This window comes from Methylobacterium sp. Leaf112, assembly GCF_001423295.1.
GTDB lineage: Bacteria > Pseudomonadota > Alphaproteobacteria > Rhizobiales > Beijerinckiaceae > Methylobacterium.
On record NZ_LMNG01000031.1, the window covers coordinates 518,094 to 559,365 of the forward strand.

43 protein-coding genes and 3 pseudogenes (1 of these 46 running past the window's edge) are annotated in these 41,272 nt (G+C 70.4%); 25 read left to right on the forward strand and 21 right to left on the reverse strand.

The window, feature by feature from the left end:
• From hpnE to ygfZ, 10 genes and pseudogenes are all read right to left on the reverse strand, one after another.
• Window positions 1-702, reverse strand: the 5' portion of a protein-coding gene (gene hpnE, locus ASF52_RS18155) for a hydroxysqualene dehydroxylase HpnE (RefSeq protein WP_056174860.1). 603 nt of this gene lie to the left of the window's left edge; 702 of the gene's 1,305 nt are visible here — the first part of the coding sequence; the start codon lies at window positions 700-702; the stop codon falls past the left edge of the window.
• The gene (gene hpnD / locus ASF52_RS18160; protein WP_056174862.1) at window positions 702-1,550 is read right to left on the reverse strand and encodes a presqualene diphosphate synthase HpnD; all 849 of its coding nucleotides are present in this window, start codon (window positions 1,548-1,550) and stop codon (window positions 702-704) included. The genes hpnE and hpnD overlap by 1 nt, the downstream gene beginning before the upstream one ends.
• Complete coding sequence (hpnC, locus tag ASF52_RS18165) at window positions 1,547-2,446, reverse strand: squalene synthase HpnC (protein WP_056174864.1); 900 nt, start codon at window positions 2,444-2,446, stop codon at window positions 1,547-1,549. The genes hpnD and hpnC overlap by 4 nt, the downstream gene beginning before the upstream one ends.
• Window positions 2,443-3,468 (reverse strand): hopanoid-associated sugar epimerase, encoded by a 1,026-nt coding sequence (hpnA, locus tag ASF52_RS18170; RefSeq protein ID WP_056174866.1) that lies wholly within the window; start codon window positions 3,466-3,468, stop codon window positions 2,443-2,445. Before hpnA ends, hpnC begins: the two co-directional genes overlap by 4 nt.
• A 158-nt stretch (window positions 3,469-3,626) precedes the next feature.
• Window positions 3,627-5,521 (reverse strand): annotated as a pseudogene (gene dxs / locus ASF52_RS18175) (1-deoxy-D-xylulose-5-phosphate synthase).
• A 252-nt stretch (window positions 5,522-5,773) separates the two neighbouring features.
• On the reverse strand, window positions 5,774-6,079 hold the full coding sequence (locus ASF52_RS18180) for an exodeoxyribonuclease VII small subunit (RefSeq protein ID WP_056174868.1): 306 nt from the start codon (window positions 6,077-6,079) through the stop codon (window positions 5,774-5,776).
• A gap of 213 nt (window positions 6,080-6,292) precedes the next feature.
• Entirely contained in the window at window positions 6,293-6,805 is a 513-nt protein-coding gene (locus tag ASF52_RS18185) for a tyrosine phosphatase family protein (protein ID WP_056174870.1), read from the reverse strand.
• The gene (locus ASF52_RS18190; RefSeq protein ID WP_056175099.1) at window positions 6,805-7,380 is read right to left on the reverse strand and encodes an HD family hydrolase; all 576 of its coding nucleotides are present in this window, start codon (window positions 7,378-7,380) and stop codon (window positions 6,805-6,807) included. The genes ASF52_RS18185 and ASF52_RS18190 overlap by 1 nt, the downstream gene beginning before the upstream one ends.
• 23 nt (window positions 7,381-7,403) lie before the next feature.
• Window positions 7,404-8,048 (reverse strand): DNA-3-methyladenine glycosylase I, encoded by a 645-nt coding sequence (locus tag ASF52_RS18195; protein ID WP_056175102.1) that lies wholly within the window; start codon window positions 8,046-8,048, stop codon window positions 7,404-7,406.
• An 83-nt stretch (window positions 8,049-8,131) separates the two neighbouring features.
• On the reverse strand, window positions 8,132-8,995 hold the full coding sequence (gene ygfZ, locus ASF52_RS18200; protein WP_056174872.1) for a CAF17-like 4Fe-4S cluster assembly/insertion protein YgfZ: 864 nt from the start codon (window positions 8,993-8,995) through the stop codon (window positions 8,132-8,134).
• A gap of 88 nt (window positions 8,996-9,083) precedes the next feature.
• Between ygfZ and ASF52_RS18205 the strand changes: the two genes are divergently transcribed.
• Entirely contained in the window at window positions 9,084-10,424 is a 1,341-nt protein-coding gene (locus tag ASF52_RS18205) for a dihydroorotase (protein ID WP_056174873.1), read from the forward strand.
• A 134-nt stretch (window positions 10,425-10,558) separates the two neighbouring features.
• Here the strand turns inward: ASF52_RS18205 and ASF52_RS23770 are convergent, their stop codons facing one another.
• From ASF52_RS23770 to ASF52_RS18215, 3 genes and pseudogenes are all read right to left on the reverse strand, one after another.
• Entirely contained in the window at window positions 10,559-12,796 is a 2,238-nt protein-coding gene (locus ASF52_RS23770; protein ID WP_443136700.1) for a Pls/PosA family non-ribosomal peptide synthetase, read from the reverse strand.
• A pseudogene (locus ASF52_RS23775) lies at window positions 12,794-14,683 on the reverse strand (amino acid adenylation domain-containing protein); the annotation flags it as partial. The pseudogene ASF52_RS23775 and the gene ASF52_RS23770, both read right to left, overlap by 3 nt.
• 218 nt (window positions 14,684-14,901) lie before the next feature.
• The gene (locus ASF52_RS18215) at window positions 14,902-15,492 is read right to left on the reverse strand and encodes a histidine phosphatase family protein (RefSeq protein ID WP_056174875.1); all 591 of its coding nucleotides are present in this window, start codon (window positions 15,490-15,492) and stop codon (window positions 14,902-14,904) included.
• A 182-nt stretch (window positions 15,493-15,674) separates the two neighbouring features.
• On the opposite strand from ASF52_RS18215, the gene ASF52_RS18220 reads away from it, so the two are divergent.
• The 4 genes from ASF52_RS18220 to ASF52_RS18235 all read left to right on the forward strand — a co-directional run bounded on the left by ASF52_RS18220 (window position 15,675) and on the right by ASF52_RS18235 (window position 17,737).
• On the forward strand, window positions 15,675-16,625 hold the full coding sequence (locus ASF52_RS18220) for a polyphosphate kinase 2 family protein (RefSeq protein WP_244473860.1): 951 nt from the start codon (window positions 15,675-15,677) through the stop codon (window positions 16,623-16,625).
• Window positions 16,626-16,707: 82 nt separating this feature from the next.
• Window positions 16,708-16,896: a 3-alpha domain-containing protein gene (locus tag ASF52_RS18225; protein WP_056174877.1), complete on the forward strand. Its 189-nt coding sequence runs from the start codon at window positions 16,708-16,710 to the stop codon at window positions 16,894-16,896.
• 86 nt (window positions 16,897-16,982) lie between these two features.
• The gene (locus ASF52_RS18230) at window positions 16,983-17,297 is read left to right on the forward strand and encodes a putative quinol monooxygenase (protein ID WP_056174880.1); all 315 of its coding nucleotides are present in this window, start codon (window positions 16,983-16,985) and stop codon (window positions 17,295-17,297) included.
• Window positions 17,285-17,737, forward strand: coding sequence for a MarR family winged helix-turn-helix transcriptional regulator (locus ASF52_RS18235; protein ID WP_056174883.1), 453 nt, complete (start codon window positions 17,285-17,287; stop codon window positions 17,735-17,737). The genes ASF52_RS18230 and ASF52_RS18235 overlap by 13 nt, the downstream gene beginning before the upstream one ends.
• Window positions 17,738-17,747: 10 nt before the next feature.
• On the opposite strand, the gene fabI is transcribed toward ASF52_RS18235, so the two are convergent.
• The 3 genes from fabI to ASF52_RS18250 all read right to left on the reverse strand — a co-directional run bounded on the left by fabI (window position 17,748) and on the right by ASF52_RS18250 (window position 20,398).
• Window positions 17,748-18,605: an enoyl-ACP reductase FabI gene (gene fabI / locus ASF52_RS18240; protein ID WP_056174885.1), complete on the reverse strand. Its 858-nt coding sequence runs from the start codon at window positions 18,603-18,605 to the stop codon at window positions 17,748-17,750.
• 181 nt (window positions 18,606-18,786) lie between these two features.
• Window positions 18,787-19,731, reverse strand: coding sequence for a DnaJ C-terminal domain-containing protein (locus ASF52_RS18245; RefSeq protein ID WP_056174887.1), 945 nt, complete (start codon window positions 19,729-19,731; stop codon window positions 18,787-18,789).
• 250 nt (window positions 19,732-19,981) lie between these two features.
• The gene (locus ASF52_RS18250) at window positions 19,982-20,398 is read right to left on the reverse strand and encodes an RT0821/Lpp0805 family surface protein (RefSeq protein ID WP_056175110.1); all 417 of its coding nucleotides are present in this window, start codon (window positions 20,396-20,398) and stop codon (window positions 19,982-19,984) included.
• 227 nt (window positions 20,399-20,625) lie between these two features.
• Here ASF52_RS18250 and pdxH point away from each other — a divergent pair, with 227 nt between their 5' ends.
• The 7 genes from pdxH to ASF52_RS18285 all read left to right on the forward strand — a co-directional run bounded on the left by pdxH (window position 20,626) and on the right by ASF52_RS18285 (window position 25,151).
• A complete protein-coding gene (gene pdxH / locus ASF52_RS18255; protein ID WP_082478893.1) occupies window positions 20,626-21,261 on the forward strand; it encodes a pyridoxamine 5'-phosphate oxidase in 636 nt (211 codons plus the stop codon).
• 189 nt (window positions 21,262-21,450) lie between these two features.
• A complete protein-coding gene (locus ASF52_RS18260) occupies window positions 21,451-22,173 on the forward strand; it encodes an SDR family NAD(P)-dependent oxidoreductase (RefSeq protein ID WP_056095925.1) in 723 nt (240 codons plus the stop codon).
• A complete protein-coding gene (locus ASF52_RS18265) occupies window positions 22,166-23,266 on the forward strand; it encodes a hypothetical protein (protein WP_056174890.1) in 1,101 nt (366 codons plus the stop codon). The genes ASF52_RS18260 and ASF52_RS18265 overlap by 8 nt, the downstream gene beginning before the upstream one ends.
• Window positions 23,267-23,276: 10 nt before the next feature.
• Window positions 23,277-23,771 carry an NUDIX hydrolase gene (locus ASF52_RS18270; RefSeq protein WP_056174891.1) on the forward strand — a complete coding sequence of 165 codons (495 nt, stop codon included), beginning with the start codon at window positions 23,277-23,279 and terminating at the stop codon, window positions 23,769-23,771.
• On the forward strand, window positions 23,768-24,229 hold the full coding sequence (locus ASF52_RS18275; RefSeq protein WP_056174893.1) for a TIGR02301 family protein: 462 nt from the start codon (window positions 23,768-23,770) through the stop codon (window positions 24,227-24,229). The genes ASF52_RS18270 and ASF52_RS18275 overlap by 4 nt, the downstream gene beginning before the upstream one ends.
• 157 nt (window positions 24,230-24,386) lie before the next feature.
• A complete protein-coding gene (locus tag ASF52_RS18280) occupies window positions 24,387-24,641 on the forward strand; it encodes a hypothetical protein (RefSeq protein ID WP_056174896.1) in 255 nt (84 codons plus the stop codon).
• 72 nt (window positions 24,642-24,713) lie between these two features.
• Window positions 24,714-25,151, forward strand: coding sequence for an EamA family transporter (locus ASF52_RS18285; RefSeq protein ID WP_056174898.1), 438 nt, complete (start codon window positions 24,714-24,716; stop codon window positions 25,149-25,151).
• A 56-nt stretch (window positions 25,152-25,207) separates the two neighbouring features.
• On the opposite strand, the gene ASF52_RS18290 is transcribed toward ASF52_RS18285, so the two are convergent.
• Window positions 25,208-25,864, reverse strand: a complete 657-nt coding sequence (locus tag ASF52_RS18290) for an alpha/beta hydrolase (protein ID WP_056174900.1) — start codon at window positions 25,862-25,864, stop codon at window positions 25,208-25,210.
• 296 nt (window positions 25,865-26,160) lie between these two features.
• Between ASF52_RS18290 and ASF52_RS18295 the strand changes: the two genes are divergently transcribed.
• The 7 genes from ASF52_RS18295 to ASF52_RS18320 all read left to right on the forward strand — a co-directional run bounded on the left by ASF52_RS18295 (window position 26,161) and on the right by ASF52_RS18320 (window position 33,022).
• On the forward strand, window positions 26,161-27,315 hold the full coding sequence (locus ASF52_RS18295) for a cysteine desulfurase family protein (RefSeq protein ID WP_056174902.1): 1,155 nt from the start codon (window positions 26,161-26,163) through the stop codon (window positions 27,313-27,315).
• 71 nt (window positions 27,316-27,386) lie between these two features.
• Window positions 27,387-28,856 carry a Fe-S cluster assembly protein SufB gene (gene sufB, locus ASF52_RS18300; protein ID WP_056174903.1) on the forward strand — a complete coding sequence of 490 codons (1,470 nt, stop codon included), beginning with the start codon at window positions 27,387-27,389 and terminating at the stop codon, window positions 28,854-28,856.
• Window positions 28,857-28,884: 28 nt separating this feature from the next.
• Window positions 28,885-29,142: a cytoplasmic protein gene (locus ASF52_RS22220; RefSeq protein ID WP_082478895.1), complete on the forward strand. Its 258-nt coding sequence runs from the start codon at window positions 28,885-28,887 to the stop codon at window positions 29,140-29,142.
• Window positions 29,139-29,891, forward strand: coding sequence for a Fe-S cluster assembly ATPase SufC (gene sufC, locus ASF52_RS18305; RefSeq protein WP_056174905.1), 753 nt, complete (start codon window positions 29,139-29,141; stop codon window positions 29,889-29,891). Before ASF52_RS22220 ends, sufC begins: the two co-directional genes overlap by 4 nt.
• A gap of 2 nt (window positions 29,892-29,893) precedes the next feature.
• Window positions 29,894-31,216 carry a Fe-S cluster assembly protein SufD gene (gene sufD / locus ASF52_RS18310; RefSeq protein ID WP_056174908.1) on the forward strand — a complete coding sequence of 441 codons (1,323 nt, stop codon included), beginning with the start codon at window positions 29,894-29,896 and terminating at the stop codon, window positions 31,214-31,216.
• 74 nt (window positions 31,217-31,290) lie between these two features.
• Window positions 31,291-32,535: a cysteine desulfurase gene (locus ASF52_RS18315; protein WP_056174910.1), complete on the forward strand. Its 1,245-nt coding sequence runs from the start codon at window positions 31,291-31,293 to the stop codon at window positions 32,533-32,535.
• 106 nt (window positions 32,536-32,641) lie between these two features.
• Window positions 32,642-33,022: an SUF system Fe-S cluster assembly protein gene (locus ASF52_RS18320; RefSeq protein WP_056095958.1), complete on the forward strand. Its 381-nt coding sequence runs from the start codon at window positions 32,642-32,644 to the stop codon at window positions 33,020-33,022.
• Window positions 33,023-33,028: 6 nt separating this feature from the next.
• On the opposite strand, the gene ASF52_RS23340 is transcribed toward ASF52_RS18320, so the two are convergent.
• Entirely contained in the window at window positions 33,029-33,343 is a 315-nt protein-coding gene (locus ASF52_RS23340) for a Uma2 family endonuclease (protein ID WP_244473861.1), read from the reverse strand.
• Window positions 33,344-33,770: 427 nt separating this feature from the next.
• Here ASF52_RS23340 and ASF52_RS18330 point away from each other — a divergent pair, with 427 nt between their 5' ends.
• Entirely contained in the window at window positions 33,771-34,163 is a 393-nt protein-coding gene (locus ASF52_RS18330) for a HesB/IscA family protein (RefSeq protein ID WP_056174912.1), read from the forward strand.
• A 55-nt stretch (window positions 34,164-34,218) separates the two neighbouring features.
• Here ASF52_RS18330 and ASF52_RS18335 read toward each other — a convergent pair whose 3' ends face one another.
• Window positions 34,219-35,274 carry a GGDEF domain-containing protein gene (locus tag ASF52_RS18335; RefSeq protein WP_056174914.1) on the reverse strand — a complete coding sequence of 352 codons (1,056 nt, stop codon included), beginning with the start codon at window positions 35,272-35,274 and terminating at the stop codon, window positions 34,219-34,221.
• Between the two features lie 206 nt (window positions 35,275-35,480).
• Window positions 35,481-37,010: a DEAD/DEAH box helicase gene (locus ASF52_RS18340; RefSeq protein WP_056174915.1), complete on the reverse strand. Its 1,530-nt coding sequence runs from the start codon at window positions 37,008-37,010 to the stop codon at window positions 35,481-35,483.
• 321 nt (window positions 37,011-37,331) lie between these two features.
• On the opposite strand from ASF52_RS18340, the gene ASF52_RS18345 reads away from it, so the two are divergent.
• The 4 genes from ASF52_RS18345 to ASF52_RS18360 all read left to right on the forward strand — a co-directional run bounded on the left by ASF52_RS18345 (window position 37,332) and on the right by ASF52_RS18360 (window position 40,057).
• Complete coding sequence (locus ASF52_RS18345; protein ID WP_056174917.1) at window positions 37,332-38,102, forward strand: aspartate/glutamate racemase family protein; 771 nt, start codon at window positions 37,332-37,334, stop codon at window positions 38,100-38,102.
• Between the two features lie 86 nt (window positions 38,103-38,188).
• The gene (locus ASF52_RS18350; protein WP_056174919.1) at window positions 38,189-38,806 is read left to right on the forward strand and encodes a hypothetical protein; all 618 of its coding nucleotides are present in this window, start codon (window positions 38,189-38,191) and stop codon (window positions 38,804-38,806) included.
• A complete protein-coding gene (locus ASF52_RS18355) occupies window positions 38,793-39,212 on the forward strand; it encodes a transcriptional regulator (protein ID WP_056174922.1) in 420 nt (139 codons plus the stop codon). Before ASF52_RS18350 ends, ASF52_RS18355 begins: the two co-directional genes overlap by 14 nt.
• Before the next feature lie 152 nt (window positions 39,213-39,364).
• Complete coding sequence (locus tag ASF52_RS18360) at window positions 39,365-40,057, forward strand: di-trans,poly-cis-decaprenylcistransferase (protein ID WP_056174925.1); 693 nt, start codon at window positions 39,365-39,367, stop codon at window positions 40,055-40,057.
• 30 nt (window positions 40,058-40,087) lie between these two features.
• Here the strand turns inward: ASF52_RS18360 and ASF52_RS18365 are convergent, their stop codons facing one another.
• The gene (locus ASF52_RS18365; RefSeq protein ID WP_156368958.1) at window positions 40,088-40,387 is read right to left on the reverse strand and encodes a hypothetical protein; all 300 of its coding nucleotides are present in this window, start codon (window positions 40,385-40,387) and stop codon (window positions 40,088-40,090) included.
• Between the two features lie 488 nt (window positions 40,388-40,875).
• Between ASF52_RS18365 and ASF52_RS18370 the strand changes: the two are divergent.
• Window positions 40,876-41,272, forward strand: a pseudogene (locus ASF52_RS18370) (hypothetical protein); the annotation flags it as partial.

Sequence of the window (41,272 nt, forward strand, 5' to 3'; positions counted from 1 at the left end):
GCGCAGGCGATGCCCGAACCGCATTTCGGCGCCGTACCGTGCCAGATAGGCCACAGCCGGATCGACGAACGCCGCCGAGAGCCCGGCCACCGCCACGAGGGGACGGCTCGCAGCACCTCCGGCCCCGAGGGTCTCGCGCAGGATCGTGGCGGCGAGGCCGACGTCGCTCTCCTTCGGCTCGGTGTTGAGGGCCGCGATGAGCACCGGGTGCCACAAGCGGTCGTAGAGCAGGCCCTCGCAGGCCATGGCCTCGCCGATGGTTCCGCCCTGGCCCGGCGCCTTGCCGGCGGCGGCCTTCAGGATGCGCAAGGGGGCGAGATAGTCCGATGCCTTGGTGCCCGGCACCCGGCGCGAAGCTGCAAGCACCCACCAGGGGATCCGGCCGGCGTTGGGGCGCAGGGTCCACCGCTCGCCGGTCTTCAGGTCGGCGAAGGGGAACTCGGCTTCGGCCGGCCCCGAGAGGGCATCGGCCGGGGTGCCGATGGTCTTCATGAAGCCCAGCGCCGAGGTGTTGCCCGACAGGAGCAGGTGGTTGCCGTTGTCGATGGTGAGACCGAGGGTCGGGTCGTAGTACGAGCGGCAACGGCCGCCGGCCTGCTTGGCCGCCTCGTGCACGATCACGCGGCGTCCGGCCTCCACCAGGGAGACGGCGGCCGAGAGCCCGGCGAGCCCGGCGCCGACGACGTGGACGGTACCGGCCATCAGACGATCCCGTGACGCAGGGCGACGGCGACGAGGGCGGCCTTGGCCGGCTTCACCCGGGCGCGGGGCTTGGCCCAACCGCGCGCCAGCACGGCGTCGAGGTAGAGCCGGTAGGCCGCCGCCATGAGACGGGGCGCCTTGGTGACCTTGCGCGGGCAGCGGGCAATGATCGCCCAGGTCTCGCGGTAATGCTCCTTCGCCTCCTCCGCGACGGCGGCACAGACTTCGCCGATGCGGGGATGGTCGATGGCCGCCTGCGGCGTCGGATCGGTCAGGCCGATGGCGAAAAGCTTCTCGCGGGGGAGGTAGAGGCGGCCGCGCTCGGCATCTTCGTCGATGTCGCGCAGGATGTTGGTGAGCTGGAGCGCGCGGCCCTCGTGATGGGCGAGCGCAATGCCTTCGGCCTCGGCCACACCGAAGATGCGTACGGAGAGACGGCCGACGGCACTGGCGACCCGGTCGCAGTAGAGGTCGAGGGTGGCTTCGTCGGGGGCGACGATGTCCTCGAACGCGTCCATGGCCATGCCGTCGATGACGGCGTGGAAATCCGCCCGCAACAGGCCGTAGCGCCGGATCGGAACCACGAGGTCCTGCACCCGGGGCACGGGCCGTCCGGCATAGAGGGCGTCGATGTCGGCGGCCCAACGGTCGAGCTCAGCCCGGCGAATCTCGGCGGGACCGCCGTCATCGGCGACATCGTCCACGGCGCGGCAGAACGCGTAGACGGCATACATCGCCTCGCGCCGTTCCTTCGGCAGGAGCCGCATGGCGGTGTAGAACGACGAGGATTTCGCCGGCAGGGCCTCGACGGGCGCCGTCTCGGGCAGGGGCGTGGCGGTGGCGCTCATGCGCGTGCCCCCAGCGCATGGCGACGCAGGGTCCGACCGCGCAGGGGGCGCCGCGCCAGGGTCGCGGCGATGCCGCCGAGCGCCGTCAGGGCGAACGCCGCCTTGCCGTGATGGACCTTCTCGGACAGGGGATCACGCTCCATCAGGCCCCGGCACAGCACGACCGCGAGGCGGTGGATCGCCGCGATCTCGAGGCTGAGGCGCAGGTCCGCGATGAGGTCGGGCAGCACGGCGCCCTCGTCCAGGAGCCCCATGGTGCGTGTCGCCAATTCGCGGATGACGGCGCGCAGCGCCGGCGAGGCCTTGGCGGCGCCCAGTGCCTCGACGGTCACGCCATGCTTCTCCAGGGTTTCGCGCGGGAGGTAGACCCGGTCGTTGCGGGTGTAGTCCTTCCCGCAATCCTGGAGGTGGTTGATGATCTGCAGCGCGGCGCAGATGGCGTCGGACGGCCCCCAGACCACGGACGGATCCTCGCCGTGCACGTCGAGGACGTAGCGTCCCACCGGCATGGCCGAGAGCCGGCAATAGGCGATGAGTTCGTCCCAATCGGCGTAGCGGGTCTTGCGCGCATCGAGGCGGAAGGCGTCGAGGAGTTCGAGCGCGTGGGTCGCCGGCAAGCCTCTCGCGAAAAGTTCGCGCTTGAGGGGCTCGGCCTCGGGGTCGGACGGACCCTTGCCCGTAAGGGCGTCGGCGAGCGCGTCGAGCAGCTCGATCTTACGCTCGGGCGTCAGCGTGGTGTGGTCCGCGACATCGTCGCCGGCCCGCACGAAATCGTAGAAGGCCAGGATCGCGCCCCGGTTCCTCGGGTGGATCAGGTGCGACGCGACGGGAAAGTTCTCGTCCTTGTGGCCCTTGCCGGAGCGGGCCTCCGTGGCGTTCTGCAGGGTGGCGCTCACTTGAGGCGTCCCTCCTGGCGGAACCACGCGATGGCGTCGGACAAGCCTTCGCGGTAGGGGCGGGCGGTGTAGCCGAGTTCGGCTCGCGCCTTCGCATCGGTGAAGAACATGCGGTAGCGCGACATCCTGATGCCGTCGATGGTGGCGAACGGCGCCTTGCCGGTGAAGCGGGCGATCTGCTCGGAGACGAACGCGATCGGGTAGACCACGGCGCGCGGCAGGTTCACCGTCGGCGCCTTGCGGCCGACCATGCCGGCGATGTCGGCGAGCATCTGCGAGAGCAGGACATTCTCGCCGCCGAGGATGTAGCGCTCGCCGACCCGTCCGCGCTGGAGCGCGAGCAGATGGCCGTAGGCGACATCGTCCACGTGGGCGAGGTTGAGGCCGGTGTCGACGAAGGCGGGCATGCGTCCGAGCGCCGCTTCCAAGATGATGCGGCCCGTGGGCGTCGGCTTCACGTCGCGGGGGCCGATGGGCGTCGACGGGTTGACGATGACCACGGGCAGGCCGTTGCGCGCCGCCATCTCCTCGACGACCCGTTCGGACACAACCTTGCTGCGCTTGTAGGCGCCGATGGCGGTGCCGGGCGTCAGGGGCCGGGTCTCGTCGGCGGGCGTGCCGTCGTCGTGCGGCTTGATGGTGGCGACGCTCGACGTGTAGACGATGCGCTCGATGCCGGCCCGCAGGGCCTCTTCCATGAGGATCACGGCGCCGTCGCGGTTGGTCGCGACGATCTCCTCGGGGTTCGGCGCCCACAGGCGGTAATCCGCCGCCGCGTGCACGAGGTATCGCTGGCCTTGCAAGGCGGCGGCGACGGCCGTCCGGTCGCGCATGTCGCCCTCGACCACCTCGACGTCGGTCCAGGTCAAATTGGTGCGCGGCGATGTGGCCCGCACCATGATCCGCACCCGAAATCCGGCCTTGCGGAACACGTCCACGAGGGCGGCGCCCAGGAAACCGCTCGCACCGGTGATGAGAACCGGGCCGGCATCGAAGGGGCCGGTGGGGGTCGCCTGTGGCATTTCTCTCGCGGGTTCAAAAGCAAAAGGGGCGCAGCGGGTTTGGGACCGCAGAACCCGGCGCTTTTGTCATCGAAATAGACCCCCGACAAGCGCAGTCGGGTCACACCCAGGCGCATCCGCACGGGGCTGGCCCGCGCGGATGCGCCTGATGGGACCAGTCAGGCGAGGCGCAGGCGGCTCGATCCGGCCTTCCGCTCGGGCAGGGTATCGCGGGCGGTGCGGGCGATGGATTCGGCGTCGAGGCCGGCCTCGCGGTACATGGCGTCGGGGGAGTTGTGGTCCTGGTAGGTGTCGGGCAGCGTCAGTCGCTCGGGCAGGGTATCGCGGGCGGTGCGGGCGATGGATTCGGCGTCGAGGCCGGCCTCGCGGTACATGGCGTCGGGGGAGTTGTGGTCCTGGTAGGTGTCGGGCAGCGTCAGGGTCCGCACCCGGACSCGGCCGGCATCCAGCGCGCCCTTCTCGGCCAGCAGATGCAGCACCATGGCGCCGAAGCCGCCCACCGAGCCCTCCTCCAGGGTGATCAGCACCTCGTGGCTCGCGGCGAGATCGAGGATCATGGCTTCGTCGAGRGGCTTGGCGAAGCGGGCATCCGCCACCGTCACGGCGATGCCCTCGGCCTCGAGGAGATCGGCGGCCTTGAGGGCCTCGGACAGACGRGTGCCGAGGCTCAGCAGCGCCACCCGCGCGCCCTCGGGCCGGCGCACCATCCGGCCCTTGCCGATGGCCAGCGCTTCGCCGCGCTCCGGCAGGTCGACGCCGACCCCCTCGCCGCGCGGGTAGCGCAAGGCGATCGGGCCGCTGTCATGGGCGTGGCAGGTCGCCACCATGTGCACGAGCTCGGCCTCGTCGGAGGCCGCCATCACGGTCATGTTCGGCAGGCAGCAGAGATAGGCCAGATCGAACGCGCCCGCATGGGTCGCGCCGTCGGCCCCCACCAGGCCGGCCCGGTCCAGGCAGAACCGCACGGGCAGGTTCTGCAGGGCGATGTCGTGCACCACCTGATCGTAGGCCCGCTGCAGGAACGTCGAGTAGATCGCCACGAACGGCTTGTAGCCCTCCGTCGCCAGGCCGCCCGCGAAGGTCACCGCGTGCTGCTCGGCGATGCCGACGTCGAAGGTCCTGTCCGGATGCGCCTTGCCGAACAGGTCGATGCCGGTGCCGCCCGGCATGGCGGCCGTGATGGCCACCACCTTGGGGTCGGCGTCGGCGCACTTGATCAGGCTCTCGCCGAACACGCGGGTGTAGGCCGGCGCGTTGGGCTTGGCCTTGGCCTGCACCCCCGACAGCACGTCGAACTTGACGACCCCGTGGTAGCGGTCGTCGCTGGCTTCCGCCGGGGCGTAGCCCTTGCCCTTGCGGGTGACCACGTGGAGCAGGATCGGCCCCTGCTCGGTGTCGCGGACGTTCTTGAGGATGGGAAGCAGGTGGTCGAGGTTGTGCCCGTCGATGGGCCCGACGTAGTGGAAGCCCATCTCCTCGAACATCGTGCCGCCGCCGACCACGAGTTGTCGTTGAGGATGACGATGAGGCGCGAGTGCAGCGCGCCGGCGTTGTTCATGGCCTCGTAGGCCATGCCGGCCGACATCGAGCCGTCGCCGATCACCGCGATCATGTTGCGGCGCTTCGGGGCCGGGGCGCCCTTGGCCTTGGCCTCCGCCTCGTCGAGGTCGCGCGCCACCGCCATGCCGAGGGCCGCGGAGATCGAGGTCGAGGAATGCGCCGCGCCGAAGGGGTCGTAGACGCTCTCCGAGCGCTTGGTGAAGCCCGACAGGCCGCCGGGCTGGCGCAGCGTCCGGATGCGGTCGCGCCGGCCGGTGAGGATCTTGTGCGGRTAGGCCTGGTGGCCGACGTCCCAGACGATGCGGTCGTCGGGGGTGTCGAACACGTGGTGGAGCGCCACCGTCAGCTCGACCACGCCSAGCCCCGAGCCGAGATGCCCGCCGGTGATCGACACCGCCTCGATCATCTCGGCCCGCACCGCCTCGGCCACCGCAGGCAGATCGCTCTCGGGAAGCCGACGCAGCGCGGACGTCTCGTCGAGACCGTCTAGAATCGAGNCGATCATCTCGGCCCGCACCGCCTCGGCCACCGCAGGCAGATCGCTCTCGGGAAGCCGACGCAGCGCGGACGTCTCGTCGAGACCGTCTAGAATCGAGTTTTGCTGTGACACCGAACAGACCTCACGCCCGGAGGAAAGATATGCGCGCAAAGGCTTGCGGCGCTTGATGATTTCGACACGGCCCGATGAAGCCGCGGGCTTCGTTCGTCGCCGGCGGACATCCCGGTCCGCGCCCCGAGCGCATGGCTAGTCCACGTCGAGGGGCGCCGTGCCGGCGGCCTTGCCGTCGGCACCGAGGGTGATCTTCTGGATGCGCGCCTCGGCCCGCTGCAGCAGCGCGTCGCAATGGCGCTTGAGCGCCTCGCCGCGCTCGTAGATCGCCACGGATTCGTCGAGGGGCACGTCGCCCTTCTCCAGGCTGCGGACGATGCCTTCGAGCTGTTCGAGGGCCTGTTCGAACGGCAGATCCCGTATCGCGGACAGATCCTGCCCGGCGTCGGCATCGGCGCCAGCATCGATCGACGCCGGTGCGGCGGAGCGCGCTGAAGTCATTCCAGTCTACCCTTCATCGTGCCGGTCTAAGCCCGGCCCCGTCCGCTCGACAACCCCACGGGCCTGAGGACAACGCGCGCGCAGGCCGATTCGCCCGCCGGGGCGTCGTTTCGGCCACACCCTCCGGGCTGAGAAATAGGTTGCAAAAAAGGCTTCAAGAGACTGTACGAGAACATCAAATCCGGTGCGCCCATCTGTCGGGATGCGCCGCTCTCACGTCAGCGTGAGGGTGAAGGGGGTGCCTTCGAACGCGTCGGCACCGCGTCCGATCCGGGCGATGGCGGCGCTCATGCGCCCTTCGCGGCCGAGCATCCGGTCGGCGATGGCCACGAAATGCGGGTTGGGCGTCGCGCTCGGAGCGGCCGCCCGCAGGGCGTCGGCGACCTCCCCCTCGTCGCGTTCCGGCGCCAGGGCGCAGGCGGCGATGTAGGCGGCGGCGGTGGAGCGGCTGATCCCGGCGTAGCAGTGGATCACCAGGGGGTCGGCCCGGTCCCAGGCGGCGACGAAGTCGAGGATGCGGCCGATATGGGTCTCGTCGGCCAGGACATGGCCGTCCATCGCCGCGGCGATGTCGCTGACCTCGATGACGCAATGCCCGCCCTCGGCGATGGATTCGGGCCGGGCAATGGCGGTGCCGGCCTTCATGAGGGTCATGAGGCGGCGCGCGCCCGTCTCCGCCAGGGTTTCGGGCAGGCGCGACAGGGGGCAGACGTGGAGGGTCGGCATCAGGTGTCCGGCGTCGGGGCTTGGGAGCGGTCGAGGAAACGGGCGAGGAATCGACTCTGGGCCAGGGCGGTCGGCCACGGCTCGATCAGGGCCTCGGCCTCGGCGGTGAGGGGGCCCGGCTCGCCGAAGACGGCGGCGGCTTCCGCACGGTCGAAGCCGGCGAGCCGGACCGCCTCCCAATAGGCGGCGATTCCGTCGGCGCGCTTCACCAGGCGGACCTCCTCGAGACTCGGCTCCGGCAGGCCGAAGCGGGCACGGATGGCGGCGAGGAGACGCCGTTCCACCGCCTTGTAGGAATCGCCGATGGCCGCCTTGAACGGCGAGATGATGTCGCCGATCACGTATTCGGGCGCGTCGTGCAGGAGGAGTTCGAGGCGCCGGGCCGGGGCGAGGCCGGGCACGAGGCCGGCGCCGATGGCCTCCACCAGCAGGGAATGCTGGGCCACGGAGAACACGTGCGGCCCGGCCGTCTGGCCGTTCCAGCGGGCGACGCGGGCGAGGCCGTGGGCGATGTCGGCGATCTCGATGTCGTCGGGCGACGGGTCGAGGAGGTCGAGGCGCCGGCCCGAGAGCATGCGCTGCCAGGCGCGCGGCGAGCTCACGCGGTGCCCTTCGACGTCTGGTTCCCGGGCCGACCGAGGGCGGCGCAGGGGGCGTGGCGGTGGCAGCCGACGAGGTGGTCGTTCACCATCCCCACCGCCTGCATAAAGGCGTGGACGATGGTCGGGCCGCAGAACGCGAAGCCCCGTGCCTTCAGGGCTTTGGCCATCCGCCGCGACACCTCCGTCTCCGTGGCGATGCCGGCCCGCGCCGTGGCCGTGCCCTGGATCGGCGTGCCGTCGACGAAGTCCCACAGGAACGCCGCGAAGCCGGGGCCGCTCTCCTCGAGGGCGAGGAAGGCCTTCGCCCCCGCGATGGTGCCGACGATCTTGGCCCGGTTGCGGATGATGCCGGTGTCCTGCATCAGCCGCGCGACGTCGTCCTCGGTGAAGCGCGCGATGGCGACCGGATCGAAGCCCGCGAACGCGCGTCGAAAACCCTCGCGTCGGCGCAGAACCGTGATCCAGGACAGGCCGGCCTGGAACCCGTCGAGGATGAGTTTCTCGTAGAGCGCCCGGCCGTCGTGTTCGGGCACGCCCCATTCGGTGTCGTGGTAGGCGACGTAGACTGGATCGTCGCCGGCCCACCAGCAGCGGGGACATCCGTCGGGATGGTGGATGAGGCCGGATTCGTCGGACAGCATGGCCACTCATAACCGGAGAACGAGGCAGGAACAAACCGCTTCCGGTCAACCGGTCTTCCTTGGTTCTGCCGGTCTTTCCCGGTTCAGCCGGCCTGCACCGTCTCCGGGAACGCGAAGGTGGCGAACGACGGCTTCTCGGCGCCGAGGCGCGCGGCGCCCGCCCGCAGGGGCTCGCCCGTCGCGTGTGCGTCGGCGAGGCGGTCGAGGCGCAGCATCGCGAGGCCGCGCCCGCCCGCGACGCTGCCGACGGTGCCGAGGCTGCGTGCGCCGGAGGTCACCTCGGCCCCGCTCTCCAGGGTGCCTTCGAGGGCGACCACCGGCACGAGGCGGGTGCGGGCGGTGCCCCGGTGCTGCATGCGCGACACCACCTCCTGGCCGACGTAGCAGCCCTTCTTGAAATCGACGCCGCCGAGCTGGTCCATGAGCGCCTCGTGCGGGAACGCGTCCGCGAAGGCGAAGTCGCGCCCGCCCTCCGGGATGCCGAGGGCGATGCGGTGGGCGTGGTAATCGGCCTCCGTGGCGTCGGCCGAGAAGGCGCCCTGCGCCGCGTAGAGGCGGTTGCCGAGGCCTTCGAGGCGGCCGTCCCGCACCGGATCGGTGTCGATGGCGGTGTCCGAACCGCCCCAGGCGGCGGCGACGCCGAGCGTCGGGTCGAGGGCCAGGGCCGCCTTGGCGCGCAGGCGGTAGAGGGTGAGGCGCTTGAGGAGGTCGGGCGCGCGGGCGGCGTCGGTGTCGAGGCGGAACCCGCCATCCGCCCCCGGGACGTCGATCCGGGAGATGAGGAAATCGAACAGCACCTTGCCCTGGGGGGTGAGCAGGGCGCCGAGGCGCGCCTCGCCGGGCTCCAGGGTCTCGACGTTGCAGGTGACGACGCCCTGGAGCAGGCCCGCAGCGTCCTCGCCCGTGCAGGTGACGACGGCGCGGTCGGGCAGGAGGGCGATGGGCATGAGGGCTCCGGAAATTCCCGTGGCGTTGCACGCCACTGGCGCCTGACATAAGCCGCCGGCACCCGCGTCTCAATGTGGAGCCCCCCTGATGGACCAGCCCTTCGACCTCGTGCTCTCCGGCGGCACGATCGTGAATCAGGACGGCGAACACCGGGCCGATCTCGGTATCCGGGCGGGGCGCATCGCGGCGCTGGGCGACCTGTCGCGGGCCGACGCCACGGAGCGGCGCGACTGCACCGGCCTGCACCTCCTGCCGGGCGTCATCGACAGCCAGGTGCATTTTCGCGAGCCGGGCCTCGACCACAAGGAGGACCTGGAATCGGGCTCGCGCGCGGCGGTGATGGGCGGCGTCACGGCGGTGTTCGAGATGCCCAACACCAATCCGCTCACCACCAGCGCCGAGGCGCTGGCCGACAAGGTCGCGCGGGCGCATCACCGGATGCATTGCGATTTCGCGTTCTGGGTCGGCGGCACCCACGAGAACGCCCACCAGGTCGCCGAGCTGGAGTGCCTGCCGGGAGCGGCGGGCATCAAGGTGTTCGTCGGTTCCTCCACGGGCTCCCTGCTGGTGGAGGACGATGCCGGCGTCACCGAGATCCTGAAGCGCACCCGTCGCCGCGCCGCCTTCCACGCCGAGGACGAGCCGATGCTGCGGGCGCAGGTGGATCGGCAGGTGCCGGGCGACCCGTCCTCGCACCCGGTCTGGCGCTCGCCCGAAGCGGCGCTCAAGGCGACGGAGCGCCTCGTGCGCATCGCCCGCGCCACGGGGGCGCGTATCCACATCCTGCATATCTCGACCCGGGAAGAGATGGTGTTCTTGGGGCAAGCCAAGGACGTCGCCACCTGCGAGGTGACGCCGCATCACCTCACCCTCGACGGGGGGGAGGCCTATGCGCGGCTCGGCACCCTGGTGCAGATGAACCCGCCCGTGCGTGACGCGTCGCACCGCGACGGCATCTGGCACGGGCTGTCCCAGGGGGTGGCCGACGTGCTCGGCTCCGACCACGCGCCGCATCTCCTGTCGGAGAAGGCGAAACCCTATCCGGCCTCGCCCTCCGGCATGACCGGGGTCCAGACCCTGGTGCCGATCATGCTCGACCACGTGGCCGCCGGGCGCCTGTCGCTGGCGCGCTTCGTCGATCTCACCAGTGCCGGCCCCAAGCGCCTGTTCGGGATCGCTCGCAAGGGGCGGCTTTCGGTGGGCTACGACGCCGACGTCACCGTGGTCGATCTGAAGCGCCGCGAGACCATTCGCAACGCCTGGATCGCCTCGAAATGCGGCTGGACGCCCTATGACGGCGTCACGGTGACGGGCTGGCCCGTGGGCACCGTCGTGCGGGGCGCCCCCGTGATGTGGCAGGGCGAACTCACCGCTCCGTCGCGGGGCGAGGCCGTGGTGTTCGAGGAGACGCTGGCGGCGCGGGGGTGAGTCCGCCATCCCTCACGCGGCCCAAGTGACCGGGATGTCTGAGGTTTCTTACGGTGGGCGTGCATCCCCTCTCCCCGCAGGCGGGGAGAGGGGATGCACGCGGGCGTTTCGCTCAAGAACCTGAGGCCCGACCCTCAGGCTGCGTTCTGTTTCGCCGCGGCATGCACCACCGGCACCGCCGGGGCGCCTTCCCATTCGGAATGGGGCGGGATCGACTCGCCCTTCATCACGATGGTGAGGGGGCGCAGGCGGGCATAGGCGCCGACCTTGGTGTCGTACAGCACCGTCGAGAACGCGCCCACCGACACGCCCTCGCCGACGACCACCCGGCCGACCTTCATGATGCGGTCCTCGTAGAGGTGGGTCTGCAGGGCCGAGGTGCGGTTGATGGTGGCGTAGTCGCCGATGGTGACGCAGTCGAACTCGGTGATGTCGGTGGTGAGCATGCACACGCCCTTGCCCACCTTCACGCCGAGCAGCCGCAGCATCCAGGGCAGGAACGGCGTGCCGACGAGGTGCTCGAGCAGGACCTTGCCGGCGAGCCCCCAGTACAGCACCGCGACGGCCTCCGTCCGCATGGCCCACCACGACCACATCGGCTGCATGCCGGGCTTGTAGACCCCCATGAGCAGCCACTTCACGGCGATGACGGTGAAGGACTGGATGAACGCGATGGCGACGCTGACCGCCACGAAGGAGACGGCGAGCCCGGTCCAGTCCTGGGCCAGGATGGCGGGGTAGAAGTACCAGTCGATGGCGGTGATCGCGAGGGTGATGAACAGCATCGGCGAGAACGAGGTCGAGAACGCCTCGAAGATGCCGCGCCGGAGCTTGGGACCGAGGCCGGGCTCGTAGGTCTGGAGGTCGGAGCCGAGATCGACGCGCTGGCGCGCCGGCAGCTTGATCGGCGGCGAGCCGAACCAGGTGTCGCCCGGCGCCATGAGATCGTTGGCCGGCGGCTTCGACTTGATGCCGATGAGCACGTCGTCGGGGATCACGGCGCCCGGCGGCACCACGGCGTCGTTGCCGACGAAGACGCGGGCGCCGGTATGGACCTCGTGCAGGTGCATCCAGCCGCGCCGGATCTCTTCCTCGCCGAACACCACCTCGTCGGCGACGAAGTTGCGCGCGCCGATATCGGCCAGATCGTAGCGGCCGCCGAGGTTGGTCGAGATCTCGGCGCCCTGGCCCATGCGGGCGCCCATGAGCCGGTACCACGCCCGCATGTAGACCGTGGCGAACAGCGACGAGAGGGTCTCGAGGGTGACCTCGGCGGCGAGCGCCACCGTCCACTTGCGCAGGTAGAACCCGCTGTGGATCGAGTGGGTGCCGGACGAGACGCGGGGCAGGATCGCCCAGCGGATGCCGGCGATGAGGAACACCGTGCCGGCCGTCATCAGCATGGCGGTGGGCCAGGTCAGCAGCGGCAGGTACCAGTGGTAGTCGATGTCCGTCAGGTCGGACAGCGAGTCGCTGAGCTGGTCGAAGATGTAGAAGGCCGGGAAGATCGGCAACAGGCCGATGGCGGGGATCGCCGCCAGCAGGAAGGTGTAGAGCACCCCGAAGGCGAGGCGCCGCTGCGGCGAGGCCGTGGCGGGCTCCGGCAGCAGCGTGGGGTCGGCGGTGCCGACGCGGCGGCCCGGCGAGCCGTCCCAGATCTCGGCCCGGCCCACCACGGTGCCGGTGGGAATCGTGGTGAGGTCGCCGATCTCGGCATGGTCGCCGATGGTCGTGTCGGGGCCGATGACGCAGGAGGCGCCGATGGCGACATCGGCCCCGATGGTGACCCGGCCGATGATGAGGGTGTCGCCCACCACCTCGGCGTTGGCGATGACGAGGCGGCCGCCGAGGGAGGCGCCGGGGCCGATGGAGACGAGGTCGGGGGCACCGATCTCCGCGTCGGAGATGAGGGTGTCGTCGCCGACCTTCGCGCCGAGCAGGCGTAGGTAGAACACGATGGCCGGCGAGCCCTGGAGCCACTTGATGTGCACCAGGGGCGTCAGGCGCTGCGCCAGCCACCAGCGGTAATAGTACACGCCCCAGAGCGGGTAGCGCCCGGGCTTGGTCCGCCCGAGAATCAGCCATTTCGCCGCCACCGCGATGGCGGCGGTGACGGCGTTGATGCCGATATAGACCAGCAGCAGCACGACGAGTTCGCCGAAGAAGCCGAGCCCGCCGCCCGTGAGCAGCAGGTAGGTCACGAAGATGCCGAGCCATTGCGAGGTGGCCAGCGCGATGACGAAGGGCAGGGCGGCGGCCTGGGCGAGGCCGCAGAGGAAGCGCCGCCGGAACGAGGGCGGGGCGAAGCTGAGGTCCCGCACCGCCATCTGCGCCCCGGCCCCGCCGGTGCGTTCGATGAGGGCGTCGGCCATGCTCCGCAGGGTGCGCCGGCCGTAGACGTCCTGCAGGGTGATGGCGGCGAGCGCCGGCGCCTCGCGCACGGCGCCGACGAAGCGGGCGGCCAGCAGCGAATGGCCGCCGAGATCGGTGAAGAAGTCGCCCTCGAACGGGATCGCCTGGTTGCCGAACACCTGGTTGGCGGCCGCCAGGAGCGCCGCCTCGGTCTCGTTGCGCGGGGGCTCCTGCTCGCCCGAGACGTCGGCGACGGTCAGCGTCGCCGCCCGCAGGGCCTTGCGGTCGACCTTGCCGGAGGTCAGGCGCGGCAGCACCTCGGCCACCTCGAAATGCCCCGGCACCATGTAGGGCGGCATCTGTCCGGCGAGGGTCTGCCGCAGGGCGGCCTTGTCGATCTCGATGCCGCGCTCGGGCACCAGGAAGGCGACGAGGCGGTCGACGCCGTCGTCCTGGCGCAGGACCACCGCCGCCTGGTTGATGCCGGGCAGCACCTGGATGCGCGATTCGATCTCGCCGAGCTCGACCCGGAAGCCGCGGATCTTCACCTGATCGTCGATGCGACCGTGGAACAGGATGTTGCCGGCCGCGTCAACGGAGACCGCATCGCCCGAGCGATAGAGGACCGGGTCGGTCCCGTCGGAGGGGTAGGGGTTGGCGATGAACTTCTCCGCCGTCAGCTCGGGGCGCTTGAGATAGCCCCCCGCGACGCCGGGGCCTCCGATGAGGAGCTCGCCGGGTTGGCCGGGTTCGAGAAGTTCGAGGGTCTCGCCGGCGACGTACACCGAATAGTTCGGGATCGGGCCGCCGATGGTGACGGGCGTGCCGGCCCGCATCTGCGCCGCGGTGGCGACCACCGTCGCCTCCGTCGGCCCGTAGGTGTTGAACAGGGCGCGGCCGTCCGTCGCCCAGCGGGCCACCAGGGGTTCGGGCAGGGCCTCGCCGCCGAGAAGCACCAGCCGCACCGTGGGCAGGTCCTCCGCGATCATGGCGAGCAGGGTCGGCACCGTGTCGAGCACCGTGACGCGGGCGCGGGCGAGGATGCCCGGCAGGGCCTCGACGTCGCCCATCATGGCCGGCGAGGCCACGAACAGGGTCGCGCCGACGAGATAGGGGACCCAGATCTCCTCCATGGAGAGATCGAAGGCGACGCTTGCGCCCTGGAACACCACGTCGTCGGGCCGCATGCCGTAGAGGGCGTTTCCGGACCGCAGGAAATGGCAGATGTTGGCGTGGCTGATCGCGATGCCCTTCGGCACGCCCGTCGAGCCCGAGGTGTAGATCAGGTAGGCCGGGTGCTGGGGCGTCAGCCCCAGCGCACGCGGGTCGGGTCGGGGCGCATCCGCCGGCGTTCCCGCCAGCAGGGCGTCCACGGTGAGGGCGGGTGCGGCGTCGGGGGCCTGGGACGCCAGGGCCGGAGAGACGAGGAGCGCCTTGGCGGCGGCGTCCGCGAGGCACACGGCGACGCGGTCGGCCGGGGCCTCGGCGTCGAAGGGCAGCCAGGCGGCGCCCGACAGGGTGATGCCGATCTGGGCCACGAGGAGGTCGGGACCCCGCGCCATCCACAGGCCGACGACATCGCCGGGGCCGATGCCGCGATGCGCCAGCCCCCGGGCGATGGCGCCGGCCCGCGCTTCGACCTCGGCGTAGGTGAGGGCCGGGTGGGCGCCGTCGGCGTCGCTGAGCGCCCCGTCGACGAGGGCCGGATGATCGGGGCGGGCGGCGGCGCTGGCGGAAAAAATCTCGCCCAGGACCTCGTCGCGGATGAGGTCGGGGCGTGCCTCGCCGCGCAGGACCGCCTTTCCGGTTAGGCTCGCCTGGCCGCGCGGGGTCTCCTGCCCGGACAGGACCGACTGGCGCGTGGGCCCATCCGCCAGGGGCCGGGCTGTCTCGGCGAGACTGGTCATCCACTGCTCCGCTGCCGGATCCTCGGGCCCGCTGCCTGTGGCGAGCCTCGGATGCGCTTCGTTCTGGCCGGGTAAGGCGCTCGGATCACGCCGGAATCGCGGCAACGCCCGAAGTTCGGCGGTGCCTTAGCACGTTTGACCGGACGTGAGAGACCCGATCCGCCCGCAGGACCGGGCCGCAATACGGATCACGCCCAACGTCATCACGCCCAGCGCCATCACGCCCAACGCCAAGTCGCGCCCTCGATGACCAGGACGCCGCCCTGGCGGATGCCCATGCGCGGCGCCTCGCGGATGCCGAGGCAGCCCCGGATCACCAGGATCGCGCGGGCGACGCCGCCATGGGCGACGATGCAGGCCGGCCCCTCGAGGGCGGCGAGGGCGGGGGCGACCCGTTCGACCAGCATGGCGTAGCTCTCCCCGCCCTCGCCCGGCGGCCGGTAACCCCAGCGGTTGCGGTCGCGCGCCAGGGCCCGGGCCATGTCCCGACGCCGGATCTCGGCCCAGGTCGAGCCTTCCCACGTGCCGAAGCTGATCTCCTTCAGGCGTGCGTCGGTGCGGTAGGCCTCGGGCGCGAGGTCGAGGCGGGCGCGCACGGCCTCCATGGTGCTGCGGGTGCGGGCCAGGGGGCTCGCGACGAAGTCGAGACGGGGGAGATCCGCGCCCGCCGCCTGCGCCAGGCGCCCGGCCGCTTCGTCGGCCTGGCGGAGGCCCTCGGCGTTGAGGGCGATGTCGCGCTGGCCCTGGAGACGGCCTTCCGCGTTCCAGTCGGTCTGACCGTGGCGGACGACGTAGAGGGTCGGGGTCATGAGGCACGCCCCACCGCGCGCTGCTTCCCATCTGCCGGGCGGCGCTTGTCGGCTGCCGCGCGACGCGCATCGGAACGGCCGCGCTTGCGGATCGTTGTCGGTTCCAGGGGCTCGGCTGGTTTCGAGGTCTTGGTAGGTTTCAAGATCCTGCGCGCCTCGATCGTCAGCGGACGAATTTCCATATGCCGCACAAGCCCATCAAGCCGGAATCCGGCAAGTCCGGTGCGAAGTCGGGAGCCCGGGGAAAGCCCGGGGGAACGGTGGCGGAGGAGGGCGGTTCCTGCAAGCCGCACAAGGCCTCCCGTGCTGACGCCACCCCCGGAATCGTCACCGTGGCGCCGGGGCGAGCCTTGGAAGGATCTGCCTTCGATCTCTCCGCCGTCGATGCGAACGCCGATGGCGGCCTCGACAAGGCGGCGGCCAAGCAGGCCCTGGCCGTGGAGCGCGCCCGCATCGTGTCCCTGCAGGAACGGCTCTACGCCGAGCACAGGCGCAGCCTGCTGGTGGTGTTCCAGGCCATCGACACCGGCGGCAAGGACGGCACCATCCGGGCGGTGTTCGAGGGCGTGAACCCGCAGGGCTGCCGGGTGTGGCCGTTCAAGGTGCCGAGCGCCGAGGAGGCCGCCCACGACTTCCTGTGGCGCTACCATGCCAAGACGCCGGGCCGCGGCATGATCGGCGTGTTCAACCGCAGCCATTACGAGGACGTGCTGGTGGTGCGGGTGAAGGGCCTCGTCCCCGAGCCGGTCTGGCGGGCGCGCTACGGCCAGATCAACGATTTCGAGCGGATGCTCACCGCCGAGGGCACCACGATCCTGAAGTTCTTCCTCCACATCTCGAAGGCCGAGCAAAAGGAGCGCCTGGAGGCCCGCATCGCCACCCCGGAGAAGCACTGGAAGTTCGACGCCGCCGACCTCGTGGAGCGCCGGTCCTGGGACGCCTACCAGGCCGCCTTCGCGGATGCGCTGACGCAGTGCTCGACGCCGGACGCGCCGTGGCACGTGGTCCCGGCCAACCGCAAGTGGTTCCGCAACCTCCTCGTCGCCCGCACCATCGCGGACACGCTGGAGGCGATGGACCCACGCGTCCCGGACGCGCGACCGGGCGTGGCCGGGATGACCGTGCCGGATTGAGGGGCGCACCGCGTGTCCTGTCGGGGGCGTCCCGTCCTTCTGGAACTCGGCTGCGACGCCGGTGTCGAGGTGATCTTTTCGCATGATCCCGCGAGAAACCCAGGACCCCGGAGTCCATGAGGATCGCGATCGAGGCGGTGCTGACCGGGCGGCGCTCGCGGAGATCGCCGCCCTTGAGACCCTGTCGACCTCCTGGCGGAGCCTCGCCGCCCGGCGCCTGGAGCGGAGCGCCGTGGAGGATTGGACCCCACGCCTGAGCGGTGAGGGGTGAGCCGCACGCGCGCCCGGGACGCCCGGCCTTGCCGGAAAGGGCAGGTCGGCCTAGTGATTAGCATCCTAACTAAAAGGAGGCTCGTCATGCCGGACCCATTGGTGCTCTTTGCCCGGATCACGCCCAAGCCCGAACATCGCGCCGCCGCCCGTGCCGCAGTCCTGGCGATCCTGACGGTCACACGGTCCGAACCGGGCTGCCGCCGCTTCACGCTGCATGACGACCGGGACGGCGACGGGCCGCTCTACCTCTACGAGGTCTGGGACGACGAGGCGGCCCTCGCCGCTCACCATGCCCAACCCTATACGCGCGCCGTGTTCGAGCGGTATCGGACGTGGCTGTCCGAGCCGGTCGCGATCACGCGGTTGCGCGCGATCGGGGAGGGCGCATGTTCTTCCTGAAGGAGCTGCCCACGCGGGCGATGCTTCAGAGCTACTCTGACCGCTACCCGGGCATGGATGCCGGGGCCGTCGCCGAGGCGCTTCGGCTCCTGCGGCGCGCAAGCCTGTTGATGCGCGCGCTGGAGGCGTACTTCACCGCCCACACGCTGTCGCAGACCCGCTTCCTCATCCTGATCGTCATCGATCGGGAGCCCGGGCAAGGGGGACTCATGGGCAGTGAAATCGCCGACCGGCTCGACATCTCACGTCCCGTCGTGACCGAAACCGTCAAGGCCATGATGCGGGCGGGCCTGCTCGGCAGCGCTCCGGTTCCGGGGGACGGCAGGGCCAAGCGCATTACCCTGACGCCGGCCGGGCGCGCGGTGCTCGCCGACCTCCTGCCCGGCTACTTCGCCCTCATCGCCGACTTCATGGCGCGCGAGGGCGACGGGACCGCGTGACCGCCCGGCCTCAATCCTTGTCGAGGCTGAGGTCCGGCGCCTCGGGGTTCTTCATGCCGACCACGTGGTACCCGGCGTCGACGTGGAGGATCTCGCCGGTCATGCCCCGGCTCATGTCCGAGACGAGGTAGGCGGCGGTCTCGCCGACCTCGTCGATGGTCACCGTGCGGCGCAAGGGGGCGTTGTACTCGTTCCACTTGAGGATGTAGCGGAAGTCGCCGATGCCGGAGGCGGCGAGCGTCTTGATCGGGCCGGCCGAGATGGCGTTGACGCGGATCTTCGAGGGGCCGAGGTCGGCGGCCAGATACCGCACGGAGGCTTCGAGCGCGGCCTTGGCCACCCCCATGACGTTGTAGTGCGGCATCCACTTCTCGGCGCCGTAATAGGTCAGGGTGAGGAGCGAGCCGCCGTTCGGCATCAGCTTCTCGGCGCGCTGGGCCACCGCCGTGAACGAGTAGCAGGAGATCAGGAGCGATTTCGTGAAGTTCGCCTCCGAGGTCTCGAGGTAGCGGCCCGTCAGCTCGTCCTTGTCCGAGAAGGCGATGCAGTGGACGACGAAATCGAGGCCTTCGGGAAACACCTCGGCCGTGGCGGCGAACACCGCGTCGATGGAGGCCGGATCGGTGACGTCGCAATGGCCGACCACGTGGGCGTCGAGTTCGCGGGCCAGGGGCTCGACGCGCTTCTTCAGGGCGTCGCCCTGGTAGGTGAAGGCGAGCTTGGCCCCGTGGGCGGCGGCGGATTTCGCGATGCCCCAGGCGATGGAGCGGTTGTTGGCGACACCGAGCACCAGCCCGCGCTTGCCGGCGAGAAGGCCGCCGACGTGCAGGCCACCGACGTGATCGTGAACCGGGTTCGTGTCCGCCATGAAGTCACCTGAGCCAGAAGCGTCGCCGGGCATGCCGAGGCCCGGCCGGAGGGATCGGACGGACGGACGCGCCGCGCGCACTCTCTATAACGGCATGCGCCGCGCGCACTCTTAGCGGAGGCATGCCGGTGACGGAAGTCCGGGTTTTCCGTGCCGGATTCCGCGTGCGACGTGCGGCGTCTCAGCCGACCCGGGCGGCGCGCCGGGCCTTGGCGTAATCCGTGAGCGCCGTGTCCTCGGCACTCGGCAGGGCGACGGCGGTGGTGGCGAAGAGGTCGCCCCGCGTCCCGTCCTTCTTCGGCAGACCCTTGCCCTTGAGCCGGAAGGTCCGGCCCGAACTCGTCATGGCGGGGATCCGCATCTCGACGGCGCCCGTCAGGGTCGGCACCCGGATCGGGCCGCCCAGGACCGCGTCCTCCAGGGGCACCTCGACGGAGGCGCGCAGATCCGCCCCGTCCGGGGTGAAGCGGGCATGCGGCAGGATGCGGATGGTGAGCAGCGCGTCGCCCGGCGCGCCGCGCCCGCCCGGCGATCCGAGGCCGCGCAGGCGGATCACCTGGCCGTCGATCACGCCGCGCGGCACCACCACGTCGACGTCGCGCCCGCCCGGCAGGGACAGGCGCAGCTTCTCCTCGCTCGCCACCTGCTCGAGGGTCACGGCGAGTTCGGCCGCCACGTCCTCGCCCTTGGCCGGCTCGCGCTGCCCGGCGCCGGCCCCACCGGCCCCGGCGCGGAACGCTTCGCCGAACAGGTGCGAGAAGATGTCGTCGCCCATTCCCCCGGGACCTCCGCCCCCGGGGCCGCCGGCGCCGCGCCCCCGGGCCGCGTTCTCGAAGCCGAACCCGCCGGCCCGTCCACCGCCGCCGCCGAAGCCCCCGAACCCCTCGAACCCGCTCGCGCGAGGCTTGCCGTCACCGTCGATCTCGCCCCGGTCGAACTGCCCGCGTTTCCCCGCGTCGCCCAGGATCTCGTAGGCCGAATTCGCCTCGGCGAAGCGGTCCTTGGCCTTGGTGTCGCCGGCGTTGCGGTCGGGGTGGTAGGCCTTGGCGAGCTTGCGGTAAGCCTTCTTGATGTCGGCTTCGCTGGCACCCTTGGGCACACCCAGGACGTCGTAGGGATTGCGCATCGGTCAACACTGTCTCGGTGCCGTGAGGAGCTTGGCCGTGGGGAGCCGGCGGTTTCGCTGCCTCGGATTCATCGCGCCTGATGTGGACGGTTCGCGGCCGGTTCGCAACGCGAGGCCCGGAGATTTCGCCGGCGCACCATCGCGGGCGCCGTTTCCCGGGCGGTTCCTTCCAGTGTCAGGCCGCCAGTGTCAGGCCGCCAGTGTCAGGCCGCCAGTGTCAGGCCGCCAGTGTCAGGCCGTGTTGCCGGCGTCAGATCGCCGTCTTGGTGCCGCGCACGCGCTTCAGGGCCCACTCGCCCCCCGAGGGCTTGCAGCCGGTGCCGCGCAGGAACCGGCTCCGGCCGGGCGCGATCACCGAGGCGAGGAAGTCGCGGCAGACCTGATCGTTGGACACGTAGGGCAGGCCCGTCGGATTGACCGAGCCGCGCAGGCTGGTCTCGGGGTTGTCCCACTTCACCGGGCGGCCGTTGCCCTGCGGATCGAGGGCCACCGACAGGGCCGCGTGCGCCCGGCGCCAATCCTCGGCCCCGAGATCGCGGCCGAAGCTTTCGGGCGGACGCGCGATGCTGCCGGTGCTCGTCGGTTCCGGCGGCAGGGCGGCTTCCGCGACGGTCTCGGTCTGGAAGGTGATGATCGGCAGGCCGCAGCCCGACAGGGGCAGGAACACCAGGGCGGCGAGGGCGCGCCAGGCATGCGACGCCGCGCGGGAAGGGCGGCGCGTTCCGCCGCAAGCCGTGGTCCGTCGCGAAAAACCCGCGGCGGGGACCTTGGCCGCCGCCCCTTTCGTCCTAAAGTCGCACCGACGCATTACACTTGATCTCACGACGGGAGAGGACCGATGGCCAACCGCGCCCCACGTCGGTGCCCCCCGACCCGGATCTCACGTTAGCCAGGATGTTCGCCTTGGATCGGTTAAGGATCGATGACCTCGCCCCGTCGAACGACTTCACCCGCGCGACGGATCCCTGGGCCCTGTTCGCCGCCTGGATGGCGCAAGCGGAGGCGTCGGAGCCCAACGACGCCAACGCCATGGCGCTGGCCACCGCCGGCTCGGACGGCCTGCCCGACGTGCGGATGGTTCTCCTGAAGGGCGTCGATGCGCGCGGGTTCGTGTTCTACACCAACACCGACTCGGCCAAGGGCGAGGAACTGGCGCAGAACCCCCAGGCCGCCCTGGTGCTGCATTGGAAGAGCCTGCGCCGGCAGATCCGCGCCCGCGGCCCCGTGTCCCATGTGACCCCCGAGGAGGCCGACGCGTATTTCGCCAGCCGGGCCCGTGACAGCCGCATCGGCGCCCATGCCAGCCGGCAATCGCGGCCGCTCGCCGACCGGGCCACCCTGGAGGCGGAGGTGGCGGCCCTCGCCGCCCGGTTCGAGGACGGTCCGGTGCCGCGCCCGGAGAACTGGATCGGTTTTCGGGTCGCGCCGGTCTCGATCGAGTTCTGGCAGGACGGCCCGTTCCGCCTGCACGACCGGGTGCGGTTCACGCGTGCCGGCGATGGCTGGGCGGGGGCCCGGCTCTATCCGTGACCCGATGGGGTGGGGGCACGATCCCCGAGGGCGGGCGCCGCCGTTTGGTGCGGCGCGGGATGGACCCTGGATTTTAGGACCGGCGGCGCTTAGACCTTGAGGCCGGTGCGGCGGGTGCTCTTTCGTTGACCGCCTCCCGATCCCGAAGGAACGGTCTTGGCCACATCCTCCAACGAACGCCGCCGCGTCATGCTGCTCACGGGGGCCAGCCGCGGCATCGGCCACGCCACCGTCAAGCGCTTCTCGGCGGCCGGCTGGCGGGTGATCACCTGCTCGCGCCACGCGTTTCCCGAGAACTGCCCGTGGGAAATGGGGCCGGAGGATCACCTCCAGGTCGATCTGGCCGATCCCGAGGACACCATGCGGGGTATCCGGGAAGTGGCCGGGCGCCTCGCCGATGAGGGCGGCCTGCTCCACGCCCTCGTCAACAACGCGGGAATTTCGCCCAAAGGCGCCAACGGCGAGCGCCTCGGCGCCATCGCCACGGAGTTCGGCGACTGGCGCAAGGTGTTCCAGGTCAACGTGTTCGCGCCGCTCCTGCTCGCGCGCGGCCTGTGCGAGGAGCTGACCCGGGCCAAGGGCTCCATCGTCAACGTCACCTCCATCGCGGGGTCCCGCGTCCATCCCTTCGCGGGCGCCGCCTACGGTACCTCGAAGGCGGCGCTCGCCGGCCTCACCCGCGAGATGGCGAGCGATTTCGGACCCCTCGGGGTGCGGGTCAACGCGATCTCGCCGGGCGAGATCGACACCGCCATCCTGTCGCCCGGCACGGACAAGATCGTCGCCGGCATCCCGCAGCGCCGTCTCGGCACCCCCGACGAGGTGGCCAAGGCGATCTACTTCCTGTGCACCGAGGCCTCGTCCTACGTGAACGGCGCCGAGCTGCACATCAACGGCGGCCAGCATGTCTGAACGGGGGCGGTCGCCCGCGCGCCTCGTTGCCCTGCTGCTCGTCGTCCTTCCGCTCCCGGCCGCCGCCGAGCCGGCCGTCACGATTCTCGATCTGCCGTTCTCGGCGAGCGCCCTGCGCGGCCCCGGCAGCGAGGTCGCCATCGCGGTGGCGACCTCCGGCCTCCTCCCCCTGGCGCGGCCGAAGCCGGGCGGGACGGGCGCGGCGGCGGAGGGGGGGGCCATCGCCGTGGTCTGGGGAGAGGCGGGGGGCGCGGTCCTCGCCCTCGTCGACGGGCACGTCACCGCGACGCTCCTCGGCCGCGAGGCCGTCGAGGGGCTGGCCGCCGCCGAGACCCCGCGCGGGGCGCTTCCCGGGTCCCGCCGGGCGCTGTCCGGCGCCCTCTCGGCCCATCTCGCCGAGCCCGTGACGGTGCGCGGCCGGCTGGGCGCGGGCGCGCTCGTGATCCGCGAGCGGAAGGCCGTTCCCATGAGTGCGGAGCCGAAGGCCGTGCCCGTCGCCACCGCGACGGTCCGGCCCGCGCCCGATCCCGCCTTCGCCCCGCGCGCGCCGCGCATCGCGGCCTTCGACGGCCGCCCCGCCATCCTGGCGGTGGGCGAGACCGAGCACGGATCCTCGCTGATGGTCGTCGAGCCCGCCGAGTCCGGCTGGAGCGTGCGGGCGCGCAGCCCCGCCGAGCCCGGCAGGCCGCTCCAGGTGGCGGGCGTCGCGGATTTCTCAGGCGCCGGCCGGATGCAGGTCGCCGCGACGGGCTCGGCCGACGGAACCGCGCGGCTGCGGCTGTGGGCCTACGAGGGCGGCGCCCTGCGGCCCCTTCTGTCGGCACCCGGCTACGACGCCGCGGCACCGGGCGAGGGCGGTCCCGATCTGGCGGCGCTCCTTCCCCGCGACGGGGCCGTGGACCTCGCCGTGCCGGTGGCCGACCGCTCGGCCCTCGCGATCGTGTCCCTGAAGGGCGCCATCACGGAGCGCGCCCGCGCGCCCCTGCCGGCGCCCGCCGCCTTCGGCGTCGCCACCCTCGGGGCCGGGGCGGCCGCCCGCCTCCTCGTTGGCCTCGCCGACGGGCGCATCGCCGTGGTGAACCCCAATCCGTGAGCTGTCGTCCATGAGTGAACCGGCATCGCCCGACGACGCCACGCGCCTGTTCCCGACGCGGCCCTTCGTCGGCGCCTCCATCGCGGTGATCCGGGGCGACCGGGTGCTCGTCGCCGCCCGGGCGAACGCGCCCATGCGCGGCGTCTGGACCCTGCCGGGCGGCCTGGTCGAGGCCGGCGAGGCGCTCGCCGACGCCGCCCTGCGGGAGCTCCGCGAAGAGGTCGGCCTCACGGCCGCGGTGGTGGGTGTGCTGGCCCCGACGGAGATCATCCTGCGGGCCGAGGACGGCCGGACCCGCCACCATTACGTCGTCCATCCCCACGCCGCCCTGTGGACCGGTGGCGAACCGGCGCCGGGGCCCGAGGCGCTCGCCGTGCGCTGGGCGACCCTGGCCGACCTCGCCGGCCTCGACACCACGCCCGGCCTCGACGGCACCGTGGCGGCCGCGTTCGCCCGGGTCGCCGGGTGTGGAATATCCGAACTGCCCGGGACACCCGCCGCGTGACGAAGCCCGGACCGGTTGCCGCTCTCGCCCTCTGCCTGATTCTGGCGACGATTCCGGGGGCCGAGGCCCAGCAGGGGCGGGGGGGCGCCGCCCGCGCCGCCCCCCGGAGCGACAGGCCGGCCGAGAAGGAGCCGGCCCCCGCCCCCGAGCCGCCGCCGGCGCCCTACGACCGCGACCTGATGCGGCTTTCCGAGATCGTCGGGGCGCTGGCGTTCCTGCGCGAGCTCTGCACCGCCCCCGATGCGGGCCAGTGGCCCGTGCGGATGAAGGCGCTGCTGGAAGCCGAGGGCGTGACCCCCGGGCGGCGCGATCGCCTCGCCGGCGCCTACAACCGGGGCTATCGCGGCTACGCCCTGACCTACCGGGTCTGCACCCCGTCGGCGCAGGAGGCGGCCACCCGGTTCGTGACCGAGGGCGAGCGTCTGTCGCATGCCCTGGCGAGCCGGTTCGGGGGATGATGCGGCTGGGCCACACCCGCGCGGGCAAGGCTGAATCCGCGCAATTCGAGCGCCGGCGTTAACCGCTTCGCAATTCCTGGCTTTGCGGGCCCGGCCGTGCGCCCTATCATCATCCCAACGTGCCGAGCGTTTCTTCGGCGCCAACGATGCTGTGGCCATGCACGCTGAATCAGCCCAAGCGCCCTTCGAGGCGGATATCGACAGCAAGCGCGCCGCGCTCGGCTACGTGTCGGAGGCCTTCGCCGAAGGCTGTCTCGACGGCCTCGACGGCGACTGCATGGCCCAGGCCGCCCTGTTCGCGGCGTTCCAGGAGCTGGTGATGACCTACGGCGAGGAGGCGACCGCCCGCTACGCCGAGGGCTTCCCGGACCGGATCCGCGGCGGCGCCTTCACCACGGCTCCCCAGCATTGAGGGGACTGTGACGACTCTACTGGGTGTTGCCCTTCCTGATGACTGGGATCGGTTCTCGGCGGGCGTCGCTCCGTGAAATCCCTGCTCGGGTCCTGGCCGTTCTGGGCGCTGCTCTCGGCCGCCTTCGCGGCCCTGACCGCGATCTTCGCGAAGGTGGGGATCGCCAACGTCAATTCTGATTTCGCCACCTTCATCCGGACCATCGTCATTCTCTGCGCGCTCGGTGCCATTCTCGTTGGCACCGGGCAGTGGCAGCCCTTCGGGTCGGTGTCGGGCCGGACCTACGTGTTTCTGGTCCTGTCGGGCCTCGCCACCGGGGGCTCGTGGATCTGCTACTTTCGCGCTCTCAAACTCGGCGAAGCCGGCCGTGTCGCACCCGTCGACAAGCTGAGCGTGGTGCTGGTGGCGATCTTCGGGGCTGTCTTCCTCGGCGAGCGGCTGTCCCCGGCGAACTGGCTCGGGGTGGCGTTCATCGCCACGGGGGCCGTGCTGGTGGCTTACCGGGGCTAGACCCCCTCCCCGTGAGGGAAGGGGAACGCGGCAAGTCCGGTTGCGGCGAGTCCACCTCAGGCGGTCATTTCCTTCGTGCCGAGGCGCTTGTCGAGGTAGGTGTCCACGGTCTGGGTCAGCTCGTCGACCTTGCCGTCGAAGAAGTGGTTGGCGCCCTCGACCATCTGGTGCTCGATGATGACGCCCTTCTGCACCTTCACCTTCTCGATCACCGGCATCACCTCGCGGGCCGGGGCCACCCGGTCCTCGGAGCCGTGGACGAACAGGCCCGACGACGGGCACGGCGCCAGGAAGGTGAAATCGTAGCGGTTGGCCATGGCGGCGATGGAGATGAAGCCCTCGATCTCCGGGCGCCGCATGAGCAGCTGCATCCCGATCCACGATCCGAACGACACGCCGGCGATCCAGCAGGCGCGGGCCTCCGGGTTGACCGACTGCACCCAGTCGAGGGCCGAGGCGGCGTCGGAGAGTTCGCCGGTGCCGTGATCGAACGCGCCCTGGCTGCGTCCGACCCCGCGGAAGTTGAACCGCAGGGCGGCAAAGCCCCGGTTGGCGAAGGTGTAGAACAGATTGTACACGATCTGATTGTTCATCGTGCCACCGAACTGCGGGTGCGGGTGGAGCACGATGGCGATGGGCGCGCCCTTCTTCTTGGGGGCCTGGTAGCGTCCCTCGAGACGGCCGGCCGGACCGGTGAAGATGACTTCGGGCATGGATCTCTCACAAGCTTCAGGACGTGGCGCGCGACGGCAGACGCAACGCAGGCCCCGCGCGGAACGCCTTGACTCGACGGGGCACGAACTTAAAAGCGCTCTTAGAATGGTTCTAGTGGACTAGAATTATTCTAAACAAGCGGTTCGGGCGCGTCCGGGTCGCTGCGTCCCTTGCACGACGGGGTGTCGGAACATGGTTCTTCGGCGCCTTAGCATGATCGTGGGGGGCAAAAGCAAGGATTTGTCGTCCTCGACCTTGAGACCGCCAGTGGTTTTCGCCCCATGACTTCGCCAACATGACTTCGCCGCGCGCCTATCTCGACCACAACGCGACCTCGCCGGTTCGGCCGGAGGTCGCTGCGGCCGTGGCGCGGGCGCTCGCCCTCCCGGGCAACCCGTCCTCGGTGCATGCCGAGGGGCGTGCGGCCCGCGCCGCCCTGGAGCGCGCGCGCGTGCGGGTGGGCGGCCTCGTCGGCGTCGGCTCGGGGCGGGTCGTGTTCACGAGCGGCGGCACCGAGGCCGCCAACACCGTGCTGTCCGGTGCCCTGCGCCGATCCGGCGAGCCGGCGCCGACCCGGCTGGTGATCGGTGCCACCGAACATGCCTGCGTGTCGGCCGGCCATCGCTTCCCGGCCGAGCGCGTCGACGTGGTTCCGGTGGATGCCAGCGGCATCATCGATCTCGCCGCCCTCGCCGCCTGCCTCGACCGGCACCGGGGGGAGGGCGTCCTCGTCTCGGTTCATGCGGCCAACAACGAGACCGGCGTGATCCAGCCGCTCGCCGAGGTCGTCGCCCTGGCGCGCGGCCACGGCCGGGCCCTCGTCCATTCCGACGCCGTGCAGGCGGTGGGCAAGATCCCGCTCGATTTTTCCGGCCTCGGCCTCGATGCCCTCACCCTCTCGGGCCACAAGTTCGCCGCCCCCCGGGGCGTCGGCGCCCTGGTGCTCGCCGAGGGCGTCACCTTGGATTCGGCGTTCCTGCGGGGCGGCGGCCAGGAGGGGCGCCTGCGCGGCGGCACCGAGAACCTGTCGGGCCTCGTCGGCATGGGGGTGGCGGCCGAGATGGTCGGGCTCGGCGAGACGCAGGAGGCTCTGCGGGATACCATCGAGGCAGGGCTGCGGGCCTTGGCGCCCGACCTCGTGGTGTTCGGCGAGGCCGCACCGCGCCTGCCCAACACCGTGAGCTTCTCCATTCCGGGCCTCGATGCGCCGACGGCCCTGATGGCGCTGGATCTCGCCGGCGTCGCGCTCTCGTCCGGGTCGGCCTGCGCGTCGGGCAAGGTCGCCCGCTCACCGGTCCTCGCCGCCATGGGCGTCAGCCCCGCCCTGGCCGCAGGGGCCCTGCGCGTCAGTCTCGGGTGGAACAGCACGATAAGCGACGGGACGCGCTGTCTCGCCGCCTGCGAACGCCTCGTCGACACCCTATATCGACGGCGAGGGCAGGCCGCCTGACCGGCGGCCCGCCCAAACCATTTCTCGCGAACACGCCCGGCCCTTGACGCCGGGTCGATCAGGAGACGCCAATGCCTGCCGTGCAGGAAACCATCGACCGGGTCCGATCCATCGACCTCGACCAGTACAAGTATGGATTCGAGACCACCATCGAGATGGAGAAGTCCGAAAAGGGCATCTCCGAGGACGTGATCCGCTTCATCTCGGCCAAGAAGGAAGAGCCCGAGTGGATGCTCGCCTGGCGCCTCGACGCCTACAAGCGCTGGCAGACCATGCAGGAGCCCGACTGGGCCCGGGTCTCCTATGACAAGGTCGACTACAAGGATATTTATTACTATGCGGCCCCGAAGCGGCCTGCCGCCATGTCCTTGGATGAAATCGATCCAGAAATTCTGAAAACGTACGAAAAACTCGGCATTCCGCTCCGCGAGGTCGAGGTGCTGGAGGGCATCGCCCCCGAGCGCCGGGTCGCCGTCGACGCGGTGTTCGACTCGGTCTCGGTGGCCACCACCTTCAAGGCCGAACTGTCGAAGGCCGGCGTGATCTTCATGCCGATCTCGGAAGCCATCCGCGAGTATCCGGACCTCATCAAGAAGTACCTCGGCTCGGTCGTGCCCGTGACCGACAACTTCTTCGCGACGCTCAACTCGGCGGTCTTCTCCGACGGATCGTTCGTCTATATTCCGCCGGGCGTACGCTGCCCGATGGAGCTGTCGACCTATTTCCGCATCAACGAGCGCGACACCGGCCAGTTCGAGCGGACCCTGATCATCGCCGACAAGGGTAGTTACGTCTCGTACCTCGAGGGCTGCACCGCCCCGAAGCGCGACGACAACCAGCTCCACGCGGCGGTCGTCGAGCTCGTTGCCCTCGACGACGCCGAGATCAAGTACTCGACGGTCCAGAACTGGTATCCGGGCGACAACGACGGCAAGGGCGGCATCTACAACTTCGTGACCAAGCGCGGCGATTGCCGTGGCGCCAACTCGAAGATCTCGTGGACGCAGGTCGAGACCGGCTCGGCCATCACCTGGAAGTACCCGTCCTGCATCCTGCGCGGCGACAATTCGCGGGGCGAGTTCTACTCCATCGCCGTGTCGAACGGCATGCAGCAGGTCGATTCCGGCACCAAGATGATCCATCTGGGCAAGAACACCACCAGCCGGATCATCTCGAAGGGCATCTCGGCCGGACGCTCGCAGAACACCTACCGGGGCCTCGTCTCGGCGCACCGCAAGGCGACGGGCGCGCGCAACTTCACCAACTGCGACTCGCTCCTCATCGGAGACCAGTGCGGCGCGCACACCGTGCCCTATATCGAGTCGAAGAATTCCTCCGCGCAGTTCGAGCACGAGGCCACCACCTCGAAGATCTCGGAAGACCAGATGTTCTACTGCCAGCAGCGTGGCCTCTCCAACGAGGAGGCGACCGCGCTCATCGTCAACGGCTTCGTCCGCGACGTGCTGCAGCAGCTGCCGATGGAGTTCGCCGTCGAGGCCCAGAAGCTGATCTCGATCAGCCTCGAAGGCTCGGTGGGCTAAGCCTCTCGTAGTGGCCTACGAAAAGAGCATGCTGAGATCTGTGCATAAGCATAGCGCTCGGCATGCTGAAGAGGTGACGAGTAGCGTCGCATGCGGTTGCTTCTTTTGCCTTGCTGTATTCCTGCCGGACGAGATCAGGGACTGGCTTCCTCGCGAGGAAACCGCCTTGTGTCCACGGTGCAACATCGACGCGGTGATCGGCGATCGTTCAGGCCTTCCGGCCAAGGACATCGCGTTCCTCAAAGCGATGCACGATGAATGGTTTGAAGGACTTAGACTAAAATGATCGAAATCAAGAACCTCACCGTCGCCATCGAGGACAAGCAGATCCTCAACGGTCTCAACCTCACCGTGAAGGACGGCGAGGTCGCTGCCATCATGGGGCCGAACGGCTCGGGCAAGTCGACTCTCTCGTACGTCATCGCGGGGAAAGAGGACTACGAGGTCACCAGCGGCGAGATCCTCCTCGACGGCGTGAACATCCTCGAGATGAGCCCCGACGAGCGCGCCGCGAGCGGCGTGTTCCTGGCGTTCCAGTACCCGCTGGAGATCCCGGGCGTCGGCACCATGACCTTCCTCAAGGCGACGCTCAACGCCCAGCGCAGGGCGCGCGGCGAGGGCGAGCTGACAACGCCGGACTTCATCCGCAAGGTGAACGCGGCGGCTGAAAAGCTGGAGATCAACAAGGAGATGCTCAAGCGCGCCCTCAACGTCGGGTTCTCCGGCGGCGAGAAGAAGCGCATGGAGATCCTGCAGATGGCCCTCTTGGAGCCGAAGTTCTGCGTGCTCGACGAGACCGATTCCGGCCTCGACATCGATGCCCTGCGCATCGTCTCCGGCGGCGTGAACGCGCTCCGTGCACAGGGCCGCTCGTTCCTCGTCATCACCCACTACCAGCGCCTGCTCGACTACATCGTGCCGGACGTGGTCCACGTCATGTCGCAGGGCCAGATCGTGAAGTCGGGCGACAAGGATCTCGCCAAGGCCCTCGAAGCGTCGGGCTACGCCGAGTACCGCACCGGCGAGGCTGCCTGATCATGGCCGACATCACCCCCCTCCGCACCGCGGCCGAGACCGGGCTGTCCAAGCTCTTCGAAGCCACCAGGATGAAGTACCCCACGGGCGTGTCCATCGCCCGCGAGGAGGCGTTCCGCTACTTCGAGGCGGTCGGCCTGCCCACCCGCCGCGTCGAGGCGTTCAAGTACACGGATCTCCGCTCGGCGTTCCGCGATGCCGCCCATCCGGCGGAGATGCCCTCGGCCGAGACCGCCAAGGCGGCGTCCGCCGAGGCCAAGGGCTTTGCCGGGATCGAGGCCGTGCGCCTCACCTTCGTCAATGGCCATCTCATCGAGGCCGAATCCGACCTCACCCGCATTCCGGCCGGCATCACCGTGACGCCGCTCACGCAAGCCCTGACCGATGGGGATGCACGCCTCGCGCAGCTGACCCCGGTGAAGCAGGCCTCCGAAAACGCGATCTATCAGCTCAACACCGCCTTCCTGGCGGACGGTGCCCTGATCTCGGTGGAGGCCGGCGCCAAGGTCGAGACGCCGCTGCATCTGCGCTTCATCGGCACCGGCACGGAGGCCTATTCGACCGCCACGCGCGTGCTCGTGACCCTGGGTGAGGGCGCGGAGGCGCTGATCCTCGAGAGCCACGAGGGGCCGGACGGCATCGCTTACCAGCCCAACGACGCCGTGGACGTGGTCATCGGCGATCGCGCCACCTTCCGGCACGCGCGCCTCAATGCGGAAGGCCGCGAGGCCGTGGCGCTCTCGACCCTGTCGGCCCGGCTCGGTGCCGAGTCCGCCATCGAGACCGTCAACGTGGTGGTGGGCGCCGTGCTCTCGCGCCATCAGGTCTACCTCAACTTCGCCGGGGCCGACGCCCGCGCGGTAGTCAACGGCGCCGCCATGCTCAACGGCAAGCAATTGGCCGACACCACCTTCCTCGCCGACCACGCCGCCACGGGCGGGGTCAGCCGTGAGCTGTTCAAGACCGTGGTGGACGGGGCCGCCACGGGCGTGTTCCAGGGCAAGATCATCGTCCAGCAGGCGGCCCAGCAGACCGACGGCAAGATGATGTCGGCCTGCCTCATCCTGTCCGACGAAGGGCAGATGATGAACAAGCCCGAGCTCGAGATCTTCGCCGACGACGTCGCCTGCGGCCACGGCGCCACCTGCGGGGCCCTCGACGACGATCTCCTGTTCTACCTCATGCAGCGCGGGCTGCCGAAGGCGGAAGCCGAAAGCCTACTGGTCCAGGCCTTCCTGGGGGCTGCCATCGAGTCTGTCGGCCACGAGGGCGCCCGCGCGGCGCTGATCGGCACCGTCGAGGCGTGGTTGAAGGCGCGCGGCTGAGCGCACCCTGCCAAGACCCTCCCCCCGCAGAAGGGGGGAGGGTCGCGCACGTCCGACACCCAACAGGTATCGCCATGAACGCACCCGTCCCGAACACCCCCTACGACGTCCAGGCGATCCGGGCGGAGTTCCCGATCCTGGCCCAGAAAGTCTACGGCAAGCCCCTGGTCTATCTCGACAACGCGGCCTCCTCGCAGAAGCCGCGCGCGGTCATCGACGCCATGGTGGGCTGCATGGAGACCGGCTACGCCAACGTCCATCGCGGGCTGCACTTCATGGCGAACGCCGCGACCGAGGGCTTCGAGGGCGCGCGCGAGACCACCCGGCAGTTCCTCAACGCCGACTCCACCGACGAGATCATCTTCACACGCAACGCCACGGAGGCCTACAACCTCGTGGCCTCCTCCATGGGGCTGCTCGGCCAGATCGGCGAGGGCGACGAGATCATCCTCTCGATCATGGAGCACCATTCCAACATCGTGCCCTGGCACTTTTTGCGGGAACGACGCGGTGCGGTGATCAAGTGGGCGCCCGTCGACGACGAGGGCAACTTCCTCGTCGAGGAATACGAGAAGCTCTTCTCGCCCCGCACGAAAATGGTGGCGATCACGCACATGTCGAACGTGCTCGGCACGGTGACGCCGGCGGCCGAGATCGTGCGCATCGCCCACGCGCACGGCGTGCCGGTGCTCCTCGACGGGGCACAGAGCGCGGTCCACCAGCCCATCGACGTGAAGGCGCTCGATTGCGACTTCTTCGTCTTCACCGGGCACAAGGTGTACGGGCCGACCGGCATCGGCGTGCTCTACGGCAAGAAGGAATGGCTGGAGCGCCTGCCCCCCTACCAGGGCGGCGGCGAGATGATCCGCACGGTCGCCCAGGACTCCATCACCTACAACGACCCGCCCCACCGCTTCGAGGCGGGCACGCCGGCGATCGTCGAGGCGGTCGGCCTCGGCGCGGCGCTGGAATTCATGATGACCCTCGGCCGCGAGAACATAGCCGCGCATGAGGCGTCGCTCCTCGCCTATGCGCAGGAGCGGCTCGGGGCGATGAACTCCGTGCGGATGATCGGTACGGCCAAGGACAAGGGCGGCGTCATCGCCTTCGAGATGAAGGGCGCGCATGCCCACGACATCGCCACGGTGATCGACCGCTACGGCGTCGCCATCCGGGCCGGGACCCACTGCGCCATGCCGCTGCTGACGCGCTTCGGTGCGACCTCCACCTGTCGCGCCTCGTTCGGACTGTATAACACCAGGGAAGAGGTGGACGCCCTCGCCGAGGCCCTGGCCAAGGCCGAGATGATGTTCGCCTGATCGGGAATCCCAGCGGCGGGCCCGCCACAAGTGCGACTGCGCGCCGCCGCCCGGGCGGCGCATGTCGGGGATCGGACACGATCCCCGACCCTCACGAGGACCAACCATGAGCGATTCAGCCATCACCGGCGGGGCCAACACCCCCGCCATCGCCAGCGCCTCGGCGATCCCGCCGGAGGAGCTCGACCGTCTCACCGACGACATCGTGGCGGCGCTGAAAAGCGTCTACGATCCGGAGATCCCGGCCGACATCTACGAGCTCGGCCTGATCTACAAGGTCGACATCGCCGACGACCGCACGGTCGCCATCGACATGACCCTGACCGCCCCGGGCTGTCCCGTGGCCGGTGAGATGCCGGGCTGGGTCGAGACCGCGGTCGCGGCCGTGCCGGGCGTCCAGGCCTGCGCCGTCACCATGGTGTTCGATCCGCCGTGGGATCAGAGCCGCATGTCCGACGAGGCCCGCGTCGCCCTGGACATGTGGTAGCCGCGTTCAGCCTTCGCTGGCGAGATCCCGGCGCGCCGGGAAGGTGAGCCCGTCGTAGATGTCGGCCATCGCCAGCGTCGCGCCGATGTCGGGCAGGTCGATAGCGGCCTCCAGTCCCTCGAAGGTCTCGATCTCCCAGCCGTCCGCGCCGCGCCGGTAGAGCAGGTCCTGCGGCGTCACGGTCTCGACGAGCAGGATGGTGGTCAGCGTCGGGTGGCGCTTGTACTCCTCGACCTTGCGGGTCTGATCGATCGTCGTGGTCGAGGGCGACGCCACCTCCACGACGAGCCTGGGCTCGCGCGCCTCGTCGGTATCGGGCACCAAGGGGCGCACTCGACCATCACGTCGGGCCGACGGAGGCCCCGGATGCTGGTCCGGACCGGGATGTCGGCCGTCGTCGGGCGGCAGGATTTCCCGCGCAGCTGCGTTCCCAAACTCACGATGGTGTTCACCGTCGCCCGGTCGTGCTGCATGCTCGCCCCGGTCATCATCCGGTGTCGCGGCACCGGGTGACCGTCGACGAGTTCATAGAGTTCGTCCTGGTCGCGCTGCCGGACGAAGAAATCCTCGGGCGTCATGCTGAGGCGTGCGGCATCGGCCATGGTGGTTCCTCGATCCGGCCAGTCTAGCACGCGGCATCGGCACCTGCGTGAGGGGTGGTAGACCACGGCCCGCGCAATCCTTATCTTAACCGCGTCCGATCATCCTCAACCGCCCGGGCCTTGAACCCGGCTGCCGGAGAGACCCCATGGCTTCGAATTTCAAAGTCCTCTCGCTCACCGACGCGGCGGCGACGCGGATCAAGGCGATCATCGCCGATGCCGACCGTCCCATCGCCGGCCTGCGGGTGGGCGTGAAGAACGGCGGCTGCGCCGGCATGTCTTACACCATGGAATACGCGGACGGGCAGAAGCCCGGCGAGGACATGGTCGAGGATCGTGGCGTGAAGGTCTTCGTCGATCCGAAGGCGCTGCTGTTCCTGCTCGGCACCCAGATGGACTTCACCTCCACCAAGCTCGCTTCGCAGTTCGTGTTCAACAACCCGAACCAGACCTCGGCCTGCGGCTGCGGCGAGTCCGTGGCGATCACGCCCGTGAACCCCGAGGCCGTCGCCCCGGCCGCCGCACGCGCCTCGGCCTGAGGCCCTGAGCGGGTCTCGCTAGAGCGGCCGCCTGCTTGGCCCCTCCTGTCGGGTGTCAGGCGACGTCAGGCAGGGGCAGCGGTTCGGCGTCGTCCACCGTGCGGTTGCGGCCGTCGCGCTTTGCCCTGAACATGCACTGGTCCGCTCGCTCCAGCAGCGACACGGCGGTGTCCGTGGAACGCGCGGCGGCAACCCCCAGGGAGATGGTGATCTTGCCGAGCGACTCCCCCGTGGAGCGCTTGACGAGGTCGCGTCCCATCACGCTGGCGCGGACCTTCTCGGCCAGGACACAGGCCTCGGCCCGGTCCGTTCCGGGCAGAAGGATGCCGAATTCCTCGCCGCCGAAGCGCGCCAGGGTGGCGCGGGCGGTGATGTGCTCGCGCATCACCAGGGCGACGAGGCGCAGGACCTGATCGCCCGTGAGGTGACCGTAAACGTCGTTGAAGCGTTTGAAGAAGTCGACGTCGATGACGATGAGGCTCGCCGGTGCCCGGTCGGCCACGGATTCCTCGACCATGGCGTGCAGGCTCTCCTCGAACTGCTTGCGGTTCGACAGGCCCGTGAGCGGGTCGGTGAGGCTCTCGAGGCGGGTCGCCTCCAGGGTCTCGCGCAGGGATTCGATCTCCTTGCGGCTCTCGCGCATGCGTGCCTCGAGGGCACGGTTGTTGGACGTCACCTCGCGGGTGGTGGCCACGAGGGCGCCGACGATTTCGTGGACGCGGGCCCGGTCCAGTCCCGAGCCGCCGAGATCGTCCGACAGGATCCGCAGGGATTCGCCGTACTGCGCCGTGGACCCCAGCGAGAGATCGAGCACCTCCATGACGCCCTCGATCTCGGAGAGCACCGTGCTGCTCGTGCGCTCGGCCGCGCGCGCCAGGCGCTCCCCGTCGAGATAGGTTTCGTAGAGGGTGTCGATGTCGGAATCGAGCAGGGCGCCCTTCGCCGTGAGACGCTTGACGGCTTCGTTCATCGTGGGCTGCAGGCCGGACACGTAGGTGTACCAGACCGTGTAGGCCCGCGGCGTCGCCGAAGGGCCGTACTCCCGCATCAGCGCATTGGCCCGTTCGGCCAGCGCAAAGGTCCGATCCCGGTCACCCTGACTGCCGCCCATTGTCCGTCCAACCACGCGATCGTTCCCGGCCTCTCGCCGACCGGGGGAGAGCCGAAGGCGCACCCTATCCGGTAGATCGTGGAGAGGCCGTTAAGAGCCGCGGACCTCCTCCCGTTTCGCGGGTAATGCGACCCGTTTCACGGGTGCTTCGGCCCAAACTCGGGTCGCGGGAGGACGGCTGTTCGTCGGCTTCCGGGGCCGGGCGGTTATTTGGGCGTCTTGATCACGGCCGGGCGCAGGAGGAAGGCCGGAACGTGCGAGCCGAGGCCGACGGGCGTCTCGCCGTCATCCTCGTCACCGCGGCGTCGGGGCGCAGGCCGGCGCTCGTCGCGCCGCGGCTCCGTGCGCTGGGGAGCGGGCTCGCGGGGCCGGCTCGGCACCGGTGCGACGACGGCCTCGGGCACGGCCTCGACCGTCGGGGCCGGTCCGCGCTCGGGGCTGCCCCGGCGGGCACCGCCCTTGCGCGCCCGCGGCTCGGACCGGGCGGGATCGCGCGCGGCCTCGCCACCGCCCCGGCGGCGTAGGGTCTCGCCGGACTTGCCGCGATGGCGGGTGCGGGTCGGCGCGTCCTCGCTCGCCGGAGCGGCGGCGGAGGGTTCCGGCAGGGCACCGAGGTCGCCCTCGGCCCAGGGGATCGGCTGGCCGATCAGGCTCTCGATGGCGGTGATGGAGCGCTCGTCGGAGCGGGTCACCAGGGTGAAGGCGTGGCCGGCGCGACCGGCGCGGCCCGTGCGGCCGATGCGGTGGACGTAATCCTCCGGGTGGTGGGGCACGTCGAAGTTGAAGACGTGGCTCACGGCCGGGATGTCGAGGCCGCGGGCGGCGACGTCGGAGGCCACCAGCAGCGGCACCTCGCCGGAGCGGAAGCCGTCCAGCGCGATGGTGCGGGCGCGCTGGTCCATGTCGCCGTGGAGCGCCGCGACGTTGAAGCCGTGGCTCGCGAGCGACTTCTGCAGGAGCGCCACGTCGCGCTTGCGGTTGCAGAAGATGATGCCGTTGTTGAGCTCGGCCTCGCCCCGGATGAGCCGGCGCAGGAGGTCGCGCTTCTCGTGGCCCTCGGAGCCCGTGGCGACCAGCTTCTGCACGATGGTCTCGGCGGTGGAGGCGGGCCGGGCCACCTCGATCCGCTGGGGCGTATGCAGGAACATGTCGGCCAGCCGCTCGATCTCCGGCGGCATGGTGGCCGAGAAGAACAGGGTCTGCCGGGTGAACGGCACCATCTTCACGATGCGCTCGATGTCGGGGATGAAGCCCATGTCGAGCATCCGGTCGGCCTCGTCGATGACGAGGAGCTCGACGCCCGTGAGCAGGAGCTTGCCGCGCTCGAAATGGTCGAGGAGCCGGCCCGGCGTGGCGATGAGCACGTCGGTGCCGCGCATGAGCTTGGCGTCCTGGTCGGCGAAGGAGACGCCGCCGATGATGAGCGCCACGTTGAGCTTGTGGTTGACGCCGTAGCGATCGAAATTCTCCACCACCTGGGCGGCGAGTTCACGCGTCGGCTCCAGGATGAGGGTGCGCGGCATGCGGGCGCGCGCCCGGCCGTTCTCCAGCAGGGTCAGCATGGGCAGCGTGAAGGCCGCCGTCTTGCCGGTGCCGGTCTGGGCGATGCCCAGCACGTCGCGCCGGGCCAGCACATGGGGGATGGCCTGGGCCTGGATCGGCGTCGGCTCGGTGTACCCGGCCGCCGTGACGGCCTGAAGGACCTTGTCGCTCAATCCGAGGTCGGCAAAAGACATATTCTATGAGAACCGTTGCGCGCGGGAAATCGACCGACCGGCGCGGAGTGCATCGACACGGCGACGGCTTCAAGGGGCGGTTTCGACACACGACCCGCCGCGCACACGCGTTGCGGGGACAATTAGAGCCTCGTGCCGGCTTGTCAATCGAGCCGGCGGTGCGGCGGAGATTTATCCACGCCGTCGGCCCGGGGCTCTCGATCGAGCCCGGTCTCTTGCCCAGCCCGGCCTCTTGCCCAACCCGGCCTCTTGCCAACGGCGCGATGCCTGCAGCACCGTCGCTCCGACGGCCGGCGATGCTGCGGCGGAGAGGGGTGAGCGATGTCCCACGGCGTATCGACGATCGTCCGCGCGAGCGAACGTCCCCCGCGGATCCTCCTCATCAATCCCAACACCACGCAAGGGGTCACCGATCTGGTGGCGGGTCATGTCCGGGGAATCGCCGGCGGGGCGGCCGAGATCGTGGCCGTGACCGGACGCTTCGGCGCCCGCTACATCGCGAGCCGGGCGGCCTCCGCCATCGCCGGCCACGCCGCCCTCGATGCCCTGGCGGCGCATGGCGACGGGTGCGACGCGGTCTACCTCGCCTGCTTCGGCGATCCGGGGCTGATGGCCCTGCGCGAAGTCTCGCGGGTGCCGGTGGTCGGCATGGCCGAGGCCGCCTGCCGCGCGGCCTGCGGGGCCGGCGGACGCTTCGCCATCGTCACGGGTGGGGTCCTGTGGGGACCGATGCTGACGGAGTTCGTCGCCACCCTCGGCCTGTCCGACCGGTTGGCCTGCGTCCGCACCGTCGCCCCGACGGGCGGCGAGATCGCCGCCGATCCCGACGCGGCCCTGAGCCAGCTCGCCGCCGCCTGCCGCGCCTGCGCCGAGGTGGACGGCGCCGAGGCCGTGATCCTGGGCGGCGCGGCCCTGGCCGGTCTCGCCGCGCGCATCCAGCCCGCCGTTCCCGTACCGGTTCTCTGCTCGGTGGAGGCCGGCACCCGGGCGGTGCTGGCTGCCGCCGGGGCAGGGGGGCTCGGGAGGGCCGCCCCCACCCTCGCGAGCACCGGCCTGTCCCCGGCCCTCGCGGCGCTCCTCGGGGGCGCCTGACGCCCGGCCTTTGCATGGCAAAGAAACCCCTTGCGTCGGCTTTGCGAGGCCGTATACTTTGCACCATAGAGTTTGAGAGGCGCGGCATGACCGATCTCGACAAGGCCCTGGCCGACATCGTCGCCATCCGCTCGCAGCTCGTGCGCGGCACCGCCTTCAGCGGCTACGGCCCGGCGGCCTTTGCGGCCACCGCCGGGCTGGCCCTCGCCACCGCCACGGCGCAGACCCTTCTGCTCGACGATCCGGATGCACGGCCGCTGCTGTTCTTCGGGGCCTGGGTCGCCACGGCCGTCATCGCCCTCGGCCTCGTCGGGGCGGAAATGCGGGCCCGTGCCCGCCGACACACGGGCGGTCTCGGGGATGCGATGATCCACGACGCCGTGGAGCAGTTCCTGCCGGCGGGGGCGGCCGGGGCGCTCCTCGCCCTGGTCCTCGCGCGGGTCTCGCCCGAAAGCCTGTGGCTGCTGCCGGGCCTGTGGCAGGTGCTCGTCAGCCTCGGCATCTTCGCCGGGGTCCGGGTCATGCCGCGCGGCGTCGCCCTCGTGGCGGCCTGGTACCTCGTCGCGGGCCTCGCGGTGCTCGTGGTCACGGGCTGGGAGCGCAGTCTCTCACCCTGGGCGATGGGTCTGCCCTTCGCCGTCGGCCAGGGCCTGATGGCGCTGGTGGTCCGTGCCGCTTCGGAGGCCGACGATGCCGAGATCTGACACCCCGCCCGCCCCAATTCCCCCCCAGGACGTCCCCGGCACCGACGCCCCGTTCGCCTATGACGGGCTCGACCGGGTCATCCACGAGAAGGCCCGCCTCGGCCTCCTCACCTCGCTCATCGCCCATCCGAAGGGGCTCGCCTTCGCCAGCCTGAAGCAGCTGTGCGGCCTCACGGACGGCAATCTCAGCCGCCACCTCCAGGTGCTGCAGGAGGCCGGCCTCGTGGAGATCCGCAAGGGTTACGACGGCAACCGGCCCCAGACCACCTGCGGCCTGACGGCCGCCGGGCGCCGGCGCTTCCTCGACTACCTCGCCGTCCTGGAACGCGTGGTGCGCGATGCCGCCGAGGCGGCCCGGGACGCAGAGGGAACCGCCGCGCCCGGCGGCCGGCCCCGGCCGGCCTAGATTATCCCACGAGGATTACCCCACGGGACTCCCGGTCCCTGCCGGCTCCCGCCCTGCGTCCAACGGTGTGGCGGGAGTCTCATGAGGGACGCCCGGCCGCCGCCCGACCGGATCCCGGACGCACCCACCTTCACGCGCCAGGAAACTTTACGATGCAAAGCGTTCCGCAAGCCGGCCTTCACGTCGGCATCATCATGGACGGCAACGGCCGTTGGGCCACGGCGCGGGGCCTGCCCCGGGCCCTGGGCCACAAGGCCGGAGTCGCGGCGATCCGTCGTGTCGTGGAGGCGGCGCCGGCCCAGGGCATCGCCACCCTGACGCTCTACGCCTTCTCCGGCGACAACTGGCGTCGTCCGCCGGACGAGGTCGCCGCGCTCATGGGCCTGCTGCGGCGCTACCTCCGGGAGGAGGCGGGACGCCTCGCCCGGGCCGGGGTGCGCCTCGACGTGATCGGCCGGCGGGACCGCCTGCCCGACGGCATCGCCGAGGCCATCGGGCAGGCCGAGGCCCTGACGGCGGCCGGCACCGCCCTGCACCTTCGCATCGCCGTCGATTACTCCGCTCGCGCCGCCATCCTGGCCGCCGCCGCCCAGGCCGGCACGCCGTCCGCCGCCGAGTTCGGGCACCGCGTCAGCGGCGGCCCCGTGCCGGATGTCGATCTCGTCATCCGCACCAGCGGCGAGCAGCGCCTCTCGGACTTCCTGCTCTGGGAAAGCGCGTATGCCGAGCTGTACTTCACGCAGCGGCACTGGCCGGATTTCGACGGAAGCGATCTTGCCGTCGCGCTTCGATCCTTCGCGAGCCGGCAGCGACGGTTCGGCGGCCTCGCCGCCGAAGCCGCCTGAACCGTGCGCCGCGGCCGCGCCCGTCCCGTGTCAGCGCCTGAGATCCGACGCCGTGCAGGGATCGAGGGTGGTGCGGGCCGCGACCGCGCCGATGGAGCCCGTGGTCTCGGGGTCCATGACGTCCGCCCGTGCCTCGCGCTGGCGCAGGGTCCCGCTCTCCACGGCACGCGAGAGGTACTGGGTCGTACCCAGCGCGACGAGGCCGAGGGTCAGGCACACCTTGATCGTCCAGGGCAGGAGCGTGCCGGGCCGCCGGGCCACGGGCTCGTCCCGCTCCTCCAGGGGATCCTCGGCCCGGGGAATGTCGATGTAACGGCTGGGAGGAAGCATGGCGGGGGCGATCATCGGTCTGGCGGCCCGGTCGGGCCGATCGAGGCCTATTCTCGCTGGACACGGTTAAGAGAGCCTCATGCCGAGGCCGACGCCGTTCATCTCCGGCTTGCCCGTTTGCGCGACGCAAGGCCTGCGGGCACTCGTCCAGGATGGGCGCAGCCCCGGGGCCGGCGCAGAGCCAGCATTAAAAAACAAATGGGTCTGCCTGCGTGGCAAGATCATGCCAAGGACAGGATCCGGTCAAGAAGACGTGTGCAGGCCTTGAATTCCTCGATCCCCCGTCAGGGTGGTCCTATCCTTAGGATTCTGTCAATGTGCGCCGGAACACCGACGGATCCAGGTCGGGGTGACCTGCGGCTAACCTTTACCCTTCGTTGAGATGTGCTGGGTTATCCGATGCTCATGTTGCAGGAAAGCGACAGACCTCGCGGCGTCCAGGGACTACAAGCGCGCCGGCTTTCGCCAATCCAGAACCGAGTACCCCGATGAAAAGACTGCTTCTCGCCACGACCGTCCTCGCCGGCCTGACCGCCGTCGCCTCGGCCGCCGACCTTCCGCGCCGCGCGGCTCCGCCGGTGTTCGTGCCGGTGCCGGTGTTCACCTGGACGGGCTTCTACGCCGGTTTCAACGCCGGTTACGGCTTCGACCTTCCGCGCCGCGCGGCTCCGCCGGTGTTCGTGCCGGTGCCGGTGTTCACCTGGACGGGCTTCTACGCCGGTTTCAACGCCGGTTACGGCTTCGACGCCTCCAGCAACAGCGCCCCGACCGTCATCGGCGTGAACAGCGCCAGCACCCTGGTCCGTCCGGGCACCACCCAGGCGATCGCCTTCGGCAACGGCCGCAGCAACGACGGCTTCGTCGGCGGTGGTCAGATCGGCTACA

Bases quoted from the DNA above. Each gene is read 5' to 3' on its own strand.
- hpnD (WP_056174862.1), bottom strand. From the start codon at position 1,550: ATGAGCGCCACCGCCACGCCCCTGCCCGAGACGGCGCCCGTCGAGGCC.
- hpnA (WP_056174866.1), bottom strand. From the start codon at position 3,468: ATGCCACAGGCGACCCCCACCGGCCCCTTCGATGCCGGCCCGGTTCTC.
- ASF52_RS18180 (WP_056174868.1), bottom strand. From the start codon at position 6,079: ATGACTTCAGCGCGCTCCGCCGCACCGGCGTCGATCGATGCTGGCGCC.
- ASF52_RS18185 (WP_056174870.1), bottom strand. From the start codon at position 6,805: ATGCCGACCCTCCACGTCTGCCCCCTGTCGCGCCTGCCCGAAACCCTG.
- ASF52_RS18190 (WP_056175099.1), bottom strand. From the start codon at position 7,380: ATGCTCTCGGGCCGGCGCCTCGACCTCCTCGACCCGTCGCCCGACGAC.
- ASF52_RS18195 (WP_056175102.1), bottom strand. From the start codon at position 8,048: ATGCTGTCCGACGAATCCGGCCTCATCCACCATCCCGACGGATGTCCC.
- ygfZ (WP_056174872.1), bottom strand. From the start codon at position 8,995: ATGCCCATCGCCCTCCTGCCCGACCGCGCCGTCGTCACCTGCACGGGC.
- ASF52_RS18205 (WP_056174873.1), top strand. From the start codon at position 9,084: ATGGACCAGCCCTTCGACCTCGTGCTCTCCGGCGGCACGATCGTGAAT.
- ASF52_RS23770 (WP_443136700.1), bottom strand. From the start codon at position 12,796: ATGGCCGACGCCCTCATCGAACGCACCGGCGGGGCCGGGGCGCAGATG.
- ASF52_RS18215 (WP_056174875.1), bottom strand. From the start codon at position 15,492: ATGACCCCGACCCTCTACGTCGTCCGCCACGGTCAGACCGACTGGAAC.
- ASF52_RS18220 (WP_244473860.1), top strand. From the start codon at position 15,675: ATGCCGCACAAGCCCATCAAGCCGGAATCCGGCAAGTCCGGTGCGAAG.
- ASF52_RS18225 (WP_056174877.1), top strand. From the start codon at position 16,708: ATGATCCCGCGAGAAACCCAGGACCCCGGAGTCCATGAGGATCGCGAT.
- ASF52_RS18230 (WP_056174880.1), top strand. From the start codon at position 16,983: ATGCCGGACCCATTGGTGCTCTTTGCCCGGATCACGCCCAAGCCCGAA.
- ASF52_RS18235 (WP_056174883.1), top strand. From the start codon at position 17,285: ATGTTCTTCCTGAAGGAGCTGCCCACGCGGGCGATGCTTCAGAGCTAC.
- fabI (WP_056174885.1), bottom strand. From the start codon at position 18,605: ATGGCGGACACGAACCCGGTTCACGATCACGTCGGTGGCCTGCACGTC.
- ASF52_RS18245 (WP_056174887.1), bottom strand. From the start codon at position 19,731: ATGCGCAATCCCTACGACGTCCTGGGTGTGCCCAAGGGTGCCAGCGAA.
- pdxH (WP_082478893.1), top strand. From the start codon at position 20,626: ATGTTCGCCTTGGATCGGTTAAGGATCGATGACCTCGCCCCGTCGAAC.
- ASF52_RS18260 (WP_056095925.1), top strand. From the start codon at position 21,451: ATGCTGCTCACGGGGGCCAGCCGCGGCATCGGCCACGCCACCGTCAAG.
- ASF52_RS18265 (WP_056174890.1), top strand. From the start codon at position 22,166: ATGTCTGAACGGGGGCGGTCGCCCGCGCGCCTCGTTGCCCTGCTGCTC.
- ASF52_RS18270 (WP_056174891.1), top strand. From the start codon at position 23,277: ATGAGTGAACCGGCATCGCCCGACGACGCCACGCGCCTGTTCCCGACG.
- ASF52_RS18280 (WP_056174896.1), top strand. From the start codon at position 24,387: ATGCACGCTGAATCAGCCCAAGCGCCCTTCGAGGCGGATATCGACAGC.
- ASF52_RS18290 (WP_056174900.1), bottom strand. From the start codon at position 25,864: ATGCCCGAAGTCATCTTCACCGGTCCGGCCGGCCGTCTCGAGGGACGC.
- ASF52_RS18295 (WP_056174902.1), top strand. From the start codon at position 26,161: ATGACTTCGCCGCGCGCCTATCTCGACCACAACGCGACCTCGCCGGTT.
- sufB (WP_056174903.1), top strand. From the start codon at position 27,387: ATGCCTGCCGTGCAGGAAACCATCGACCGGGTCCGATCCATCGACCTC.
- ASF52_RS22220 (WP_082478895.1), top strand. From the start codon at position 28,885: ATGCTGAGATCTGTGCATAAGCATAGCGCTCGGCATGCTGAAGAGGTG.
- sufC (WP_056174905.1), top strand. From the start codon at position 29,139: ATGATCGAAATCAAGAACCTCACCGTCGCCATCGAGGACAAGCAGATC.
- sufD (WP_056174908.1), top strand. From the start codon at position 29,894: ATGGCCGACATCACCCCCCTCCGCACCGCGGCCGAGACCGGGCTGTCC.
- ASF52_RS18315 (WP_056174910.1), top strand. From the start codon at position 31,291: ATGAACGCACCCGTCCCGAACACCCCCTACGACGTCCAGGCGATCCGG.
- ASF52_RS18320 (WP_056095958.1), top strand. From the start codon at position 32,642: ATGAGCGATTCAGCCATCACCGGCGGGGCCAACACCCCCGCCATCGCC.
- ASF52_RS18330 (WP_056174912.1), top strand. From the start codon at position 33,771: ATGGCTTCGAATTTCAAAGTCCTCTCGCTCACCGACGCGGCGGCGACG.
- ASF52_RS18335 (WP_056174914.1), bottom strand. From the start codon at position 35,274: ATGGGCGGCAGTCAGGGTGACCGGGATCGGACCTTTGCGCTGGCCGAA.
- ASF52_RS18340 (WP_056174915.1), bottom strand. From the start codon at position 37,010: ATGTCTTTTGCCGACCTCGGATTGAGCGACAAGGTCCTTCAGGCCGTC.
- ASF52_RS18345 (WP_056174917.1), top strand. From the start codon at position 37,332: ATGTCCCACGGCGTATCGACGATCGTCCGCGCGAGCGAACGTCCCCCG.
- ASF52_RS18350 (WP_056174919.1), top strand. From the start codon at position 38,189: ATGACCGATCTCGACAAGGCCCTGGCCGACATCGTCGCCATCCGCTCG.
- ASF52_RS18355 (WP_056174922.1), top strand. From the start codon at position 38,793: ATGCCGAGATCTGACACCCCGCCCGCCCCAATTCCCCCCCAGGACGTC.
- ASF52_RS18360 (WP_056174925.1), top strand. From the start codon at position 39,365: ATGCAAAGCGTTCCGCAAGCCGGCCTTCACGTCGGCATCATCATGGAC.
- ASF52_RS18365 (WP_156368958.1), bottom strand. From the start codon at position 40,387: ATGCTTCCTCCCAGCCGTTACATCGACATTCCCCGGGCCGAGGATCCC.